This window comes from Methylobacterium sp. UNC378MF (assembly GCF_900103195.1).
Taxonomy (GTDB): Bacteria; Pseudomonadota; Alphaproteobacteria; order Rhizobiales; family Beijerinckiaceae; genus Methylobacterium.
Genome location: NZ_FMWU01000023.1, coordinates 1 through 55498 on the forward strand (window position 1 = coordinate 1; position 55498 = coordinate 55498).

49 protein-coding genes are annotated in these 55498 nt (G+C 69.7%); 25 read left to right on the plus strand and 24 right to left on the minus strand.

All coding sequences use genetic code 11. From position 1 onward, the window contains the following. Position 1 precedes the first annotated feature (1 nt). A complete protein-coding gene (locus BLT59_RS22210) occupies positions 2-652 on the plus strand; it encodes a response regulator transcription factor CtrA (protein WP_244514108.1) in 651 nt (216 codons plus the stop codon). Between the two features lie 82 nt (positions 653-734). Here the strand turns inward: BLT59_RS22210 and BLT59_RS22215 are convergent, their stop codons facing one another. Together BLT59_RS22215 and cysS are read right to left on the minus strand one after the other, a co-directional pair. Further along, entirely contained in the window at positions 735-1451 is a 717-nt protein-coding gene (locus BLT59_RS22215; protein WP_244514112.1) for a trypsin-like serine protease, read from the minus strand. A gap of 170 nt (positions 1452-1621) precedes the next feature. Then, entirely contained in the window at positions 1622-3019 is a 1398-nt protein-coding gene (cysS, locus tag BLT59_RS22220) for a cysteine--tRNA ligase (RefSeq protein WP_091785847.1), read from the minus strand. Positions 3020-3329: 310 nt separating this feature from the next. Here cysS and BLT59_RS22225 point away from each other — a divergent pair, with 310 nt between their 5' ends. After that, on the plus strand, positions 3330-3677 hold the full coding sequence (locus tag BLT59_RS22225; protein ID WP_091785612.1) for a hypothetical protein: 348 nt from the start codon (positions 3330-3332) through the stop codon (positions 3675-3677). A 55-nt stretch (positions 3678-3732) separates the two neighbouring features. Here the strand turns inward: BLT59_RS22225 and BLT59_RS22230 are convergent, their stop codons facing one another. Then, positions 3733-4245 carry a CreA family protein gene (locus BLT59_RS22230; RefSeq protein ID WP_091785614.1) on the minus strand — a complete coding sequence of 171 codons (513 nt, stop codon included), beginning with the start codon at positions 4243-4245 and terminating at the stop codon, positions 3733-3735. 159 nt (positions 4246-4404) lie between these two features. On the opposite strand from BLT59_RS22230, the gene BLT59_RS22235 reads away from it, so the two are divergent. From BLT59_RS22235 to BLT59_RS22255, 5 genes are all read left to right on the plus strand, one after another. Next, complete coding sequence (locus tag BLT59_RS22235; RefSeq protein WP_091785617.1) at positions 4405-5472, plus strand: DUF2865 domain-containing protein; 1068 nt, start codon at positions 4405-4407, stop codon at positions 5470-5472. Positions 5473-5550: 78 nt separating this feature from the next. Beyond that, positions 5551-7593, plus strand: a complete 2043-nt coding sequence (locus BLT59_RS22240) for an OmpA family protein (RefSeq protein ID WP_091785850.1) — start codon at positions 5551-5553, stop codon at positions 7591-7593. 91 nt (positions 7594-7684) lie between these two features. Further along, positions 7685-8893 carry an MFS transporter gene (locus BLT59_RS22245; protein WP_091785620.1) on the plus strand — a complete coding sequence of 403 codons (1209 nt, stop codon included), beginning with the start codon at positions 7685-7687 and terminating at the stop codon, positions 8891-8893. 15 nt (positions 8894-8908) lie between these two features. Continuing rightward, positions 8909-9685, plus strand: a complete 777-nt coding sequence (locus BLT59_RS22250; protein ID WP_091785623.1) for a class I SAM-dependent methyltransferase — start codon at positions 8909-8911, stop codon at positions 9683-9685. Positions 9686-9773: 88 nt separating this feature from the next. Beyond that, a complete protein-coding gene (locus BLT59_RS22255) occupies positions 9774-11060 on the plus strand; it encodes a hemolysin family protein (protein WP_091785626.1) in 1287 nt (428 codons plus the stop codon). A gap of 1 nt (position 11061) precedes the next feature. Here BLT59_RS22255 and BLT59_RS22260 read toward each other — a convergent pair whose 3' ends face one another. After that, the gene (locus tag BLT59_RS22260) at positions 11062-12402 is read right to left on the minus strand and encodes a glutamate--tRNA ligase (RefSeq protein WP_091785629.1); all 1341 of its coding nucleotides are present in this window, start codon (positions 12400-12402) and stop codon (positions 11062-11064) included. Between the two features lie 147 nt (positions 12403-12549). Here BLT59_RS22260 and BLT59_RS22265 point away from each other — a divergent pair, with 147 nt between their 5' ends. Further along, positions 12550-13827, plus strand: coding sequence for an NAD(P)/FAD-dependent oxidoreductase (locus tag BLT59_RS22265; protein WP_091785632.1), 1278 nt, complete (start codon positions 12550-12552; stop codon positions 13825-13827). A gap of 14 nt (positions 13828-13841) precedes the next feature. Here the strand turns inward: BLT59_RS22265 and BLT59_RS22270 are convergent, their stop codons facing one another. Continuing rightward, a complete protein-coding gene (locus BLT59_RS22270; RefSeq protein ID WP_091785636.1) occupies positions 13842-14312 on the minus strand; it encodes a hypothetical protein in 471 nt (156 codons plus the stop codon). Beyond that, on the minus strand, positions 14309-14719 hold the full coding sequence (locus tag BLT59_RS22275) for a hypothetical protein (protein WP_091785638.1): 411 nt from the start codon (positions 14717-14719) through the stop codon (positions 14309-14311). Before BLT59_RS22275 ends, BLT59_RS22270 begins: the two co-directional genes overlap by 4 nt. Before the next feature lie 294 nt (positions 14720-15013). Here BLT59_RS22275 and BLT59_RS22280 point away from each other — a divergent pair, with 294 nt between their 5' ends. From BLT59_RS22280 to BLT59_RS22290, 3 genes are read left to right on the plus strand one after another with little or no spacing between them, the layout of a single operon-like run. After that, positions 15014-15559 (plus strand): TadE/TadG family type IV pilus assembly protein, encoded by a 546-nt coding sequence (locus tag BLT59_RS22280; RefSeq protein ID WP_244514109.1) that lies wholly within the window; start codon positions 15014-15016, stop codon positions 15557-15559. Further along, positions 15547-16212 (plus strand): TadE/TadG family type IV pilus assembly protein, encoded by a 666-nt coding sequence (locus BLT59_RS22285; RefSeq protein ID WP_091785645.1) that lies wholly within the window; start codon positions 15547-15549, stop codon positions 16210-16212. The genes BLT59_RS22280 and BLT59_RS22285 overlap by 13 nt, the downstream gene beginning before the upstream one ends. After that, a complete protein-coding gene (locus BLT59_RS22290) occupies positions 16184-17893 on the plus strand; it encodes a TadE/TadG family type IV pilus assembly protein (RefSeq protein ID WP_091785649.1) in 1710 nt (569 codons plus the stop codon). Before BLT59_RS22285 ends, BLT59_RS22290 begins: the two co-directional genes overlap by 29 nt. 40 nt (positions 17894-17933) lie before the next feature. Here the strand turns inward: BLT59_RS22290 and dksA are convergent, their stop codons facing one another. The 4 genes from dksA to BLT59_RS22310 all read right to left on the minus strand — a co-directional run bounded on the left by dksA (position 17934) and on the right by BLT59_RS22310 (position 22357). Further along, the gene (gene dksA, locus BLT59_RS22295; protein WP_012322444.1) at positions 17934-18353 is read right to left on the minus strand and encodes an RNA polymerase-binding protein DksA; all 420 of its coding nucleotides are present in this window, start codon (positions 18351-18353) and stop codon (positions 17934-17936) included. A gap of 182 nt (positions 18354-18535) precedes the next feature. Further along, positions 18536-19543: a hypothetical protein gene (locus tag BLT59_RS22300; protein ID WP_091785653.1), complete on the minus strand. Its 1008-nt coding sequence runs from the start codon at positions 19541-19543 to the stop codon at positions 18536-18538. Between the two features lie 2 nt (positions 19544-19545). Beyond that, the gene (locus tag BLT59_RS22305; protein ID WP_091785656.1) at positions 19546-20919 is read right to left on the minus strand and encodes an MBOAT family O-acyltransferase; all 1374 of its coding nucleotides are present in this window, start codon (positions 20917-20919) and stop codon (positions 19546-19548) included. Positions 20920-21109: 190 nt separating this feature from the next. Then, positions 21110-22357 carry an Hsp70 family protein gene (locus BLT59_RS22310; protein WP_091785660.1) on the minus strand — a complete coding sequence of 416 codons (1248 nt, stop codon included), beginning with the start codon at positions 22355-22357 and terminating at the stop codon, positions 21110-21112. Positions 22358-22735: 378 nt separating this feature from the next. Between BLT59_RS22310 and BLT59_RS22315 the strand changes: the two genes are divergently transcribed. Next, the gene (locus BLT59_RS22315) at positions 22736-24232 is read left to right on the plus strand and encodes a helicase HerA domain-containing protein (RefSeq protein ID WP_091785664.1); all 1497 of its coding nucleotides are present in this window, start codon (positions 22736-22738) and stop codon (positions 24230-24232) included. Positions 24233-24429: 197 nt separating this feature from the next. Here BLT59_RS22315 and BLT59_RS22320 read toward each other — a convergent pair whose 3' ends face one another. Further along, a complete protein-coding gene (locus BLT59_RS22320; protein ID WP_091785667.1) occupies positions 24430-24858 on the minus strand; it encodes a flagellar assembly protein FliX in 429 nt (142 codons plus the stop codon). 241 nt (positions 24859-25099) lie between these two features. Between BLT59_RS22320 and BLT59_RS22325 the strand changes: the two genes are divergently transcribed. Genes BLT59_RS22325 through BLT59_RS22335 form a run of 3 tightly spaced genes read left to right on the plus strand, consistent with a single transcriptional unit; the run spans position 25100 to position 27081 of the window. Next, complete coding sequence (locus tag BLT59_RS22325) at positions 25100-26236, plus strand: flagellar basal body P-ring protein FlgI (RefSeq protein ID WP_091785670.1); 1137 nt, start codon at positions 25100-25102, stop codon at positions 26234-26236. Positions 26237-26261: 25 nt separating this feature from the next. Next, positions 26262-26621: a rod-binding protein gene (locus BLT59_RS22330; RefSeq protein ID WP_091785673.1), complete on the plus strand. Its 360-nt coding sequence runs from the start codon at positions 26262-26264 to the stop codon at positions 26619-26621. Then, positions 26608-27081: a hypothetical protein gene (locus BLT59_RS22335; RefSeq protein WP_091785676.1), complete on the plus strand. Its 474-nt coding sequence runs from the start codon at positions 26608-26610 to the stop codon at positions 27079-27081. Before BLT59_RS22330 ends, BLT59_RS22335 begins: the two co-directional genes overlap by 14 nt. 8 nt (positions 27082-27089) lie before the next feature. Here the strand turns inward: BLT59_RS22335 and BLT59_RS22340 are convergent, their stop codons facing one another. The 5 genes from BLT59_RS22340 to BLT59_RS22360 form a co-directional block, all read right to left on the minus strand. Continuing rightward, positions 27090-27410 (minus strand): porin family protein, encoded by a 321-nt coding sequence (locus tag BLT59_RS22340; protein WP_091785679.1) that lies wholly within the window; start codon positions 27408-27410, stop codon positions 27090-27092. A gap of 1 nt (position 27411) precedes the next feature. Beyond that, complete coding sequence (locus BLT59_RS22345) at positions 27412-27672, minus strand: hypothetical protein (RefSeq protein ID WP_091785682.1); 261 nt, start codon at positions 27670-27672, stop codon at positions 27412-27414. A gap of 157 nt (positions 27673-27829) precedes the next feature. Next, a complete protein-coding gene (locus tag BLT59_RS22350) occupies positions 27830-29407 on the minus strand; it encodes a flagellin (protein ID WP_091785685.1) in 1578 nt (525 codons plus the stop codon). A 2-nt stretch (positions 29408-29409) separates the two neighbouring features. After that, positions 29410-31269, minus strand: coding sequence for a flagellar hook-associated protein FlgK (gene flgK / locus BLT59_RS22355; protein ID WP_091785688.1), 1860 nt, complete (start codon positions 31267-31269; stop codon positions 29410-29412). A 34-nt stretch (positions 31270-31303) separates the two neighbouring features. Beyond that, positions 31304-32566 (minus strand): flagellar hook protein FlgE, encoded by a 1263-nt coding sequence (locus tag BLT59_RS22360; RefSeq protein WP_091785690.1) that lies wholly within the window; start codon positions 32564-32566, stop codon positions 31304-31306. A gap of 307 nt (positions 32567-32873) precedes the next feature. On the opposite strand from BLT59_RS22360, the gene BLT59_RS22365 reads away from it, so the two are divergent. Both BLT59_RS22365 and BLT59_RS22370 read left to right on the plus strand, forming a co-directional pair. Then, entirely contained in the window at positions 32874-33341 is a 468-nt protein-coding gene (locus BLT59_RS22365; protein WP_091785693.1) for a BLUF domain-containing protein, read from the plus strand. 7 nt (positions 33342-33348) lie between these two features. After that, entirely contained in the window at positions 33349-33807 is a 459-nt protein-coding gene (locus tag BLT59_RS22370; RefSeq protein WP_091785696.1) for a response regulator, read from the plus strand. A gap of 93 nt (positions 33808-33900) precedes the next feature. Here the strand turns inward: BLT59_RS22370 and BLT59_RS22375 are convergent, their stop codons facing one another. Further along, a complete protein-coding gene (locus BLT59_RS22375) occupies positions 33901-35514 on the minus strand; it encodes a peptide chain release factor 3 (protein WP_091785699.1) in 1614 nt (537 codons plus the stop codon). A 185-nt stretch (positions 35515-35699) separates the two neighbouring features. Here BLT59_RS22375 and BLT59_RS22380 point away from each other — a divergent pair, with 185 nt between their 5' ends. Together BLT59_RS22380 and BLT59_RS22385 are read left to right on the plus strand one after the other, a co-directional pair. Then, positions 35700-37229, plus strand: coding sequence for a DUF1800 domain-containing protein (locus tag BLT59_RS22380; RefSeq protein ID WP_091785702.1), 1530 nt, complete (start codon positions 35700-35702; stop codon positions 37227-37229). Next, complete coding sequence (locus BLT59_RS22385; protein WP_091785705.1) at positions 37226-38413, plus strand: DUF1501 domain-containing protein; 1188 nt, start codon at positions 37226-37228, stop codon at positions 38411-38413. The genes BLT59_RS22380 and BLT59_RS22385 overlap by 4 nt, the downstream gene beginning before the upstream one ends. A 257-nt stretch (positions 38414-38670) precedes the next feature. On the opposite strand, the gene BLT59_RS22390 is transcribed toward BLT59_RS22385, so the two are convergent. Next, a complete protein-coding gene (locus BLT59_RS22390; protein WP_091785707.1) occupies positions 38671-39717 on the minus strand; it encodes a threonine aldolase family protein in 1047 nt (348 codons plus the stop codon). A 222-nt stretch (positions 39718-39939) separates the two neighbouring features. On the opposite strand from BLT59_RS22390, the gene rpsU reads away from it, so the two are divergent. Next, positions 39940-40275, plus strand: coding sequence for a 30S ribosomal protein S21 (gene rpsU / locus BLT59_RS22395; RefSeq protein ID WP_012322424.1), 336 nt, complete (start codon positions 39940-39942; stop codon positions 40273-40275). Between the two features lie 442 nt (positions 40276-40717). Here the strand turns inward: rpsU and BLT59_RS22400 are convergent, their stop codons facing one another. Beyond that, entirely contained in the window at positions 40718-41110 is a 393-nt protein-coding gene (locus BLT59_RS22400; protein ID WP_012322423.1) for a response regulator, read from the minus strand. Positions 41111-41430: 320 nt separating this feature from the next. On the opposite strand from BLT59_RS22400, the gene BLT59_RS22405 reads away from it, so the two are divergent. Further along, complete coding sequence (locus BLT59_RS22405) at positions 41431-42216, plus strand: class II glutamine amidotransferase (protein ID WP_091785710.1); 786 nt, start codon at positions 41431-41433, stop codon at positions 42214-42216. 101 nt (positions 42217-42317) lie between these two features. Then, a complete protein-coding gene (locus BLT59_RS22410) occupies positions 42318-43751 on the plus strand; it encodes an NAD-dependent succinate-semialdehyde dehydrogenase (protein ID WP_091785713.1) in 1434 nt (477 codons plus the stop codon). Between the two features lie 44 nt (positions 43752-43795). Here the strand turns inward: BLT59_RS22410 and BLT59_RS22415 are convergent, their stop codons facing one another. Next, the gene (locus BLT59_RS22415; RefSeq protein WP_091785716.1) at positions 43796-44002 is read right to left on the minus strand and encodes a SlyX family protein; all 207 of its coding nucleotides are present in this window, start codon (positions 44000-44002) and stop codon (positions 43796-43798) included. A 370-nt stretch (positions 44003-44372) separates the two neighbouring features. On the opposite strand from BLT59_RS22415, the gene BLT59_RS22420 reads away from it, so the two are divergent. Then, complete coding sequence (locus BLT59_RS22420; RefSeq protein WP_091785719.1) at positions 44373-45848, plus strand: methyl-accepting chemotaxis protein; 1476 nt, start codon at positions 44373-44375, stop codon at positions 45846-45848. A 16-nt stretch (positions 45849-45864) separates the two neighbouring features. Here BLT59_RS22420 and BLT59_RS22425 read toward each other — a convergent pair whose 3' ends face one another. The 3 genes from BLT59_RS22425 to BLT59_RS22435 all read right to left on the minus strand — a co-directional run bounded on the left by BLT59_RS22425 (position 45865) and on the right by BLT59_RS22435 (position 52260). After that, entirely contained in the window at positions 45865-47019 is a 1155-nt protein-coding gene (locus tag BLT59_RS22425; RefSeq protein ID WP_091785722.1) for a GGDEF domain-containing protein, read from the minus strand. A gap of 474 nt (positions 47020-47493) precedes the next feature. Next, the gene (locus BLT59_RS22430) at positions 47494-51564 is read right to left on the minus strand and encodes a Pls/PosA family non-ribosomal peptide synthetase (protein WP_091785725.1); all 4071 of its coding nucleotides are present in this window, start codon (positions 51562-51564) and stop codon (positions 47494-47496) included. Between the two features lie 108 nt (positions 51565-51672). Next, positions 51673-52260, minus strand: a complete 588-nt coding sequence (locus tag BLT59_RS22435; RefSeq protein WP_091785728.1) for a histidine phosphatase family protein — start codon at positions 52258-52260, stop codon at positions 51673-51675. Positions 52261-52356: 96 nt separating this feature from the next. Here BLT59_RS22435 and BLT59_RS22440 point away from each other — a divergent pair, with 96 nt between their 5' ends. Then, complete coding sequence (locus BLT59_RS22440) at positions 52357-53349, plus strand: polyphosphate kinase 2 family protein (protein WP_091785731.1); 993 nt, start codon at positions 52357-52359, stop codon at positions 53347-53349. Between the two features lie 16 nt (positions 53350-53365). Next, a complete protein-coding gene (locus BLT59_RS22445) occupies positions 53366-54520 on the plus strand; it encodes an AAA family ATPase (protein WP_091785733.1) in 1155 nt (384 codons plus the stop codon). A 45-nt stretch (positions 54521-54565) separates the two neighbouring features. Here BLT59_RS22445 and fabI read toward each other — a convergent pair whose 3' ends face one another. Continuing rightward, positions 54566-55390 (minus strand): enoyl-ACP reductase FabI, encoded by an 825-nt coding sequence (fabI, locus tag BLT59_RS22450; protein WP_091785736.1) that lies wholly within the window; start codon positions 55388-55390, stop codon positions 54566-54568. Positions 55391-55498 lie beyond the last annotated feature (108 nt).

Consider the following 55498-nt stretch of genomic DNA (forward strand, 5'->3'; position numbering starts at 1 on the left):
GCTGATGCTCAAGTCCGAGAACTTCAACACCTACACCACCGATCTCGGGGAAGAGGGTGTCGATCTCGGCAAGCTCTACGACTACGACATCATCCTCCTCGATCTGAACCTGCCCGACATGTCGGGCTACGAGGTGCTCCGCTCGCTCCGCGTGGCCAAGGTGAAGACGCCGATCCTGATCCTGTCCGGCATGGCCGGCATCGAGGACAAGGTGAAGGGCCTCGGCTTCGGGGCCGACGACTACCTGACCAAGCCGTTCCACAAGGACGAGCTGGTGGCGCGCATCCACGCCATCGTGCGCCGCTCGAAGGGCCACGCTCAGTCGGTGATCACCACCGGCGACCTGATCGTGAACCTCGACCAGAAGACCGTCGAGGTCGGCGGCGCCCGGGTCCACCTCACCGGTAAGGAGTACCAGATGCTGGAACTCCTCTCGCTGCGGAAGGGCACCACCCTCACCAAGGAGATGTTCCTCAACCATCTCTACGGCGGCATGGACGAGCCGGAGCTGAAGATCATCGACGTGTTCATCTGCAAGCTGCGCAAGAAGCTCGCCAACGCCAGCCAGGGCAAGAACTACATCGAGACCGTCTGGGGCCGCGGCTACGTCCTGCGCGAGCCGATGGACGGCGAAGAGCGCATGGCCGTCTGATCCGACCGCCTGACCGTCTCCCGAAAAACCCCGTGCGGCCCGGCCGCGCGGGGTTTTCGCATTCCGGCCGACTCCGCCGGCCTCACCGCATCCCGGTCGCGGAGAAGACCTGTGCGGCGGGCGCGATCACCACGTAGCCGCCGCAGGGCGCAGCCCGGCTGATCACCGCGCTGGCCACGCCCCAGATGTAGGTGCCGCGGCGATCCTGCGCGACGACCGGGCCGCCGGAATCGCCGAAACAGACCCGGGCCCCGTTGGCCCGGGCGATGGTCAGGCCGGTGCTGCTGGCCGCCACCGGCGTCAGCGTGGCGGTGCGCAGCCGTCCGACGACACGCCCGGACAGGCCGGCGCCGGCGATCCGCAAGCTCTTCGGGACCCGGCCGGGATCGGCCGCCAAGGGCACGGGCCGCCGGTCGCGCACCGGCTCGGTCAGGCGCAAAACCGCGAGGTCGAGGGAGAGATCGGAGAGGCTGACGCCCGACGTCTCGTTCGGCAGCATCTCCCCCGGATCGGGACTGTAGCGGGCGGCGACCCGCGCCCCGTAGATCGGCCGCGCCGGCTCGCTGCCGCGGAAGAACACCACCAGCGCGCCCAGCGGATCGCCGTTCACGCAATGGGCCGCCGTCAGCACGAGATCCGGGGCGATGAGCACGCCGCTGCAGCGGGTGAGACGCAGCGCCTCCTCGGGCTTCGTGATCGTGCCGATGGCGACGGTGGCCTGCGCCAGGGCATCCCGGCCGGCCGCCGATCCGCCGTCGATCGCGGCCGCAGGCCCCGACAGGCCAAGCCCCAACGCCATGGCCGATGCCGCGGTGGCGCGCCCTGCCCCGATGGTCCCGAAGATGCTCACACGCTGCCCTTTCCCGGCCAGAGCCCCCGGACCACAGATGCCGCCCCGGCCGCGCCGTGCAAGCGGCCGCGAGGACGCGGCCGCCGTCACAGCCGTGCCAGCGGCGGCCGCCGCAGCAATCAGCGGGCCACGGTCCAGCTGGTGGTACCGTCCTTGTTGTCCTTGACGGCGACGCCCATCGCGGCGAGCGCGTCGCGAGCCCGGTCGGAGGCGGCCCAATCCTTCGCGGCCCGGGCCGTGCGGCGCTCGGCGATCAGCGCCTCGACCGCCGCGACATCCACACCGGAGGCCGCGACCTGAGCCTGCTCGCGGTCGCTGCGGGTGCGCGTGAGGAAACCGAGGAGGTTCGCGCCGGCCCGCAACGCGCCGGGCTCCGCCTCAGCGCCGCTCCCGAGCCGATGCAGCTCGTTGATCGCCGCCGGCGTGTTGAGGTCGTCGCAGAGCGCCTCGACCACCCCGGCCGGCATGTCGCGTGCGGCCGGCGCGTCGCCGGCGGCGTTGTACCAGCGGTCGAGCACGCGGCTCGATTCCTCCAGGCCGCGCAGGGTCCAGTCGATCGGCTGCCGGTACTGGGTCCTCAGCATGGTGAGGCGCACGACCTCGCCCGGCCAGTCGTTCAGCACGTCGCGGATGGTGATGAAATTGCCGAGCGACTTCGACATCTTCTCGCCCTCCACCTGGAGGAAGCCGTTGTGCAGCCAGACATTGGCCATCACCGGCGTGCCGAAGCAGCAGCGCGACTGCGCCACCTCGTTCTCGTGGTGGGGGAAGATCAGGTCGATGCCGCCCGCGTGGATGTCGAAGGTCCGGCCGAGATGCTTGGCCGACATGGCCGAGCACTCGATATGCCAGCCCGGCCGGCCCGCCACCGCAATACCGGCCGGCGACGGCCAGGACGGCTCGCCGGGCTTGGCGGGCTTCCACAGGACGAAATCGAGGGGCGAGCGCTTGTAGGGCGCGACCTCGACCCGGGCGCCAGCCTCCATCTCGTCGAGGGGCCGCTTCGACAGGCCGCCGTAATCCGGCATCGACGGCACGTCGAACAGCACGTGGTCCTCCGCCACATAGGCATGCCCCGACCGGACCAGCGCCTCGATCATCGTCACCATCTCGGCGATGTGATCGGTGGCCCGGGGCTCGACGAAGCGGGGCCGCGCGCCCGGCACGTTCACGTCCTCCGGCATCAGCACGCCGAGGTCGCGCACGTCGCGGTGGAATTGCGCCAGCGTCCCGTCCGTGAGTTCGCGGATGGTGATGCCGCGCTCGGCCGCACGGGCGTTGATCTTGTCGTCCACGTCCGTGACGTTGCGCGCGTAGGTAACGTGGTCCGGCCCGTAGAGGTGGCGCAGCAGCCGGAACAGCAGGTCGAAGACGATGATCGGCCGGGCGTTGCCGATATGGGCGGCGTCGTAGACGGTCGGACCGCAGGCGTAGAGGCGGACATTCTGCGGGTCGATCGGGGCAAAGGCTTCCTTGGCACCCGTCAGCGTGTTGTAGAGCCGCAACATCGGCGCCATGAAACTCATCCCCATTCCGGCGCCGCGGCTCGATCCCGGCGCCGCACCGTCGCCGGAAAACCGGCCCTGCCTTCAACGACCTGCCGGCCTCGCGCGGCGAAGAACGGCCGAAACGTGGCGGGTCCGGACACCCCGCCGCGGCACCCTGTTGCATCGCGGCGACGGCGCGGCCCGCGCGATGGGGCTAACCCAAAAGCGTGAGGAATTCGAGATGGCCTACGCGCCATGCGGGTAAGGCTTCCTTAACCGCGCCGTCGGACCGTCCGGGCCGCGATCCTCACGCCACAGATCCTGTGCCCAAGGACAATCCATGCGACGCTCGGCCGCCGGTTCCATTGCCCTCGCCACCGTTCTCGCCTGCGCAGGCCTGACGCATGTCGCGCTGGCCGGCACCGACGGCGAGACGCCCGCGAAGGCGCCGGCCCATATCGAGAAGACGTTCCTGATCCCGTCGAGCGATGGCTACGGCGTCGGCGAGTGCCTGACGACGCCGGGCAGCACCTGTGGCCAAGTGGTCGCCAACGCCTGGTGCGAGGCGCAGGGTTACGCCGCCGCCAATTCCTACGGCGTGGCCGCCGCCGACGAATATACCGGCGCGATCAGCCAGCAGGTCCCGGCGCCGTCTGAGCGCCCGATCCGGATCACCTGCCAGGACTGAACCACCTGCCAGGACTGGGCCGGCCGCAGCCGGCCCCGGCGCCGGAACGCTCCGGTCACTTCACGAAGTCAGCACATTTCTGCGCCGGCTCGGTGCCCCAGGGCGCCAGCGGCACCGCCGAGGTCGAGTTCTTCGGCGAGCCCTGAATGACCTTGTCCGAATAGACCATGTAGATCAGCGCATTGCGCTTCGCGTCGCACCCGCGGACGATCTGCATCGACTTGAAGATCAGCGACCGCCGCTCGCTGAACACGACCTCGCCCTGGCTGAGCTTGCCCTTGAAGGCGATCGGCCCGGTCTGGCGGCACGCCAGCGAGATGTCCGAGACATCCTCGGCCAGCCCCAGGGTGCCCTTGATGCCGCCCTTCTCGGGCTGGGTGTACCAGCAGGCCACACCCGAAACCGCCGGATCGTCGACGCCGTAGACCACGAGCTTGTCGTTGGGCGTCAGCGGACGCCAGACCGTCGACTTGTCGAAGATCCGGTCCGGCTCCTGAGCCGAAGCCGGCCCGGCCGCCGCCACGCCCAGCGCCAGAAGCCCAACATAGGTGAGACTCCGAAACAACATCGCCAGCCAATTCCCCCTCACGCTTGCCGGCCGCATGTAGGAGGGGTGTCGCGGTGTTGCGAGGGGGCGTAGTATGGCCCCGCTTCGGTTCCGAAGCGCGGATGCGCGCGGGCCTGGATTCTCCGGATCACCGCGCCCCCGATCAACGCGATGCAGCCTATGCCTCACCGCCCGATCGTCCGTTCGCTCGGCCGCCTCATCCTGAGCGCGGCCCTGGCCCTCGGATTGTCCTATCCGCTCGCTTCCGCCGTCAGTGCGCAGGAGGCTGCGGCCGGCCCGCCGCCGGCCGAAGCGCGCCCGGCGCCGCAGCTGCCGTCGCCCCAGTGCCGGCGCTACCGGGCCGAGCTGGCCTCACTCCAGAGCGGTGCCAGTACGACCCGCGCGCTGAACGACGAGATCGGGCGGCTGGAGGCCTATTTCCGTGGCCTCAACTGCGAGGGCGGCAAGTTCCTGTTCTTCGACACGCGGCCACCGCAATGCGGCGCGGTGGAGCAACGGATCCGCGCCCTCAAAGCCACCTATGGCGGCGCCGTAATCGACGACAGCGGCGCCCGCAAGCGCGAACTCCAGGGGCTCGTGGCCTCCACCTGCCCGCCGCGCGAGACCTATGCCGGCTCCGGCGAAACCTATGGCCGGGGCGGCCCGCAGATGGTCTGCGTGCGCACCTGTGACGGCGGTTTCTTCCCTTTGAAGAATCTGCCCGAGGGGCGCGGCGGTGCCGACGAGATGTGCCAGGCCCTTTGCCCGGGGACCGAGGCGCAGGCCTATTCCATGCCGTACGGCGACGACGCCCTGAAGCACGCCGCCTCGGCGAAGGGCAGCCGCGCCTACACGAACCTCGCCAACGCCTTCAAATTCCGCAAGGAATTCGTGCCGAACTGCTCCTGCAAGCCGGAAGGCAAGAGCTGGGCACAATCTCTCGCGAAGGCCGAGAGCATGCTGGTCCGGCACAAGGGCGACATCTTCGTCACGCCGATGCAGGCCGAGGCCCTGTCCCGGCCGAAGGTGCGCCTGACGCTCGTCGGCCGGGCCGACCGGACTGCGGCGGAACTCGCCGCCGACGCGGCCGGACGCGCGGGCGTCGACACGAAGGGCGGCACCGGCATCGGCCGCGACGATGCCGGGAAGGCCGACGGCGCGAAGACGGCGGACGCCAAGCCGGATCACGTTGCCGTGCGCATCATCGCGCCCGACGTCATCGCGGTGCCCCAGCGCCTCACGCCCTGACATCGGTTCCGGCCCGTCGGCCCGGAACAAAATGGGGTGTCCCGGGTTCGGCTCGTCCTGAACCGACTCGAGACAGCGATGCATCTGCTCCGCCTGATCCTCCTCGCCGGCACGGTGCTGCCGGGCCTCACGCTCGTGCAGCCCGCTGGCGCCGCACCGGGCCGGATCCTGTTGGCACAGGGAGGCCCGGATGAGCGCGGTCCCCGCGGCGAACCTCCGCATGGCGGGCCGCGCCCGGAGCGGCCGCCGCAGGAGCGCCCCGGTCCGCCGCCAGGCCCGCCGGCCGCGCGAGAGCGGCCCGAGCCCCGGCCGGAGCGCGCCGCGCCGCCGCCGCGCGAGCGTCCCGAGCCGCCGGCCCAGCGTCAGCCGCAGGCAGAGCCTCCCCCGCGGGAGCGCGCGCCGGAGCATCGTCCTGAACCGCCGGCGGGGCGTCCTCCGGCTCAGGAGCGGCCGGCGCCAGGGCGGCCCGGACCCGAGCGGCAGCAGGCGCCGGATCGGGATCAGCGGCCGCCCTCCCCATCGCGCCCCGATCCTGAACGGCCACCGGCCCCTCCGCAGCAGCGCCAGGCACCGGACCAGGACCGCCCGGGTCCGGACGCCCAACCGAACCGTCCCGCGCCGCGTGATGCCGCACCGGACCGGACGACACCGGATCGCGCGCCGCCAAGCCAGCGTCCGGGCGGACCGGCCGGACCTGGCGTGCCCGGAGACCGCCCCAAGCCCCCGGGCGCGGCGCCTGCCGAGCCCGGCCGCCCGGCCCAGCGCCTCGACGCGCAGCCCGAAAGCCGACAGCCCGAGAACCGTACTCAGCCGAATACCGGCCCTGGCGCCGTGCCGGGCCGGCCGGTGCCGCCCAACATGGCTCCGGGCGTTCCGGGACGGCCGTTCCAGCCTCAGGGAGCCCAGCCTCAGGGCGCCCAGCCTGATGGGCGACCGCAGGCTCAGCCGAACGGCGCCCCCGGCTCTGAGCCCGGGCGGGCGGCGGCGCCCAACATGGCACCCGGCATCCCGGGACGGCCGTTCGTGCCGCCGGGACAGTTGCCCGCCCCCGGTCAGGCCCAGCCGCCCGGCGGGCCGCAGCCCGGCATGCCGCCGGGACAGCCACAAGGGGGCGGCCCCGGCCGGCTGGCCGATCCCGGCGCCTTCAACCGGCCGGGTCAGCCGGGCTACGTCCCCGGCGGCTTCCGCCAGACCGACGCCGTGCGCGACTTCGAGCAGGTTCGCACGGATCGCCGCGAATTCCGGGAGGATGGCCGGACCTATTACCGGGAACCGGGTCGCATCATCGTGCAGGACCGCGACGGCTTCCTGATCCGCCACGACGAGAACGAGCGCTTCCGCACCCTCGATCCGCGCGGCTACCGTTTCGAGCGGCAGGGTGCCGACTTCTACAGCTTCGTCGACCGGCCGGGCGGCGAGCAGGTCATCACCGTGACGAACGACGACGGGCGGCTGCTGCGCCGCTACCTCCGCTATCGCGACGGCCGCGAGATCGTGCTGATCGACAACAGCTATGCCGGGCCGCTCCGCCCGATCTACGAGGACGTGGTGGTGCTGCCGCCCCCGGAAATCCGGATCCCGCGGGACCGCTACGTCGTCGATTACGCCCAGGCTGACGAGGCGGAGGTCTACGAGGCGCTGACGGCACCGCCGGTGGTCGCCATCGACCGCCGCTACACCCTCGATCAGATCCGCTACAGCCCGGATCTCCGGGCCCGGCTGCGCTCGGTGGATATCAACACCATCACCTTCGACACCGGCTCGTTCACCGTCACACCCGATCAGGCAGCCAAGCTGTCGGTGATCGCCGCCGCGATGAACCGCGCCATCCAAGCCAACGCGCAGGAGGTCTTCCTGATCGAGGGCTTCACCGATGCAGTCGGCGCCGCGCTCGACAACCTGTCCCTGTCGGACCGGCGCGCCCAGTCGGTGGCGACCGTTCTCACGCAGCAATTTCGTGTGCCGCCGGAGAACCTCACCACCCAGGGCTACGGCGAGCAGTACCTCAAGGTGAACACCCAGGGCCCGTCACGGGAGAATCGCCGTGTCGTGGTCCAGCGGATCACCCCGCTGCTCCAGCAGGGACAAAGTCCGGGTCAGGCGGCCCCGCCGCCGCGCTGAGGCCGTCGCCGCGCAGGCATGTCCTGCGCGGCGGTTGACGGTTCGGCGTCAGCACCTCACCAGCGGTTGGGGACCGCGGCGCAGGGCGACGATGGACAGCGAGGCGGATGACGGCCTGATCCGGTCGGGCACACCGGTCTTCCGCCGCACGGCGCTGGCCCTGGCGGCCGCCGGATTCTCGACCTTCGCGGTTCTCTACGCGGTCCAGCCGCTTCTGCCGATCTACACGGAGGATTTCGGCGTCTCCCCGGCCGCGAGCAGCCTCGCGCTCTCGCTGCCCTGCGGCCTGCTGGCGGTGGCCCTTCTGGTCGTCAGCCCGCTTTCGGAGATCTGGGGCCGCAAGCCCGTGATGCTCGCCTCGCTGATCGCCTCGGCGTTGCTCACCATCGTGGCTGCCCTGGTCCCCGGCTGGTACGGCTTCCTGGCGCTGCGCGCGCTGACCGGCCTGACCGCTAGCGGCCTCCCCGCCGTGGCCATGGCCTACCTGGCCGAGGAAATGGACGCCCGGGCCATCGGCTTGTCGATGGGGCTGCTCGTCGGCGGCAATGCGCTGGGCGGCATGTCGGGCCGCCTGATCAGCGGCGTCATGGCGGATTTCGTGAGCTGGCGCGCCGGGCTCGCCACGATCGGCGCCCTCGCGCTCGCCGCCGCGCTGGCATTCTGGCGCGCGCTGCCGCCCTCGCGCCGCTTCGTGGCGCGCCGGATGGCCTGGGGCGAGGTGCCGGGCAGCTTCACCCACCATTTCCGCGATGCCGGCCTGCCCTGGCTGTTCGCCGAGGCGTTCCTGCTGATGGGCGGCTTCGTGTGCATCTACAATTACATCGGCTTCCGCCTGCTCGACCCGCCTTTCTCGCTCAGCCAAGCCGTCATCGGGCTGATCTTCTCCGTCTACCTCGCCGGGATGGTCAGCAGCCCCGTCACCGGCGAACTGGCGAGCCGCTTCGGCCGCCGCCGCGTCCTGTGGCTTGCCACGAGCGTCGGGCTCGCCGGCATCGTGATGACGCTTTCGGATCACCTCCTGCTGATCATCGCCGGCATCGTGGTCACGACAATCGGATTCTTCGGCGCCCATTCGGTGGCGAGCAGCTGGGTCGGGCGGCGGGCCACCCGCAACCGGGCGCAGGCCTCCGCGATCTATCTCAGCCTGTACTATCTGGGCTCGTCGGTGCTCGGAACCGCGGGCGGCTGGTTCTTCGCGCATTCCGGGTGGACCGGCGTGGTGCTGTTCGTGGGCGGCTTGTACGGTCTGGCGCTGATCGTCGCCCTGCGACTGTCCCGCCTACCGCCACTCGCAACCTGAAACGGAGAGACACCCATGAGCGCGCGCAGCCACGCCCGACAGGTCGTCGACCAGTTCGGAGCGCAGGCCTCCGCCTACGTGACCAGCGCCGTCCACGCCGCCGGTGCCGACCTCGACCGGATCGGCGCGCTGATCCGCGCGCGGCCGGATGCGCGGGTGCTCGATCTCGGCTGCGGCGGCGGCCATGTCGCCTTCACGGCCGCGGCGGCCGGGGCCGCCGTGACGGCCTACGACCTGTCGGCCGAGATGCTGGCGGCAGTCTCCGCCGAGGCGTCCCGCCGGGGTCTCGACCGGATCGAGACCCGGCAGGGCGGCGCCGAGGCCCTCCCCTTCCCGGACGCGGCCTTCGACGCGGTCCTGACCCGATACAGCGCGCACCATTGGCGCGACGTGCCGGCGGCGCTGGCGGAAGCGCGGCGGGTGATCCGGCCGGACGGCCTCCTCGTCGTCAGCGACATCATCGCGCCCGAGGATCCGCTGCTGGACACGCACCTGCAAGCCGTGGAACTGCTGCGCGACCCCTCGCATGTGCGCGACTACCGGGTCTCGGAATGGCGCATCCTGCTGGAGATGGCGGGCTTCGACCCCGGCACCGTGACGACGAGCCGGCCGCGGATGGACTTCACGAGCTGGATCGCCCGCATGCGCACGCCCGAGACCCATGTCGCGGCGATCCGGGCGCTCCAGGCCGCCGCGCCCGCGGAGGTGACCGCCCATTTCGGCATCGAGGCGGATGGCAGCTTCCTGCTCGATTCGGCGCTGATCGAGGGCCGCCCCAGGCTTGGCCGTTGAACGGTCGGGCGCGTGCCCCCATGTTGCGGATCCGCTTCACCAGAGGAAGCCGCCCCCGCCCGGCGGGGTCGCGGCTCAATGATCCGGCCTGATCGAACTCGTCGTCGTCGTCCTGCTGATCGCGCTCAACGGCGTCTTCTCGCTGTCGGAGTTGGCCGTGGTTTCGGCACGCCGGAGCCGGCTGCGCGCCCTGGCTGAGGAGCACCGCGCCGGCGCCAAGGCAGCCCTGGCGCTTGCAGAGGAGCCGGGGCGGTTCCTGTCCACCGTCCAGATCGGCATAACCCTGATCGGCATCCTGTCCGGCGTGGTCTCGGGTGCGGCGCTCGGAGACCGCCTCGCGCTGGTGCTGATCGACCTCGGCCTGAGCAAGGGCTGGGCCGACACGCTGGGCTACACCTTGGTGATCGGCGTGATCACCTATCTGTCGGTGATCATCGGCGAGTTGGTGCCGAAACACCTCGCCCTGCGCGACCCGGAGCGGATCGCCTGCGCGGTGGCCCCCGGCATGCGCGTGGTCTCGCGGGCGGCGCTGCCGGCCGTGTGGCTCCTCGACGCCTCGACGCGCGCGGTGTTCCGGCTGATCGGCCAGGAGACTCAGAGCGCCAGCGCGGTGACCGAGGAGGAGATCCGCAGCCTCGTGGCCGAGGCCGAGACCGCCGGCGTCATCGAGGGCGACGAGCGCGCGATGATCTCCGGCGTGCTGCGTCTCGGCGACCGGCTGGTGCGCGGCGTGATGACGCCCCGTACCGACGTGGTCTGGATCGACCTCGCCGATGATCCGGAGACCAACCGGGCGCGGGTCCTCGAAAGCCCGTATGCCCGCCTGCCCGTCGCGGATGGCGGCCCCGACGCGATGATCGGCATCCTCCAGCTGCGCGACCTGATCGGTCCCCTGTCCCGGGGTGAGCCGCTCGACCTGCGTATGCAGGTCCGCAAGGCGCCCGTGCTGCCCGATACGGTCGACGCCCTCGTGGCCCTGGAGGTGCTGCGCAGGGCCCCGGTGCCCATGGCGCTGGTGCACGACGAGTACGGCCATTTCGACGGCCTCGTGACTCCCGCCGACATCCTCGATGCCATCGCGGGCGCGTTCCCGGCCGAGGATACGGAGCCGGACGCGGTGCGCCGCGCGGACGGATCGTGGCTGATCGCCGGCTCGATGCCGGCCGACGAGCTGGCGGACCAGCTCGGCCTGCGGCTCCCGCCCTCGCGCGACTACGCGACGGCGGCCGGCCTCGTTATCGCGGTTCTCCAGCACCTGCCGGAGACCGGCGAGAGCTGCGAGATCGCCGGCTGGCGCTTCGAGGTCGTGGACCTCGATGGCCGGCGCGTCGACAAGCTGCTGGCGACCCGGCTCGCGGAGGTCGAGGCCGAGTAGCTCAGGGGGTCTCGCCGGAGAGGCGTCGCGCCGCGCCCGCTCGCCCGATCAGCGGCAGCAGGCCGGCCAGATCCGGTCCGTGCTCCAGACCGGTCAGCGCGAGGCGGAGCGGCATGAACAGGCCGCGTCCCTTGGCGCCGGTGCGGTTCCGGATCTCGGTCGTCCACGCCTTCCAGGTCTCCGGGCCGAACGGCTCGGGCGGCAGGGTCTCGCGGGCGGCCGCGATCACCGCCGGCTCGGTGAGCACGGGCTCGACGGGGCCGGTGACGACCCGCCACCAATCGGCCGCCTCCGGGACGCGGCCGAGATTGGCCCGCACCGCGAGCCAGAAGGCCTCGGCCCGGTCCGCCGGGATCCAGAGGGCGGCGAGACGTGCGGCCGCCTCCGCGTACGGCATGGCGTGGATCAGGCGCGCATTGAGGCCGTCGAGTTCGGCCGGGTCGAACCGGGCCGGCGCGCGCGAGATCTCGCCGAGATCGACGAGCCCGGCGAGGGTGTCGAGGTCGGGCACCGCCCGCACCGATTCGGCCGAGCCGGTCAGCACCGCCAGCGAGCGCACCGCGGCGGGCTCGTAGCCGGCCTCGCGCAGGCCGCGCAGCGACAGGTGGCCGAGCCGCTTCGACAGCCCCTCGCCGTCCGCGGTCGTCAGCAGGTTGTGGTGACCGAAGACCGGAACGGCCGCGTCCAGCGCCTCGAAGATCTGCACCTGCACGCCGGTATTGGTGACGTGGTCCTCGCCGCGGATGACGTGGGTGATGCCGAGATCGGCATCGTCCACCACCGAGGGCAGCGTGTAGAGATAGCTGCCGTCGGCGCGGATCAGCACCGGATCCGACAGCGACGCGCAATCGACATGGGCCGGACCGCGGACGAGATCGTCCCAGGTCACGGTGCGCGCCTCAAGCAGGAACCGCCAATGCGGCCGGCGGCCCTCCGCTTCGAGCGCCGCGCGCTCCTCGGCGGTGAGCTTCAGCGCCGCCCGGTCGTAGATCGGCGGCTGGCCCCGCCCGAGCTGGCGCCTGCGGCGGCGCTCCAGCTCCTCCGGCGTCTCGTAGCAGGGATATAGCCGGCCCGCGGCGCGCAGGCGCTCGGCCGCCGCATCGTGCTGCGCCTTGCGGGCGCTCTGCCGGGCGAACAGGTCGGGCACGATGCCGAGCCACGCGAGATCCTCGCCGATCGCCTCGGCGAAGGCCTCCGTGGAGCGCTCCGCGTCGGTATCGTCGAGGCGCAGCAGGAAACGGCCGCCCGTGCGGCGGGCGAACAGGGCGTTGAGCAGGGCCGGCCGGGCATTGCCGATGTGGAGATAGCCGGTCGGCGAGGGTGCGAAGCGGACGAGAGTCATGGCCCGCTCTCTAGCCGATCTCGGCGGGCTTGTGCGCGGGACTTCGCGTCGGCGGTCGCCCGATGCGCGATCTGCGGAGAGCCGCTACCCAGGGCGGCCAAAACCCGCCAGAAGGACGCGCTTGGTGCGGTGCGGGATGTGAGCGGCATGGCGACGGACGGGACGGCCGACATCGTGGTGGTCGGCGGCGGGATGGTCGGGCTCGCCAGCGCCATCGCCCTGAGGGACCGCGGGCTCGACGTCATCCTGCTGGATCCCGGCGAGGCGCGGGCGCGGACCTCCTACGGCAATGCCGGCGTGGTCAGCCGCGGCTCGATCCTGCCGATGTCGAGCCCGGCCCTCTGGGGCAAGCTCCCGGCCTACCTGCGCAATGCCGACCGCGGCCTGCGCCTGAACTACGCGCATCTCCCGCGGATCATCCCCTACACGGCGCACTTCCTGGCCGCCGCGCGCGCCTCCCGCTGGCGCCGCGCCGCGGCCGCGCTGCTGCCGCTGACGAGTGCGGCCTATCCGGCCCATGAGCGCCTGGCGGCCCGGGCCGGGACCACCGACCGGCTCCAGCGGACCGGCTGGATCAAGGCCTATCGCAGCGAGGCGGCCTTCGGAGCCGCCGCCCTGGAGCGCGAGATCCTGTCGGGGCACGGGGTCGCCTTCGACATCCTCGACACGGCGGCCCTGCACGCCCTCGAGCCGGCGCTGGTGCGGCCCTATGCGCGGGCGATGCTGCTCACCGAAACCGGCTCGGTTCGCGAGCCCGGCCGGCTCATCGAGGCCTGCGAGGCCCTGTTCGCCGGCCTCGGCGGTCGCCGCCTGCGAGGCAGCGTCACCCGCCTCGAGCCCGAGGCCGGCGGATGGCACGTCGCCCATGACGGCGGCACGGTCCGGGCCCGCCAGGTCGTGCTGGCGGCCGGTGCCGCTTCGGGGGCGATCGCCCGGACCCTCGGCTACCGGTTCGCAGTGGCGGCCGAGCGCGGCTACCACCGGCACTACGCCCTGCATCCGGAGAGCCCGCCGCTGACCCGGCCGGTCCTCGACACCGGGGCCGGTTCCATCCTGTCGCCGATGGGCGATCACCGGGTGCGGGTCCTGTCAGGCGTGGAACTGAACGCCCGCAATGCCGCACCCGACCATACCCAGATCGAGGCGGCGTCACGGGAAGCGGCCGGGACCCTTCGGCTCGGAGGGCCCCTGGACAACGAGCCGTGGCTCGGCTCCCGTCCCTCGACCCCCGACGGAATGCCGGTGATCGGCCGGGCGCCGCGGCACGAGGGCCTGCTCTTCGCCTTCGGCCACGGCCATATCGGCCTGTCCACCGGCCCGATCACCGGAGAGGTCATCGCCGACCTTGCCACCGGCCGGACACCCCCTGTTCCGGTCGCAGCCTTCGCGCCCGATCGGCTCCTGGCCTGGCCGCGGCTGCCCTGAACGTGCGTCCGGCCTCAGCGCCAGTCGTAAGGATCGAACGGGTCGAGCACCGCCTGGACCTTCCGCAGGAAGTCCGGCTGGCGCTGGAGATCAGCCTCCCGGGCGAGGGCCCGCAGGAAGGCCTGCGGGCCATGCTCGAGATCGCGGGTCAGACCGTTATAGCGGTCGGCCGGCTCGACATGGGCGGGACTCACCGCGACGCGGTAATCGAGGCCGCAGGTCGGCGGGTCGATTCCCAGGCGATAGCAGATCCTCACCCGCGCAAAGGGCGCGTCCGGGCGATAATCGACCTGGTAACCGCCGAGCCGGAAGGCACCCCCGGTCACACGCTCGGCATAGGCCAGCGTCCGGGCCACGGTGGTGAAGCCGGCGGTGCGCCGGTCGCGCACGAGGTCGATCGCCACCCGCTCCGTCGGCACGAACGGTTGCGCACAGGCGGTGCCGGAAACCAGCGCGGCCAGGAGAGCGGGGACGAGGAGTCTCATGGCTTCTTCATGCAGACCGCGACGGGCTGGGCATCCTTGGCGGCCTTGGCGGTCATGTCGAGGCAGCCGACCGTGGACACGCCGTCCGTCACGGTCACGGACGGCAGAACGGCCATGCCCCGGCAATAGGCGCCAATCAATTCCTCGTCACGGCGGCAGGCCACGTCGAGGCGTACCTGGTTGTTCATCGCCGGCCCGGGCGGCCCCGGCGGTCCGGCCGGGCCCGTCTCGCCGGTGGGACCGCGGGCGCCGGTCGCTCCGTTCAGACCCGACGGGCCCGGCGGCCCCTGGGGGCCGCGATCCCCCTTCGCGCCCGGAGGACCGGCCGGCCCCGGCTTCGGCTCGCTACAGCCGGCGAGCGCGAGCGCCACCGCGCCGACGGCGAGCGCGATCCGAGCGAGTCTCATGCGGTTCTCCGGCCACGCCTGCGCGTGGAACTGGTGCGAGCCAGCAATGCGTCAACCGCGCATCCGGGATCGAGACGCATGAAATAAAATCAAGAGTAGCAGACCCTCGACCGGTCTGCTCTCGCCGATCAGATTAAGGGTTTTGCAAAATCTTGGGCTCACATCGGCTGGGATGGCTACGTCCCACTGATCTGCTCGCCCATGACCGGCAGAGAACGTTTAACCGCACAGTATAGAGAGACGGCAGGTTGTCTCCTGAAGCGCCTCGGACGCGACGCCGCCGGCGCGGCCGCGGTGGAGTTCGCCCTCGTCGCGCTGCCCTTTCTGGCGCTGTGCGGCGCGATCATCCAGATCACATTCCAGATCTGGGCAACCCAGAATCTCGATCGCGCCCTGCAGAACGCGGTGCGCACGATCTTCACCGGCCAGTTCCAGCTCGACACGGCCGGCCAGACCGACCCCGCGACCGTGCTCGCGGCCCTGAAGACCCGCATGTGCGGCCCGGCCAGCAGCCCCATCGCCGCGGTGTTCAACTGCCAGAGCGTCAAGATCGATGTCGCGACGGCGAGCAGCTTCTCGGCCGCCGCCGCGAGCAAGCCGATCGACACCGCCACGGGCACGTGGAACACCAGCTTCGGTACCAATTACAAATGCGCCATTCCGGGAACGATCGTGATCGTCACCGCGGCGGTGCCGTTCCCGACCTTCTTCAACCTGATGGGCCTGAACACGCGGCAATTCACCAGCGGGTCCGGCGCGGGTTCGAGTCTCCTGACCTCCACCGCGGTGTTCCGCACCGAGCCCTATCAGATCGTCGGAGCGAGCCCGTGCCCGTCCTGACGATCATCGCCGGGTGGACGGCGCGACTGCGGCGCGACCGGCGCGGGGGCGCCGCGGTGGAGTTCGCCGTGATCCTGCCGGTGCTGCTCGCCATCTGGGCGGGCATGACCGAGATCGCACACGCCATCGACGAGTGGCGCAAGCTCACGCAGCTCGCCCGCACCGTGGCGGATCTGACAGCCCAGGGCGACACGCAGAACCCGATCAGCACCAGCGTGATGAACGACATCATCGCCTCCGCCACTGCGGTGATGCGCCCGTTCGACACGTCGAAGGTCAAGATCGTCGTCAGCGCCATGGGCGTGGACCCGAAGAACGCGAGCCCCGTACCGCTGGTCTGCTCCAGCGTCGCCAATGCCAACGCGACCCCGCGCAGCCCGGGTACCGCGACCGGCCTGACCGTGCCGGACGGATACCAGGTGCCGGGCATGCGCTACGTCCTGGCCGAGGTCAGCATCAGCTACACGCCGATGATCGGCAGCGCCCTGGTCAAGCTCGCCAAGGGCGTCGGCGAGACGATCACCTTCACGAGCAGCGCGCCGTGGCCGACCCGCGGCGGTCAAGCCTACGGCGCCAGCACCTACACGGAAGTCATCCTGCCGGATGCCAAACACGCGAATTGCGATGGCAAACAGATCGACCGCGCGTCCTGACCGCGCGGGCCCACGGTGGCGCCGCGACCTCCTGCGCGACCGCGGCGGCAACGTCGCCTTGCTGTTCGCGTTCCTGAGCGTGCCGATGCTGATGCTCGGCGGCGCGGCGATCGATTACGGCTTCGCCACACGGCTGGAGACGAAGCTCCAGGCCGCGACCGACGCGACCGCCCTGCTCCTCTGCCAGACGCCCCTGACTACGTCGCAGGCCGACCTCAACCTCCTTGCGCAGACGACCATGACCGGTGCCATGGGGACGGCGAATCTCGTGGTCGATCCGCTGGACATCACCAGCAACCCGCGCAAGATCACCCTGACCGCCCACAAGCTTTCGACGACCTTCTTCGGCGGGCTGACCGGCACCAAGCGCATCAACCCGGGCGCCGTGTCGCAATGCGCCACGCCGCTGCCCAAGACCTTCGAAATCGCGCTGGTGCTCGACAATACCGGGTCGATGGCCGAGTCGAGCGGAGGACAATCGAAGCTCAAGGCCGTGCAGACGGCCGCGACGACGTTCGTGAATTACGTCGCGACGAGCCCCGCCTTCTCGAGCGCGACCAAGATCGCGATCGTGCCCTTCGCCGCCGCCGTGGCGGTCGATCCGTCGGCCTATCGCTACGCCTCGTGGATCGATCAGAACGGCCAATCCAGCTACCACTGGACCAACATCATTCCGTCGACCCCGCCGCTCTTCAAGAGCCGCTTCGACGTGTTCGCGAAGCTGCAGGCAGTCAATCGGAACTGGGGCTGGGCCGGGTGTCTCGAGTCGCTCCCCTACCCGTTCAACGTGCAGGACGGCACCCCCTCGACCAAGGATTCGTACTACGTGCCGCTGCTGGCGCCAGACGAGCCGGGCGACGCCAAGGCCGGCGCGGCGCCCTTCCCGGTCGGCAGCCGGTCGCCGACCGCTTACAGCTACAACAGCTATATCGACGACGATAACGGCGGCAGCTGCCAGAACAGCAGCACCTACAACACCGCCCTCGGCCAGGCCTGCAAGTACGTCAATCCCAAGGACGCGGTTTCCGGCTCGAGTGTCGGGATCCCCAACGGCCCCAATTTCGGCTGCACGACCCAACCGCTTCAGCGGCTGACCAGCGATACCAGCGCGCTGAAGGCGCTCATCGATAAGATGGCGCCCCTCGGATCGACCAACATCCACGAGGGTTTCATGTGGGGCTGGCGGACGCTCTCGCCCAACAGCGTCTTCGCGGACGGGCAACCCTACGCGTCGAGCGCGAACAGCTCCAACGCCACGACGATCAACAAGATCATCATCCTGATGACGGACGGCACCAACAGCTGGGGCGTCAACCCGAATGCGCCGACTGGGTCGCTCTATTTCGCGGCCGGCTACTTCAAGAACGCCAACAACACGACCGCGAAGCCGCGCCTGACGACAGCGTATCAGAACGCGAACCTCTCGGATGGGGATACGGCCCGGAAGGCGCTCGACGCCCTCACCGCGGAGGCCTGCGCGAATGCGAAGGCGGTCAACATCTCGATCTACACGATCGGCTTCAGCATCCCGTCCGATCCGATCGATGCGGCGGGCCAGAAACTCCTGAAGACCTGCGCCTCGGCGGACAACCAGTACTTCCTGGCCAACACCTCCGACGATCTGATCGCCGCGTTCCAGCAGATCCAGGCGAGCATCGGCGCGCTCCGGCTCACGCAGTAGGCCCCGCGGCCGCCGGATCCGGCGCGCGGCCGGGCCCGGCTCAGTCGTCGCGGTAGACCCGTTCGCGGCGCTCGTGCCGCTCCTGGGCCTCGAGCGACAAGGTCGCGATCGGCCGCGCATCGAGCCGGCGCAGGGAGATCGGTTCGCCGGTCTCCTCGCAGAAGCCGTAGGACCCGTCCTCGATGCGGGCCAGCGCCGCGTCGATCTTGCCGGTGAGCTTGCGCTGGCGGTCCCGTGCCCGCAGCTCGATCGCGCGATCCGTCTCGGACGACGCACGATCGGCGAGGTCGGGATGGTTCTCGTTCTCGCTCTGGAGCGCCACCAGCGTATCCTGCGCCTCGCGCAGGATGTCGTTCTTCCAGCTCAGCAGCTTGCGCCGGAAATATTCGCGCTGCCGGTCATTCATGAAGGGCTCGTCGTCGGACGGGACGTAGCCGTCCTCCAGCTGCACCTTCGCCATGCGTCACCCTCGCTGGATGGTAAACCGCCCACCAGGGGATGGCCGGTGTGCGGCGAAAACGTGAGGTGCCGTATAGTCGAGGTGCCTCAGCGCTACAACGCACACAGAAGCAGGGGCTGTAACGGCCCGTCACTGCATCGCCGCGTGCGGCAAACAGGTCACGGTACAGATGTTTTACGCTGTCACCGGGTCCGCAACCGTACAATCGCGGCGGCAATCTCGGCGGTCAGGCTCCGGGCGAGCGGGAGCCTGTAATGGGTTTGATCGAAGAACTGATCCGGATTCGCCGCCTCCGGACGGCCGTCGCGCCAATCGACCACCGTGCTCAAATCGTGCGTGGCGAGCACGGCGCGCACCTCGGCCCGGCAGGCCGCCTCGGCCCCCGCCCGGGCGCTGCCGGGCGGCGGCTCGCCCCGGGCATAGACCGGCGGGAAGACCACGACGACCGGCGTCGCCGCCGGGATCCGGGCGAGTTCGGCGCGCAGCCGCGCCGCGATCGGGAACGGACCGCCGTGATGCGGCTCCGGCTCGGATCCGACGGGCTTCTCCAGCGCGGCCTTCTTGGCGGGGTCGATGCCGAAGCCCTGGCTCAGATAGTTGCGCTCGTAATCCCACCAGCCGTCGGAGGCCGCCGCCTTGTGGCGCGTATCGAGGAGCCAGCCGACCCGATTGATCGTCTCCTGAGCGGCCGAGAAGCGGATCAGGCCCCGCAGATAGGCGGGCCAGTCGCCCACGAGCCAATAGGGGAATCCGTGCTCGCTCGGGAAGGCGGGGTCGTCCGCGCACCAGAACGCGTCGGCCGAGAGCACGATCGCTTCGGGCCGGGCATGATGCTTCAGATACCAGCCGAGCAGGGCGAATTGCTCGGCTGGGCCGGTCGCCGGCACCGAGAGCTGGAGGAACGGGATGCCGGTGAGCCGGGTCAGGGCCGCCGGCTCGACGAGCTGGATATGCGAATTGCCGATCACCACGCCCGCATAGGCCGGATCGCGCCCGCGCACGGCCGAGGCGGTGCGGGGTCCCTGCGGCCGCACGGCGCCCCGGGAGAGCAGCGTCGAGCGGCCGGTATCGTAGGGATCGACCAGCGTCGCGAGGGCGAGATAGCCCGCGAACAGAGCGACCATCGACAGGGCCAAGGTGCGGGCGAAGCCGCGCCAGTCCCGGTCGGTCGTGGGGGGTGCGGGCGCCATCCTCAGAACTGGAAGTAGATGAACTCGTAATTCGCATCGTCGCCGATCTTCAGCAGGACGAGCACGAACAAGAGCGCGAAGCCGAAGGCCAGGAGCCGCCGCGGCGGCAGGCGGTGCACCGCATTCCAGGCAGTAGGCCCGATCGTGGCGACCAGGGCGGCAATGGCGATGGTCCGCCACTTGAAGCCGGAGCCCTTCGGCGCCAGCCCGAACAGGCCCTTGAAGATCACGAGCGCCGCCTCGAAGCTCGTCGCCCGGAACAGGACCCAGGTCAGGACGACGAACAGGCTGGTGAGCGCCCAGCCGAGCGGCGCCGGGATCGTGATCCGGGCCCGGCGCGTCAGCAACCCGGCCCCGAGGCCGAGACCGTGGAGCGCCCCCCAGGCCAGGAAGGTCAGGCCCGCCCCGTGCCAGAGGCCGCCGAGCGTCATGGTGGCGGCGAGCGCCCCGACCTGCCGCGGCAGGCCGCGGCGGTTCCCGCCCATCGGGATGTAGAGATAATCGCGCAGGAACCGCGACAGGGTCATGTGCCAGCGCCGCCAGAAATCCTGCAGGGACGTGGCGCGGTAGGGGACGTCGAAATTCTGCGGCAGGACGAGGCCGAACAGAAGCGCGATCCCCAGCGCCATGTCGGTGTAGCCGGAGAAGTCGAAATAGATCTGGAAGGTGAAGCCCAGCGTCGCCTGCCACGCCTCCACCACCGTGACGGCCTTGCCGGCGGCGGCCGCCTGGAAGACCGGGTTCACGTATTCCGCGAGCGGATCGCCGAGGAAGACCTTCTTGGCGAGGCCCACCGTGAGCAGCATCAGCCCGCGGGCGAAGCGCTCGGCGGCATCGGGCCGCGCGTAGGGCGCCTCGTCGAACTGGTGCATGATCTCGCTCCAGCGCACGAGCGGGCCGGCGAGAACCTGCGGGAAGAAGGCGATGTAGAGGGCATATTTCACGAGCCCGAAGCCCGGCGCCCGGCCGGCCCGCAGGTCGGCGAGATACATGATGTGGTGGAAGGTGAAGAACGAGATGCCGAGCGGCAGGGCGAGGCCGAGACGCGGCGCCTCCAGGCCGGGGATCAGGTTGGCGAGATCGGCGGCGAAGTCGAGGTACTTGAAGACCCCGAGCAGGGCGAGGTTGGCGGCGATGGCGGCCGGGATCAGCCAGCGGCCGGGCCAGCGTCGATAGAGGCGAGCGACGCACCAATTCGCCAGGATCGACCCGGCGAGCAGCGGCACGAATCGGATATCCCACCAGCCGTAGAACACGAAGGACAGGCCGACGAGGAGCGGCAGCCGCCACGCCGGTGCGGCGCGCGCCACAAGCGCGTGCAGGATCAGCGCGGCCGGCAGGAAGGCGAGGAGAAAGACGAAGGAGTTGAACAGCATCGGGCGAGGCGGCGCGGAGGAGCCCGGATGGGCCGCCGTTGTCTCCGAGCGGAAGGGATTGCCTTGTCGGGGATCGGGGGCGGCCCGTCAATCGCCGCTCCGCGTGCGGGATCGAGCCACGGCGCGGCTCCGGAAGGCTTCGCGGCGCTCGCGACGACCCGGATGCCGCGGCGATCGACCGGACTGGGCCTCAGGCCCCGCGGCGCGCGGCCTCGATGGTCAGGCCCAGTCCCACCGAGCCGAACGTGTCGCCCTCCACCACCCGGGCGGCCGGAAGCGCGGCCGTCAGCGCGGCGCGCAGGTGCGGCAGGCCGGTGGAGCCGCCGGTCAGGAACAGGGCGTCGATCCGCTCAGCAGGAAGTTCCGCCTGTGCGAGACAGCGCGCGATCCGGGCCGCCACGGCCCGGGCGAGATCACCGGTCTGGGCCGACAGGGTCGCGCGGTCTACCGGTACCGCCAGCCCGCGCTCCAGGAGCCCGAGATCGAGCATTGTCGCATCCTGCTCGGAGGCGGCGATCTTGGCCCCCTCCACCGCCCCGGCCAGGGCGTGGCCGCGCTCCCCCTCCACGGCTTCGCGCAGCCGCGCGAGCAGGTCGGGCCGGGCGCCGTCGCGGATCACTTCGTCGATCTCGCGCAGGGTCTTCTGGTTGTAGAGGCGGTTGATGGCCGACCACGTTGCGAGGTCGTGGTAATAGGCATTCGGCACGGCGAGGTCGCCGCGGCGCATCGGACTGCCGAGCCCCAGCAGCGGCATCACCGTGCCGAGGCTGAGTTGGCGGTCGAAATCCGTCCCCCCGATCCGCACGCCGTCATTGGCCAGGATATCGCCGGCCCGGTCCGGCCGGCCCCGGCGCTCCGGCGCGAGGCGCACGATGGAGAAATCCGAGGTGCCGCCACCGATATCGGCGACGAGGGCGATCTCCTCCGCGCGGACCTGGCGCTCGTAGTCGAGCGCCGCGGCGATCGGCTCGTACTGGAACGAGACCTCCCGGAACCCGACGTCGCGGGCGATGTCGCGCAGCGTGTCCTCCGCGCGGCGGTCCGCCTCCGGGTCGCCATCGACGAAGTGGACGGGCCGGCCGTGGACGACGCTGTCGAGGCTCTGGCCGCAGGCGGCCTCGGCCCGCGCCTTCACGGCCATGAGGTAACGGGCGATGACGTCGCGCAGCCGCAGCCGCTGGCGGCCGACCGGGGTCGCCTCGTCCATGAGCGGGGTGCCGAGGACGGATTTCAGGCCGCGCATCAGCCGGCCGGACCGGCCCTCGACATAGGCCGCCGTCGCGGCCCGGCCGATGATCGGCTCCCGGCCGAGTTCGAAGAAGATCGCGCTCGGGATCGTCCGATGCGCGCCCTCCAGGGGCAGCAGCGTCGGACCCTCCGGGCCGTCATGCCCGAGGGTCGTGTTCGACGTGCCGAAATCGAGGCCGCAGGCCGCCATCGTGTCGTGGGTCCGGGAACTGGGAGAAGGGTCGTGGGCCTACAGGGCCGACATGCCGGGGTCCAGGCCGGAGGAGCAGAGCCCGGGTTTGTCAAACAGGGGTTGACGGCGGGATCGCGCATCGGCGCCCTCGGTGGATCGGATCCGCTTCGTCACCCCGAGGGCCGCGCAGCCGCACGGGGATCCGGACGCGCAGGAGAGCCCGACCCCGAGAGCGGATCCGGATCCCGGGTTCGCCTCCGGCGCCCCGGAACGACAGGACGGAGCACCGCCGCGCGGAGCCGAGCGCCAATCCGTCGCGCGAACTCGCAGATGCGGGAAGCGTGGACAGCGCTCCGGCGGCGCATCCGGATCCGCCGGGCCGTGCTATGAGGCCCCATGCGTTCCGACATCGATCTCGGCCTGACCGGCGAGCGCCCCGCGCTCCTCGACCTCACCGAACTGCTCGCCACGCGGCTCCTGGTCCAGGGCAATTCGGGATCCGGCAAATCGCACCTGCTGCGGCGGCTGCTGGAGCAGAGCGCCGGCCTCGTACAGCAGGCGATCATCGATCCCGAAGGCGATTTCGCCAGCCTCGCCGACCGCTACGGCCACGTCGTGGTCGAGGCCGACGGCGACGATGTCGCCCTGCAGCGGATCGCCGCCCGGGTGCGGACGCACCGGGTCTCGGTGGTGCTGTCGTTGGAGAATCTCGACGCCGACGGGCAGATGCGGGCCGCCGCGGCCTTCCTGGGCGGTCTGTTCGATGCCGACCGCGACCATTGGTACCCGATGCTGGTGGCGGTGGACGAGGCGCAGCTCTTCGCGCCCGCGGCGGCCGGCGAGGTCTCGGACGAAGCCCGCCGCCTGTCGCTCGGCGCGATGACCAACCTCATGTGCCGCGGGCGCAAGCGCGGCCTCGCCGGCATCATCGCCACCCAGCGCCTTGCCAAGCTCGCCAAGAACGTCGCGGCCGAGGCGTCGAACTTCCTGATGGGCCGGACCTTCCTCGACATCGACATGGCCCGCGCCGCCGACCTCCTCGGCCTGGAGCGCCGCCAGGCCGAGACGTTTCGCGACCTGCCGCGGGGGCATTTCGTGGCCCTCGGGCCGGCCCTGTCGCGGCGACCGCTCACCATCGCGGTCGGGCCGACCCAGACCGTGAGCCGGAGTTCCTCGCCGGTCCTGGTCCCCCTGCCCGACGCCCTGGAGGACGCCCGCGCGCTGATTCTCACGGCGAGCCCACAGGAGAGCGTCGCGCCGTTGGCACCGCGCCCGAAGCCGCGCCCGACGCCGGCACCGGACGTGCTCGTACAGCTCGCCAATTACCGGCCGCCGGCGCCTGCGGAGGAGCCGGAGGAGGAGCCCATGGATCCGGAGGCCCGCGAGGCGGCGCTCTCCGAGGTGCTGGCCTCGGTGCTGGCGGATGCCGACGCGGCCGCCTGCACGCCCGCGACGCTGTATCAGGACTTCACGGTCCGCTGCCGCATCCGGCGCCTGCGCGGCGACACGATGGGCCTGCCCGAGTTCAAGCGGCGGCTGGCCGTTGCACGAGCCGAAGCCGGGGGCGCGGTGGCGGACAATTCCGGGTGGGAGCAGGCCCAGGCGATCGCGGCCGGCCTGCCGGACGATCTGGCCGGGCTGTTCCTCGTGGTCGCCCGGGCCGCCATCGAGGGCGCCCCCTGCCCGACCGACACCATGCTGGCTGAGGCCTACGGAACCAGTTCGGGCGGCCGGGCCCGGCGGATGCTGGCCTATCTCGAGGAGCGCGGCGCCATCATCACCCGCAAGGATCTGCGCGGTGCGCCGATCATCGCGGTGCCGGATCTGGGTGTCGAGACGGGGCCGGGCGAGCCGCAGATGCTGCCGACAGGTCCGAAGCGGCGGGCGGTGTAGCGGGATCTGCTCCACGCAAGCCCCGCGTCCAACAGGCACGCGTTCCCCTCCCCCATCTCGGGCGGGGCAGGATCGGCGGCGGTGCCGAATCGAACGCTCCGGTGCCTCCTGTCCTCCGCCTCCCTCGTTGGGGGAAGCGCGCACAGGCCACGGCCGGCTGCTTCGCTCGGCCCGCAGGGACGGTCGCGCAGGTGCGGTCAGACCCTCCGGGCCATCTCCAGCTTGGCGAGTTCCACTGCCGCCCGCAGCTCGATCTCGCCCATCAGGCCGTCGAGCCGCGGGTCTCCCGAGAGGCCCGCACGCTCGTTCAGCCGGCCGGCGATGGCACGCAGGTCCTGCGGCGCGACGCGGCCGCCCAGAAGCGCCGCCTTCAGCCGGTCGAGGCCATCGAGAAGATCCCGGCCACGCTGGGCCGAGCGCCGGCGCCGTTCCTGCGGCGTGTCGGCCTCGGCCTGGAGGAGCAGGACCGCGTCGAGCCCCGCCAGCGTCGCGGCGGCGGCCGGCGCGCCGGTGCCCGTTGCTGCGGTCGGGGCCGCACCGAGGCTGAAGCCTGCGCCCCCCTCGGGTTTCCGGGCGCCCGCAACCCCGCCGGCACTCTGTATCGGCTGGCGAGTCTCGACACGCATGATCCGGTTCGCGTTGCTCCAGGCGCCCCCGCGCAGAACCGGAAAGTCCGCTGCCAGGGTTAAGCGCGGGTAAACAAGGCGGCAGAAGCTGCCGGGTCGGCAGGTTCGGTGCCGGTACCGCGGGATGAGCCGGCCGGCCGCATCGGTGAAAACCTTCGCTCTGTCAGAGCCTTGCGGCGCCGGACGAAGTGGCACGACCCTGGCAGGATGGCGGCAGGTCCGTCCAGGTCGAAAATCCGGCATGCGCCCGCGTCTTGCGTTCAGTCCTCTGCAGATTCTGCTCGGTGCCCTCACCGGCGCCCTGCTGCTCGCCGCCCTGTCCGGGCCGGCGCTGGCCCTGTCGCGCGTCAAGGATCTCGCCTCCATCGAGGGCGTCCGCCAGAACCAGCTCGTCGGCTACGGCATCGTCGTCGGCCTGAACGGCACCGGCGATACGCTGAACAACATCCCCTTCACCAAGCAGTCCCTCCAGGCCATGCTGGAGCGCCTCGGCGTCAACACCCGCGGCGCCACGATGCGCACGCAGAACCTCGCCGCCGTGATGGTGACCGCGAGCCTGCCGCCCTTCGCCGCGCAGGGGACCCGCATCGACGTGACGGTCTCGTCGCTGGGCGACGCCAAGTCCCTCCAGGGCGGCACGCTGCTGGTGACGCCGCTGCTGGGCGCCGACGGTGAGGTCTATGCCCTGGCGCAGGGCTCCGTGGCGATTGCCGGCTTCTCGGCCGAGGGCGACGCCGCCAAGATCACCCGGGGCGTGCCCACCAACGGCCGCATCTCCAACGGCGCGAATATCGAGCGCGAGATCGCCTTCAAGCTGAACGACGCGCGCACGCTGCGGCTGTCGCTGCGCAATCCCGACTTCACCACCTCGAAGCGGATCGCCGCCGCGATCAACGACTTCATGGGCGCCGACACCGCCGAACCCACCGATCCGGCCACCGTGACGATCCAGATCCCGGCCCGCTACAACGGCAACATGATCCGCCTGATCACCGAGGTCGAGCAGCTCAAGGTCGAGCCCGACCAGACCGCCCGGGTCGTGGTCGACGAGCGCTCCGGCATCATCGTGATGGGCCGGGACGTGCGCGTTTCCACGGTGGCGATCGCGCAGGGCAACCTCACCGTCACCATCACCGAACAGCCGCAGGTGAGCCAGCCGGCGCCCTTCTCGGACGGGCGCACCGTCGTGGTGCCGCGGACGGGCGTGAAGGTCGATACCGGCGACGGCAACAAGCTCGCGCTGGTGAAGGAGGGCGTCAGCCTGCGCGAACTGGTCGACGGCCTCAATGCGCTGGGCGTCGGCCCGCGGGATCTGATCTCGATCCTCCAGGCGATCAAGGCCGCCGGCGCGCTCCAGGCCGATATCGAGTTGATGTGATCACCCGGCCGCGGAGGCACGAACCATGTTGCAACTCGCCAGTTTCGCGGCCACCGCCGCCGCCAGCGTCGGGACCTCCGCCGCCGGGAGCGTGGCCGACGGGATGATCAAGACCGCCAACAAGGCCAAGGCCTGGAAGACCGCCACCGAGTTCGAATCGATGTTCCTCGAGAACAGCCTCGATCGGCTGACGCAGTCGGAAGGCACCGAGGGACCACTGGGCGAGAATGGCACCGGCGGGGGCGTCTATCGCTCGATGCTGACCAAGGAATACGCAACCCAGATTGTGAAGAGCGGCGGCGTCGGCATCGCCGACTCGATCTTCCGCGAGATCATGAAGATGCAGGGTGCGGCAAACGTTGGAGCGACACATGCAAAAGGCTGAACCGCTGCGGGTCGCGGACCGGGTCACCGCCGAGGCCCTGGTTGCGGGCGTGCTCGGCAACATGGCGGCCCTGGAGGCCGTGCTCGCCGAGGAGGCCGCCTTCGTTCGGGAGGGCCGTCTGCAGGAGGGCGTCGCCGCAGCCGAGCCGAAGGCAGCCCTGGCCGCCGCCTACATGCAGGGCCTTGAGGTCGCGAAGGCGAACGCCGTCGCGCTGAAGCGCTTCCATCCCGATGGGGTCGAGCTTCTGCGGTCGGCGCATCGCCGTTTCACGGCCGCCGTGGAGGCGAACCAGACGGTGCTGGCCAGCGCCAAGACCGTTTCAGAAGGGCTGATCAAGTCGCTGGCCGAGGAGATCGGTCGCGCGCAGTTGCCGTCCGGCTACGGCCGGCAAGCGCCGGCGCCCTCTCCGTATGGCCGCGGCGTGCGCAGCGGGCCCCTGGTGCTCTCGCGCAACCTCTGAGCCCCGCTTCAGCGGCGGCCGGTGCCGATTCGAACGAAGGTCCGGACCTCGCCGAGATCGGTATCGGCGCGGTTGTCGATCGCGAGGCGGCCGGCGACAGCCGGAGCCGCTGCGACCCGGTGTCCGGCGCCCAGGTCCGCCCCCGCGACCACGCGGCCCGAGATGCGGAGGCAGCTGCCGCTCCCTGGCAGGCGCAGGAAGCCCTGGCCCTTGGACGGGCACGGCACCGGCCCCGGAATCGTCGGCAAATCCCGGAGATCGAGGGCGACGGCCGGCCCGGCGAGGGTCAGGGCCGCCAGTGCGGCGCACAGTCGAAGCCAACCAGGCATCTCAGGCGGCCTGGCAGGCGAGGTCCCGGAAAAGCAAGTCGAGGTAGAGTTCGACCTCGCCGATGAATTGGTCGAGATCGGGCTCGTGGATACGCAGACGGGCGAGATCGCGGAGCAGGATGTCGAGGGCGATGGCGCGGTCGTCGGCATGCGCATAGCCCGCGAGATAGGTGTCGATCGCCTGCTCGACCATGACGATCGCGCCGACACGAGGGGCGGCTCCCAGACGGAGAACGAGTTCGATGGGTCCAGGCAGCGACATGTCGACCTCTCCTCGATCGAATGACGGCGCGCGGGCGCATCCGCACTATGCGGTTCATCCCCGGAAAACGGCAAGACTATGATGTTTTCGCGCGATCGCGAAATTTTTGGGACCGTAGGCGCGACCGGACGAAGCCGCGCCCTTTTCCCTCTCCGGTTTAGCTGATGTAGTTGACCAGTGAGAGTTTCGAGAGCGTCGAGGTGATCTGATAACTCGCCTGAAGCCGGTTCTGTACGTCGAGGAGCTTGGCGATAACCTCTTCAGGCGAGGCCTGCTCGATCCCGTCCAGAGTGTTCTGGACGGTGTTCTGCGTTGCCGTGTTGGTTGTGCTGGCGTTGGACAGGCGCGCCGACGCGAGGGAGAGCTGGGTGACGGTGTCCTGGACGCTCGGGCTCGTCGTGTCGGTGGATGAGAGAAGCTTGCCCGCCCGGTCGATCACCGCCTGATAGGTGGCGATAGTGTTGCCATCGCTGGTCGTAGGCAGCCCATAGGCCATCGTGGCGAGGCCAGCGAGAACGTTCTGGATCGCGCCATCGTTGGCGCGGGCACCGGTGCCGACGCTGGCCGTCGAGCTGATCTGGACGGACTGGGTGTCGAGCGCCGAGGTCGGCTGCAGGGCCGGGGGCGCGCTCCGCGTATCCTCGCCCTGGTACCAGAGTACCGTGTTATCTTTCGTTCCGGGCACGTAGACGGGGGCCGCTCCGGAGAAGTCGATGCGCTGGGGGATGATGCCTGCGCTTGCCGAACCCGAGAAGAAGTTCTTCGCGGCGGTTGCCGTCGAGCTGACGGCGAGGGTTCCGGCAGCGGCCGCCGTGATGGCACCCTGGAGCGCGATGTTGAGGTTATTGGCCGTCGTGGGCGCATCGGAGCCGATTGCGAAGGTCGCGCCGGTGCTCGACGTGGAAGTCGCGGTGTTGCCGGAGACGGCGGTGAGCGTCAGCGTCGTCGATGTCCCGTCGTGCATTTTCAGCGTGACGGTAACGCTGTCGCCCGCAGCCGGCGGGCTGTTCACGGTGAGATTGATCGTGCCCGGCGTGGTCGTTGTTCCGGGATTGGCGGTCGCCGTGATTGCGGTCGTCGTCGACGAGGCTCCGCCGACATTGAAGCCGAAGCTCGTCCTGGTCGGGTCCTGTTCGGCCACCGTCACGGCCGACCCGGATAGGGAGGTGGTCAGCCAACCGGAGCCCGACCCAAGATCTGCCGCAACCTGATCCTTGATCAGTTTCGTGAGACCGGCCTTCAGGGTTCCGTCGCTGTTCGTCGATCCGTTCAGGATCGTTTCAGCGTCGAGGACCGGCTGGGTGCTGGCATCGGCGCCACCGAACAGATAATTGCCCGCCGCCGACTGGTTGAGCGTATCGAGCACCGTCTCCAAGTTCCCGAGGGCGGTCGAGCGGCCCGCGATGGAGTTGGTCGCAGCACTCTGCAGCCCGTTGTTTAGGCTCTGGCGGGCGCTCGTGCCCAGCGTCGCAACCTGGGTCAGGCTCGTCACCGCAAGTTTTGTCCGCGTCTGCCCGGCTGTGATGCCGGCGGCGTAGCCACCGAGCGCGCTCAACGTAGCTTGTGCGGCCAGCGCCGTGGAACGCCCGGAGCCGAGGCCGCCGTAGGTCTGCGACACCTGACCGCTCGAAACTTGGTTCGACAGGTCATTGAGCTGGTTTTTCAGCGTCGTGAGCTGGGCGGCGTTCCGCGTCGTCAGGTACGAGCCAGCCGCGAAGGGTGTGATCGTCGTCATGATCAAATCTGCAGCAGCTGGTTGAGCATGTCGCGGGCGGCCGTCAACACGCGGGCATTGGCGCCATACGCCGTCTGCAGGGCGATCAGGTTGGACATCTCCTGATCAATATTGACCCCGGCCCCGGTCGCGAACCGGCTCTGGGCGGTGGCGAGTGCAGTTTGCTGGGTACCGTCGAGCGCCGAGGCGTTAGCGGAGGCCGCCCCCTGGGCAGAGATGATGTCCTGCGCGAAACCCGCGACGGTGGCGTGATACGGAGCCGAGATGCCGCCGATACCGCTGGACGATGAGAAGGTCTGCGGCGTGGAGGTCAGCGCCGCGTAAAGCTGCTGGGCTCGTGTACCCGAGGCGTTCGTGTTCGCGGCGCTCGTCGAGGGGGCCGCGGCCGAGAGCGCCGTCGTATCGCCGGATAGGTTCGTGTTGACGGCGATGCGCTGGGCGAAGCCGGTCAGCTGCGAGCCGCGGTCGAAGGAGCCAGTGTAGACCGCGTTATTCGCGCCGTCGACGAACAGGGCCAGCGACGGGTTGCCGGTGTAGAGGTCGTCGGCGGAGACGGCCGTGATGTTGGCGCTCGCCGTAACCTGATTCGGGCTGCTGGACGTGTCTCTGATCGTGATGTTCGGACCTGAGCCGGGGACATCCACACTCAAATTCGGCGTCAATGAGGCCAGAGCCGCCTTGATCACGGCTGGATACTGCGTGGGATCGCTCGGGATCTGGAAGGTTCCCACGAGCGCGTTGGCGTCGCTGGTCTGGCTCGGGGTGACGGTTGTCGATGTGGAGTTGGACGCGACGAGGATGACGTTCCGGACCGTGCCGTTGACGGTGACCGGGATCGTGAGCGTGTTGCCGGCTTTAATACCTGACAGGTCGATCGTGGCGGACTTGTCGGCATTCGCCGTCGCGGTGACCTGTTTGTCGGTCAGCGAACTCGCCAGCCCTGCCGCGAGGTCGTCGAGCTGGCGCTGGGCCTGCGGCAGGGTCTGGTCGCGCAGTTCGAGCTGAGCCGCGAGGCTCCCGGATCGCAGCACCCCAGGTTCGCCCAGATCGATCTTCCCACCCCCTGGCAACATGGCGGTGATGGTGCCGACGGAGCGCGGCGTCGACGAGACGGACGAGTTTGCGCTGAGCGTGCCGTGCCCGTCGAAACTCAGGGTCGCCGCATTGCCGCCGTCAACCAGGGTTGCCCCGGATTGGGTGAGAACCGTGACCGTTCCGTCGCTCTTCGACGTCGTCCTGACGTCCATGTAGCTCGACAGGCCGTTGATCGCCTGGTCGCGCTGATCCTGCAGGTCGGCCAGGGACGAACTGTCCGCAGTGTTCTGGATCTTGGTGTTGAGGTTGGCGATGCTCGACAGGAGCGCGCTGGCCGAATTCGTATCGGTGCCGAGCTGTGACTCGATCCCTGTGCGCAGCGTCTGCACCGTGGCAGCGGCACCGTTGATCTGGCTGGCGAGCGCAGACGCGCTGCTCAGCACCGTCGTGCGGGCGGCAGCGGAGGTCGGGTTGGCGGCGAGCTGCTGGAGCGACTGGGTGAAGGTGTTCAGCGTGCCGTCGAGCGCTGTCGAGCTGCCAGGTGTGCCGTAGAGGGCATCGAGCTGAGAGATGATGCCGGATTTCGTGCTGGTGTAGGCGGCGCCGGATGTCTCGAGTCGGAGTTGGTTCAGGGCAGCCGCGTCGAAGCTGCGGGTGACCGTCCCGGCGGCCACTCCCAGGTTGTTGGTTCCGGTGGCAACAGGCGTGAGTGTTCGCTTGACGTATCCGGCTGTCCCGGCGTTGGCGACGTTCTGCGAGACGATGTTGATCGCAGCCTGCGTAGCTGCAAGCCCGGCGGTCGCGTTGGAAAGTGCGTTCAGCGACACTTGTAAGCCTCCTCGGCGACCCCCTCGGAATCAGCTACCGGATCACATTGAGCAGATCGGACATCATCGTCTGAGCCGTCGACATGACCCGCGTGTTCGCAGAGTATGCCTGCTGGGTTACGATCATCTTAGAAAATTCGCTTGCAATATCCGTATTCGATTGCTCGATGCTGGCGCCGTTGATCGTGCTACCGTTAAGACCGGTCAGTGGCGGCCCGGAATCGGCAGTCTGGAGATAATTCCCCTTTCCATCGGCCTTCAGCCCATCTGGATCGGCGAATTGCGCGACACCGACTGTGGCGACGGGAATCACCGAGCCGTTTGAGAACGTGCCGCTGATCTTACCGTCCTCGCCCACCGAGACACTCGTCAGAGTGCCGGCACTGTTGCCGTCCTGACTAAGCTTCTTTGTGGTCACGGCGCCGCTGGCATCCGCGTACTGAGTCAGTCCGCCACTGACGTCCAGATTGAGCGATGCAAAACTATAGTCGCCGATCTTGACGCCGGTCAGTGCGACAGGGGCGGCCGAGCTCGGGCTGGTCAGCTGGCCCGTCGAATCAAAGTTGAATGCCGGCCCGGTTTGGGTCCAGGACGGCGTGTCCGTTGTACTGCTGTTGTAGTACAAGTCCCACGACGAGGGCGAGGTACCGGCGGCCGACGTTTGAACCCAGCGCATGCTGATCGTGACCGGCGCGCCAGTTGTAGTATAGCCAGTGATCGATGGACCCGCGATGCTGTTAGGTGGCTGAGCTGACGCACTCACGGTGGGGGATGCCGGCAAATTGGCTGAATACTCGATCGTTGTCGTGGGTTGGGCAGGAAGTGTCAGGTTGCCGATGTTGACCGGTCCCGTGCTGGTGACTTGACCGGTCGTGGGATCCAAGTTGGTGCCGGTCAGGTACCCGCCCGCACCATTGACCAGATAACCATCCTTATCCTGCGAGAAGTCTCCGCGACGCGTGTATACGTTCGCGCCGCTGAAGGTCGGCTGATTGTTCGCATCGCCGGTCTTCTGCACGACCGTGAAGAAGCCGGTACCGGTGATCGACATGTTGGTCGGTATGCTTGACGAAACGACGTTGCCGGCGATCGTGTTCGTCAGTTGTGACTGGGCCAAGACGGAGCCGGCGACCTCGCGCTTCGGCGTCGTTTGCGCCATCAAATCCACGAAACTGGTGTCGATGCGCTTGTAGCCGGTTGTCTGCGAGTTCGCGATGTTCCCGGATATGTTGCTGATGGCATAGGACTGTGCCTGCAGTCCGGAGACCGAGGTCTGCAAGGCAGAGAAAAGATCCATGGCGAGCGATCCCGATGCGCGCCGCACTGGCCCGCAGGGTTGGGGACCGCAACCGGCATGCCAGAGCTAAGCCCTTGAGAATTCGAAGCTGGCACGTTCTCGACCCGGCAGAGTTCGCCCATCATCGCGACAACCCCGGCAGATCCTGCCGGGTCGAACCCATCCTGGTCACGCATCCGTCGGGACGGCGCCCGCGGCGTTTACGCGGTGTTATTCCACACGCGCGAAGATGCCGCCGGGCCAGGGCAACGCGCAGTGCGGCCTGCCTGGACGCGCTGAACGGGTACGGACTTCGGATCTCGGGATCATGCGGGCGAAACGGACAAGCCTCGTCCACATCATCTACTTCTCGCGCCTCAACCTGTCGTCGGACCCGGCGAAGCGGTCCGAGCAGATCAGTGAGATCGGGCGGATCGCGCAGAAGAAAAACGAGTTCGCGGTGATCACAAGCTTCCTGGTCATCGAAGGCAATTTCGCCTGCCAGGTGATCGAGGGCGAGCGCACGTCGGTGCACGAGACTTTCGACCGGGTGAGCGCCGATAGCCGCCACCGTGATGTCCAGATCAGCGAGTGGCGCGAGATCACCAAGCGCGAGTTCGTCCACTCGTTCAAGAGCGCTCAGCGCACTACCGGAAACGACACGCTGTTCGCCAAGGCCAATTTGCTGCCGATGCTCCAGCGCGGTACGCCGAAGGCCTCGGCGATCCATGGGCTCTGCCTCTCGCTCCAATCCGACGCGATGTCCCGCCAGGGCATCGATCATCTCTTCATCTGAGCCGCCGATGTCCGAGAGCGATACGCCGCCGATCCTCATCGTCGACGACCAGGAGAAGCTTCTCCGCCTGATCGTGATGCTGATGACCCGGATCGGATTCCCCGATGTCGAGGGCGTCACCAGCGCGCCCGAGGCGCTGGAGCGGCTGCGGCAGCGCCGCTACGCCCTGGTGATCTCCGACCTCGACATGGAGCCGATGGACGGACTCAGCTTGCTCCGCGAGATCCGCGCCGACGACGCCCTGATGAACACGCCCTTCATGCTGACTGAATCCTCCTTCGATTTCGAGGATATCAATCTCGCCCACCAGGCCGGGGCGGACGCTTTCATTCTCAAGCCCTTCGACATGGCGGTGTTGAAGAGCAAGCTGAAGCAGGTGCTCAACCGCAAGCCGCGCAAGCGCGAGACGCCGATCGCCTCGGAATCGAGCTTGAGCGTGGAGTTCCCGATGCTGGGGAAGTTCTGACAGCGGGCCGTTTGGACGCTCCACCGTAAAGTGCCCATCCCCTTCCCCCTCCAGCGAGGGAGGGGGCGAATGGCTCAGCGGCCGCCGAAACCCTCACGCCGTCCGCTTCTGGTAATCCTTCACGTCGGTGAAGCGCACGGCCGGATAGCGCTCCTCCTCGTAGCGCAGCGAGAAGGCCGTGGTCGCCATGAAGACCGGGGCGCCGTCGAGGTCCTTGGCCATGGCCGAACCGTGCGAATCGATGAACTTGTCGAGTTCGGCGTCCGAGTCCGAGGAGACCCAGCGGCAGACCGAGAAGCGTGACGTCTCGTAGTCCACCGGTAGGCCGTACTCGGCCTGGAGCCGTTCCTTGAGCACGTCGAGCTGGAGCGCACCGACCACGCCGACGATCGCCTGACTGCCGTCCTGCGGCACGAACACCTGGACGACGCCCTCCTCGCCCATCTGTTGCAGTGCCTCGCGCAGCTTCTTGGCCTTCATGGCGTCGGTCAACTTGATCCGCCGCAGGATCTCGGGGGCGAAGCTCGGCACACCGCGGAACACAATGTCCTCGCCCTCGGTGAGCGTGTCGCCGATCCGCAGCGTGCCGTGGTTCGGGATGCCGACCACGTCGCCGGCATAGGCCTCGTCCGCGATGGCCCGGTCCTGGGCAAAGAAGAATTGCGGCGCCGAGAGTGAGATCGGCTTGCCGGTGCGCACCAGCCGGGCCTTCATACCCCGGTTGAGCTTGCCCGAGCAGACCCGCATGAACGCGATCCGGTCCCGGTGATTCGGATCCATGTTCGCCTGGATCTTGAACACGAACCCGGTCATGCGCGGCTCGGTGGGCTCCACGAGGCGCTTGTCGGCATCCTGGCCGCGGGGCGGCGGCGCAACCTTGGCGAGACCGTCGATCAAGTCGCGCACGCCAAAATTGCGCAGCGCCGAGCCGAAGAAGACCGGCGTCAGGTGGCCCTCGCGGAACGCGTCGAGGTCAAACGGCTTCAGCCCGCCCTCGGCGAGCTCCACCTCCTCGCGCCACGCATCCGCCGCGCCGTTCTCGGTGAGCAATTCGTCGAACAGCGGGTCGCCCGGTCCGGAGACCGTCACCATCCCGGCATCCTCGGCGGCATCGAGGCGGCGCACGCGGTTGCCGCCGAGCTCGTAGGTCCCGGAGAAGTTGCGGCCGGTGCCGATCGGCCAGGTGACCGGGGCGACGTCGAGGGCCAGGGTCTTCTCGATCTCGTCCAAGAGCTCGAACGGATCGCGCGCCTCGCGGTCGAGCTTGTTGACGAACGTGACGATCGGGATGTCGCGCAGGCGGCAGACCTCGAACAGCTTGCGCGTGCGCGCCTCGATGCCCTTCGCGGCGTCGATCACCATGACGGCCGAATCGACCGCGGTCAGCGTCCGGTAGGTATCCTCCGAGAAGTCCTCGTGGCCGGGCGTGTCGAGCAAGTTGAAGACGCAGTCACCGTACTCGAAGGTCATCACCGAGGTGACCACCGAGATGCCGCGCTCCTTCTCGATGCCCATCCAGTCGGAGCGGGTCGAGACCCGGTTGCGCTTGGCCTTCACCTCGCCGGCGAGCTGGATCGCGCCGCCGAACAGCAGCAGCTTCTCGGTGAGGGTGGTCTTGCCCGCGTCCGGGTGGGAGATGATCGCGAAGGTGCGCCGCCGCGACACCGGATCGGCCGGCCTCGCCTCGGTCTTGGTCTGCATCAGCATGGAGCGAACGCTCTGTATCGGCGGAACGTGGTGGTGCGCGGCGCGCCACTCGCGCGGTCTCGGGATCGTGTAGCGGCAAGCCCCGATATTGGCAAAGACGCCGGCAGAATGGGGCCGCCTTTCAGGCACCGTACAGGGGAGCGGCACCACGCTTCCCCGGCCGATTCACGCTTCGCGAGGCCCCGATGTCGCGCGCCGCAACACGCTGCTGTCTGGTCACCGTCCTGCTGCTCGCCTCGGCAAGTCCGGGGCCTCGCGCGGCCGAGGCGCCGCCGCGCGCCGCCGCGTCCGACGCCGCCTTCCTCGATGCCCTGACCTGGGGCGCCACGCCCTCTTCCTTTGCGCAGCTCACCGCGGATGGGCGAGCCCGCTGGCTTCACGCGCAGCTCCATCCGCCGGCCGAATCGCGGCTGCCGCCCGCCGCCCAGGCGCAGGTCGACGCGCTGACCCCGCCGGGCAGCCTGTTCGAGCGGGCCCTGGCGCTGGACGCGCAGGCGAGGGCCGCCAAGGACATCCCGGATCCCGAGGCGCGGAAGGCCGCGCAGCAGGCGTTCCAGGGCGCGCTCAACACGGCCGCGCGGAACGCCGCCTCCGTATGGGTGCTGCGGGCGCTCTACAGCCCCGATCAGCTGCGCGAGCGCCTGACGTGGTTCTGGTTCAACCGGTTCAACGTCCACCAGGGCAAGTCGACCCTGCGCGCCGCCGTGGGCGACTACCTCGACACCGCGATCCGCCCGCACGTGCTCGGCCGCTTCCGCGACCTGCTGATGGCGAGCCTGCGCCACCCGGCGATGCTGCGCTACCTCGACAACGACGCCAACGCGGCCGGCCGGCCGAACGAGAACTACGCCCGGGAGATCATGGAGCTGCACACGATGGGCGTCGGCTCCGGCTACACGCAGGGCGACGTCGAGGCGCTGGCGCGGATCCTGAGCGGCGTCGGCATCGACCTGAAGCCCGAGACTCCGAAGCTCCGCCCCGAGCACGCCGCCGATTACCGCCGGGACGACCTGTTCGCGTTCAACCCGAACCGGCACGATTACGGCGACAAGGTCTTCCTCGGCACGCGCATCCAGGGCCGCGGCTGGCCCGAGGTCGAGGAGGCGGTCGACCTGATCGCCCGCAACCCCGCCACCGCGACCAACGTCTCCCGGGCACTGGCCACCTACTTCCTCGGCCAGCCGCCCGACGGCGCCCTGGTGGCGCGGCTCGCCGCTGTCTTCGGCCGCACCGACGGTGACATCGCCGCGGTGATGGAGGCGCTGGTGCGCGAGCCGGCCTTCACGGCCGAGCGCGGCGGCGCCTTCAAGGATCCGGTGCGCTACGTCTTCTCGGCCCTGCGCATGGCCTACGACGCGCGCGTGATCCGCAACGCCGGCCCGGTGCTCGGCTGGCTGAACCGGCTCGGCGAGGGCCTGTTCAACCGCTCGACGCCGGACGGCTACCCCCTCGACGCCGCCGCGTGGAGCGGGCCCGGGCAGCTCGCGACGCGGTTCGAGATTGCCCGGCAGATCGGATCCGGCTCGGCCGGCCTGTTCAAGCCGGCGCTGCCCGATCAGGCCGAGGAGCCGGCCTTCCCGGTGCTCGCGAACGGGCTCTACTTCGCGGCGCTCTCCGGCACGCTGTCGGCGGCGACCCGGGCGGCCCTCGACCAGGCGGTCTCGCCGCAGGACTGGAACACCCTCTACCTCGCCTCGCCGGAGTTCATGCGATGAACCGTCGCGACCTGATCCGTGCCTCGGCGGCGCTCGGCCTGTCCACGGTGGCGGGGCGCGTCTGGGCGGCCCCGAAAGCCGACGCGCGCCTCCTCGTGGTGTTCCTGCGCGGCGCCTACGACGCCGCCAACGTGGTGATCCCGACCGGCAGCGAGTTCTACTACCGGTCGCGGCCGAACCTTGCGATCCCGAAGCCGGACGCCGCCGACCCGAAGGCCGCCCTGGCGCTCGACGCCGACTGGAGCCTGCACCCGGCTCTGCGCGAGACGCTCCTGCCGCTCTACGCCAAGGGCCAGGCCGCCTTCGTGCCGTTCGCCGGCACGGACGACCTGACCCGGAGCCATTTCGAGACTCAGGACACGATCGAGATGGGCCAGACGGTCGGGGCCGCCCGCGACTACAATTCCGGCTTCATGGCCCGGCTCGCCGCCGAGCTGACCCGGGTCCGGCCGATCGCCTTCACCGACCAGATGCCGCTGATCTTCCGGGGCGGCGAGACAGTGCCCAACATCGCCATCAACGGCGTCGGCAAGCCCGGCATCGACGACCGGCAGGCCCGCCTCATCGCCGCCATGTACAGCGACACCAAGCTGGCTGCCGCCGTGACCGAGGGGTTCCGGGTGCGCGACGCGGTCTACCACACGATCTCCGACCATGCCGGGCAGGCCGACCGCGGGGCGGTCTCGCCCAAGGGCTTCGAGCTGTCGGCCCGGCGCATCGGCCGCCTGATGCGCGAGAATTTCAACCTCGGCTTCGTGGATGTCGGCGGCTGGGACACGCACGTGAACCAGGGTGCCGGCACCGGCTACCTCGCCGACCGGCTCGGCGAGCTGGGGCGCGGCCTCGCGGGCTTCATCGAGGAGATCGGGCCGGGCTGGTCCGGCACGGTGGTGGTCGTGCTGTCGGAGTTCGGGCGCACCTTCCGGGAGAACGGCAGCCGCGGTACCGACCACGGCCACGGCAGCGTCTACTGGATCCTCGGCGGCGGGATCCGCGGCGGTCGGATCGCGGGGCCGCAGGTGCGGGCCGACGAGGCGCACCTGTTCCAGAACCGGGATTATCCTGTGCTCACCGACTATCGCGGGCTGCTGGGCGGCCTGTTCCGGCGGCTCTACGGGCTCGACCAAGCGAGCCTGCGGCGGATCTTTCCCAACGCGGATCCGGCGGATCTGGCGCTGCTTTAGGAGGCCGCCCGCTGAAGCTCGCGCCGTCCCAGCACTCTCGAGCCTGAGTTTTCGGCCTCTCCGTCATCGCGAGCGCAGCGAAGCGACCCAGGGCTGCACGATATCGGACGGCGTCGCGCGACACTGGGTTGCTTCGCTGCGCTCGCGATGACGACCGTGCGCCCGTCGTGCCAGCGTATCGACGCTCCTCAGGGAAACTCGACACCAGCGCGCGAAACACCTTCGGTGGGCGGCTCTGCACCCCTCTGTCTACCGGATCAGGCCGCGGCGGCCGCCAGCGCGCGCAGGTCGCCGACCAGCTCGTCGACTCGCTCCGGCCGGGCATCCCAGGCGAACATGAAGCGCGCCCCGCCGCCGATGAAGGTGTAGAACCGCCAGCCCCGGGCACGCAGGCCCTCCATCGTGGCCGCCGGCATCGTCAGGAAGACCGCGTTCGCCTCGACGGGAAACAGCGCCCGCACGCCCGGCAGCCCGGCGACCGCCTCGGAGAAACGCCGGGCACAGGCATTGCCGTGGGCCGCGTTCGTCAGCCACGCGCCGCTCTCCAGCATGCCGACCCAGGGGGCGGCGAGGAAGCGCATCTTCGAGGCGAGCTGCCCGGCCTGCTTGCAGCGGTAGCCGAAATCCTCCGCGAGCTTGGCGTCGAAGAACACCACCGCCTCGCCCGCATGCATACCGTTCTTGGTGCCGCCGAAGCACAGGACGTCGACGCCCGAGCGCCACGTCATGTCGGCGGGGCTGCAGTTCAGGCTCGCGCAGGCATTAGCGAAGCGCGACCCGTCCATGTGCAGGGCGAGGCCCAGCTCGCGGCAGGTCGCCGACAGGGCCCGTAGCTCGGCGAGGCTGTAGACCTGCCCGGTCTCGGTCGGCTGCGTGATCGTCACCACCCGCGGCCGCGGGAAGTGGATGTCGCTGCGGTTCTGGGCGAGCCCGCGGATCGCCTCCGGCGTGAGCTTGCCGCCCTCGGTCCGGACGGTCAGCAGCTTCGAGCCGTTGGAGAAGAATTCCGGCGCGCCGCACTCGTCGGTCTCGACATGGGCCGAATCGGCGCAGATCACGCTGTGGTAGGACTGACACAGCGCGGCCAGAGCCAGCGCGTTGGCGGCGGTGCCGTTGAAGGCGAAGAACACCTCACACGGGGTCTCGAACAGGTCCCGGAACGCGTTGGCCGCCCGGGCAGTCCAGGCATCCTCGCCGTAGGCCGGGGCGTGACCGCGATTGGCCGCCTCCATGGCCGCCCAGGCCTCCGGGCAGATGCCGGAATAGTTGTCGCTGGCGAATTGCTGCGAGTCGTCGTGTCTCATCTGCGCAACCTAGCACGGCGCAGGCGCAGATGGATCGCGCGGCACGGTTGGAACTGGTGCGCGCTTGGTGTAATAGCCCCGTCAAGGCGTGAGCTCCACGCCGATTCGGAAACCGACGTTCCCGTCCCTCCCGGGTTCAAACCGGGCGAGGGACGTTGCCGGTTTCCAGATCGGCGGCGGGCCGCGTGAACCCAGAACTTCAGGTCCAGAGGATCAAGTCCGTTGCAGGTACTCGTTCGCGACAACAACGTCGATCAAGCGCTCCGCGTCCTCAAGAAGAAGATGCAGCGCGAGGGCATCTTCCGCGAGATGAAGCAGCGCAAGGCTTATGAGAAGCCGTCCGTGCGCAAGGCTCGCGAGAAGGCTGAGGCCGTCCGCCGCGCCCGCAAGCAGGCCCGCAAGACCGCGATCCGCGAGGGCCTGATCGCCGCGCCGAAGCCGAAGCCCCGCTTCCCCGCCGGTGGCCGTCGTCCCGGCTTCCCGTCGCCGTCCGCCGCGCAGGGCCAGGGTGGCAACGCCGCTGGCCAGACCCCGGTCAGCCCGGCTCCCGCCGCCTGAGCGACACCACTCCGGTAATGAGAAAGCCCGGCCTGCGCGCAGGCCGGGCTTTCTTTTTGGGTTGCGACGAGGCCGGACGGAGACGCCCGGTAACGTGAGCCGTGCGCGACTGGACTTGTTTCCGATTGGATTGGGACGGGGGCGATCGCGTAGCCCGTGCCGCACAGGACACGGGACCCCTCTCCCGTGCGGGAGAGGGACGGAGTGAGGGATGCGACCGTTCCGGAAAGATCCGATCCCTCACCCCAGACCTCTCGCGAACGGAAGAGAGGCATGGCGCGTCTGTCTTGACCGGAGTCGTTCTTCCAAACGGTTGTAACACGAGCGGGAACAGCTCGAGGCGCTCAAGTCGAAGCCGCATTCGGTGATGCGGCGCCGAGTCGGTTCGCGGCGCTCGCGATGACGTGAAGGGCTTCGGCAGGCGCGCGCTGAGGCCGCCGATTCACGCCGCCTTGGCGGCCATGGTCGCGTGCTCGGCCTGGACCAGCACGTCAAGGGCCCGCCAGGGCTTCTGCATGTAGACCGCCTGATCGGGGAGCCGCGCGTCCCGGCTCGCGCCCGAGGTGACGACCACGCGGACGTCCGGCCAGCGCCGCTTCACCGCCTGCGCAAGCGACACGCCGTCCATAGCCCCCGGCAGGCGCACGTCGGCGAAGAGCAGCGCCACCGTCACGTCGGCGCGCTCCAGCACCGAGAGGGCCGCCTCCGCGCTCTCGCAGGCGATCACGCCGAGGTCGGTCTCCTCCAGCACCGCCGTTGCGAGGTCGCGCACAGCCGCATCGTCCTCCACGACGAGCGCCACGGGGGCGGAACTATCGGGCGTTGCGCGATCCATAAAAGTCTCCTGCTGCCGGTGCCTTGCCCCGCGTCGGGCCGTCGCCTGAAGGGCGAACTTCTGATTCCCCGATTCGGCCATGCTGACCCTTCATGAGGCGGCTCACAAGAGTCGCGTAGCTCCGGGGGCGAATGCCTGCCCTGCGGACAGGCGGCACCATTTTCATGCGCAACGCACGAAAATGGCGCAGTTTCCGGGCGGTTAAGAAACTGTTCACCGGAGTGGACCGACTGTTAACGTCCTGTGGCGGAACGTCTCCACCCGCGCGAGGCGTCTCACCGGATCGAACGCGGCCCAGAGCTGAAGGATCATCGTCCGACATGTGCCGTTTCCTCGCCTACAGCGGTGAGCCGGTCTTCCTCTCCGACCTCGTCTGCGCGCCGACCCACTCGCTGGTGCACCAGTCGCTGCACGCCGACGAGGGGAAGACCGAGACCAACGGCGACGGTTTCGGCATCGGCTGGTACGCCGAGCGGCCCGAGCCGGGTGTGTACCGCGACATCTCCCCGGCCTGGTCGGACGAGAACCTGGTGAACCTCTGCGGTCAGGTACGGGCGCGGACGTTCTTCGCGCACGTGCGGGCTTCGACCGGGACGGCCACCGCCCGGGCCAACTGCCACCCCTTCGTGCATGGCCGCCACCTGTTCATGCACAACGGCCAGATCGGCGGCTACCACCGGATCAAGCGGCGACTCGAGGCGCTGATCCCGGATTCCTACTACGACCATCGCCGCGGCAGCACGGACTCGGAGGCGCTCTTCCTCCTGGCGCTCGCCAACGGCCTTGAGGCGGATCCCGTCGGCGCGATGGCGCGGACGCTGAAGACCGTCCGCGAACTGATGGAGGCGGCCAATGTCTGCGAACCGCTGCGCTTCACCGCGCTGCTCACGGACGGCGAGACGCTGACCGCCTATCGCTGGGCCTGCGACGGCCGGCCGCCGAGCTTGTATTACCGCGAGGGGCCGGGCGGCATCGTGGTGGTGTCGGAGCCGATCGACGGCTGCCGCGAGGGGTGGCAGGTGGTCCCGAAGGGCGCGACCCTGCGCGCCCGCCACGGGACCGCGACCCTCGTCGAGGCGCCGGAGCCCGCTCGCGCCGCCGCCTGAATACAGTCGGCGGCAGCCATGCCGCCGCGGGGATTGCCGGGGCGCGCCACATCGCCACATTCCGCCTGCGGCCGATCGTGCGGCCGAGCGGGAATCGACCGATGTATCCGGATACCGAGCTTCACATCGCCGGGCACTGGCGCGCGGGTGCCGACCGGGACACCCTGGGGGTCCTGAACCCCGCCACGGGCGAGACGATCGGCCAGTGCGCGGTCGCCACCACGGCGGATCTCGACGAGGCCCTCGCTGCGGCCGCCCGCGCTTTCCCGGCCTGGCGCAGGGTCGCCCCCTTCGAGCGCGCCAAGGTGATGCGCAAGGCGGCCGACCTGTTACGCGCCCGGGTCGACGAGATCGCCCGGATCATGACCCTGGAACAGGGCAAGCCGCTGGCTGAGTCGCGGGTCGAGACCCTCGCGGCGGCCGACATCATCGACTGGTTCGCCGAAGAGGGTAAGCGCGCCTACGGCCGCGTCATCCCGGCCCGCGCCGACGGCGTGCTGCAGGCGGTGGTGCGCGAACCGGTGGGACCGGTGGCCTGCTTCACCCCCTGGAACTTCCCGATCAACCAGGCGGTCCGCAAGATCTCGGCGGCGCTCTGCACCGGCTGCACAGTGATCCTCAAAGGTCCCGAGGACACGCCGGCGAGCTGCGCCGCCCTGGTCCGCGCCTTTCTGGATGCCGGCATCCCGGGCGACGCGCTCTCCCTGGTCTACGGCAATCCGGAGGCCATCTCGGCCTACCTGATCGCCCACCCGGTAATCCGGAAGATCTCGTTCACCGGGTCGACCGTGGTCGGCAAGAAGCTCGCCGCGCTCGCGGGCGAGCACATGAAGCGCGCCACGATGGAACTCGGCGGCCACGCTCCCGCGATCGTGTTCGGCGACGCGGACGTGGAGAAGGCGGTGGCCGTCCTCGCCCCCTCGAAGTTCCGCAACGCCGGCCAGGTCTGCGTCTCGCCAACCCGCTTCCTCGTGCACGACTCGGTCTTCGACCGCTTCGTCGAGGGCTTCACCAACTTCGCCAAGTCGGTGAAGGTCGGCGACGGCCTCGATCCCGAGACGAAGATGGGACCGCTGGTTCACGGGCGGCGCCTCGACGCCGTCACGGCGCTGGCGGCGGAGGCCGAGTCCAGCGGCGCGACGCTGCGCACCGGCGGCAAGCGCATCGGCAATCAGGGCAACTTCTTCGAGCCGACGGTCTTCACCGAGGTGCCGCTGACCGCCCGGATCATGAACGAGGAGCCCTTCGGTCCCGTGGCGGCGATCAACCGGTTCTCCGACGACGACGAGGCGCTCACCGAGGCCAACCGCCTTCCCTACGGGCTCGCGGCCTACGCCTACACCCGCTCGGCCGAGCGGGCGGCGCGGGTGTCGAACGCGGTCGAGAGCGGCATGATCTCCATCAATCACCACGGCCTCGCCCTTCCGGAGACGCCGTTCGGCGGCGTGAAGGATTCCGGCTACGGCAGCGAGGGCGGCCCGGAGGCCCTCGACGCCTACCTGGTTACCAAGTTCGTCACGCAGGCGAATTTCTGATGCGCCAGCCGGTGCGCCGCATGCGGCGCGCCGGCCTCCGCGACTCAGTAATGCGGCGGCGGCGGCTCCGGCCCCCGCGGTGCTCCCCGGGCGGCAGCCTCCTCCACCTGCTCGCGCAGCATGTTGAGTTGCCGCGTCAGGCGGTCGATCACCCGCCACTGATCGGTGACGGTGCGGTTCAGATCCTCGATCACTGCATCCTGCTCGGTCAGACGCATCTCCAGGCGATCCATCCGCGTGGCTTCGTCCATGTGCAACCTCCAGTCAGTGCCGATCCGAAAGCCTTCCCTCTGCAATGGGGCCGGTCCGCCGGTGCTCGCCCCCTCCTAGCGCAGGCCGCCCGTCGAGCAACGGGAGGGGCGGCCTCATGCAGGAATCCGAAGGCAAGCATCAAAGTCATAATTCAAGTCCAAAATATTACTATATACCTTGGCAGATATCCGAATATTCTTTTCGACATCCATCCTTGATTGCAATCATCAAATTTATTGACTCAAGTCGCCGACTCGTGTCAGAGTTCTTGACAATGCGATTCATGGTTGTATCCCGAGAGTTACGGATTTTTAAGCCGATTACACCAGATTTGCCGGCACATTACAGTTCAGGCGAGCACGATTCCCGATGGCGATGTTTGGTTCACGCGATGACGCCCTGCTCGCGGCGATCGACAGGACGATGGCGCGGGTCGAGTTCGATCTCGACGGCACCGTCACCGACGCGAACGCGCTGTTCCTCGACCTCGTCGGCTACACGCTCGAAGAGGTGCGCGGCCAGCATCACCGGGTGTTCGTTCCGGAGGCCGACCGCGCGGGCCAGGATTACACCGCCTTCTGGGACCGGCTGCGCGCCGGCCAGCACGAGGCCCGCGCCTTCCGCCGCGTCACGAAATCCGGCCGGATCGTCTGGATCCAGGGATCGTACAACCCGATCCTCGACCGGCGCGGCCGGCCGACCAAGGTGGTCAAGCTCGCCACCGACATCACCGAGGAACGCACCCGCAACGCGCTCCATGCGGGTCAGATCGCGGCTCTCGACCGCTCGCAGGCAGTGATCTGCTTCGACCTCGACGGGACGATCACGGACGCCAACGCGAATTTCCTGGCCACGATGGGGTACACCCTCGAGGAGGTCCGCGGTCGGCATCACCGGATGTTCCTGCCGCCGGCCGAGGCGGCGGGCGCGGATTACGCGGCGTTCTGGGCCGCGCTTGGCAAGGGCGAGTATCAGGCCGGCGAGTTCCGGCGCCTCGGGAAGGGCGGCCGCACGGTCTGGATCTTCGGCGCCTACAACCCGATCCTCGACGCCGACGGCAAGCCCTGTGCCGTCGTGAAGTTCGCCACCGATGTGACCCGTCAGGTCGAGGATCGGCAGCGCCGGACCGAGGGCCAGCGCGCCATCGACAGCGATATCGCGGCAATCCGCGAGTCGATGAGTCGGGTCGTCCGGCAGGCCGACGACACCGCCGAGACGTCGAGCCAGACCGCGCGGAACGTCGAGGCGGTCGCCGCCGGTTCCGAGGAGTTCGCGTCCTCCATCGAGGAGCTGAGCCGCCACGCCCTGCAGGCGAAATCCTCCGTGGACCTCGTCGTGACCCGCGCAGAGGAAGCCGGCGCGATCGTCGTTGGGTTGACCGGCGCCGCGGACCGGATCGGGGCGGCGGTGAGCCTGATCCGCTCCATCGCAGACCAGACGAACCTCCTCGCGCTCAACGCCACCATCGAGGCCGCCCGGGCCGGCGCGGCCGGCAAGGGGTTCGCGGTGGTCGCGGCCGAGGTGAAGGCGCTCGCCGAGCAGACCGCCAAGGCCACCGGCGAGATCGGCACGCAGATCGCCGCCGTGCAGGCCGAGACCTCCCGGGCCGTCGCGGCGATCGACGGGATCGGCGCCACGATCGAGCAGCTCAGCGCGATCTCGCTCAGCGTCTCGTCGGCCGTGACCGAGCAGGCGGCGGTGACCCGCGACATGACCGAGAACATGCAAGCCGCCGCGCAGAGTGTCGCGGCCGTCCACACCGCCATGGCGGAGATCGCCTCCTCGGCGGGGCTCGTCGATGCCTCCGTGCGCAAGGTTTCGGAGGCGGCTCGCGCCCTCGCGTGAGCGGTCCGGCAGCGCCTCAGGCAGCGCGGATCGCGGCCGGATCCGCTACGGAGATCCGGTCGCGCCCGCCATTCTTGGCGGCATAGAGCGCGGCGTCGGCCCGCTGCATCAACGCCTCGAACGCGATTCCGGGACGAGCCTGCGCGATCCCGATGCTGACGCTCACGCGCAGTGCCGGAAGTTCAGGGACCTTGAGCTGCGCGAAGGTCTGACGCAGCTCCTCGGCCCGAGCCAGGGCCTCCGCGGGCGAGACACCGGGAAGCAAGCAGGCGAATTCCTCGCCGCCCAGGCGGCCCAGCAGGGCCTCCCTGGGCAGCAGAGTCGTCGCCATGGCACAGAAGCCGACCAGAACCGCGTCGCCGACCCCATGACCGTAGCGGTCGTTGACGGCCTTGAAGCGATCGAGGTCGAACAGCAGCAGGGCCGCGTCGCGGTGCGCGCGCATCGCGTCCTCGGCGGCTGTGGCGAAGGCCCGGCGGTTGCGCACACCGGTCAGCGCGTCGGTGGACGCGGCGATGCGCTGCTCGCGCTCGGCCCGTTCCTTGACCAGCGCCATGAAGGTGAAGGCGGAGGCGATCGAGAACATCAGGGTGATGAAGCACAGGATCGCCACCCAGGGCGAGGCGAGCGGGCTGAGACCCGGCTGCGGCGGCGCCAGAAGCGTCGCGGGGATCCGCACGAGATAGAAGGCGCCGTGCAGCGCCAGGATGGTGGCGGCCGCGAACCGGGAGGCGAGCCGCTCAGCGCGGCCGCGCCAGATCTCCGCGGTCGCGCCGCCGCAATACAGCGCCGCCACCGCCGAGGCGTAGACGATGCGAGCCTCGATCGAGCCGTAGAAGGCCGGGATCAGGCATAGGACGCACCATCCGAGCGCGCCGGCCATCGCAACGCCCGCCCGCGGCTCGCGGTGCTCGAAGGAGCGGACACCGCTCCAGATCAGGCCGTAGGCGGCCAGCACCACGGCGTTGGCGAGGCCAACCGAGACCAGGTCGGGGATCTGGTTGCGCAACGCGAGGCCGGTCGATCCGGCCGCGCCCAATAGATGGGCCGCGCCCCAGTAGGCCAGCACCGGGGAGTCGGGCGCCTGCCGCCAAGAGGCCATGAACAGCATGCCGACCAGGAAGGTCGTCACCGCGCTGACGACCAGCAGAGTGGCGGGATCGAGCTGCACGGACGACTGTCAATCCTCGACCTGGACGCTGGCGCCGTCCCATCGCCGCAGCGCGCTGCAGCACGACCGAACGACGATTCGGGATTTATGCCTATACCACTATATTTGGATGGGAGCCACAATAAGCCGGCTTAGAAAGCCTCTACGCTTCCGAAGCGCTAGTACACTTCCATATTTGCCCGAGGGACGGGATGCACTTCCGGTCCTGTTCAGATAGAGCCTGCGGCGATGATCTCGGCAGGGTAAAGCCCCTGCAGGGGCTTGGAACCTCACGAATGAGCCAGGCCATCTGCACGTCGACACTTTAAGGCGATTGATCCGGACCGTCCTTCGGCGGCCGGCACGGGCCCTGAATCGAGAACCGCCCGGCGTGCCGGACCTCGACGCGCCGGTGTCTCTGGCTCGGGGCTCTGTTGTGCGGCGCGTCGCCGTAGGGACGCGCCGCAGCCCGAAACGCGATGACCCGCCTTACCGTCAGGCGTGGTGAATTACCGGGACCGCGGGCGCGCCTTCCCACTCGGTATTGGCGGGAATCGACTCGCCCTTCATGACGATGGTGAGCGGGCGCAGCCGGGCGAAATCGCCGACCTTGGTGTCGTACAGCACCGTCGAGAACGCCCCCACCGAGACGCCGCGGCCGACGACGACGCGGCCGATCTTCATGATCCGGTCCTCGTAGAGGTGCGTCTGCAGCGCCGAGACCCGGTTGATCGTGGCGTAATCGCCGATGGTGACACAGTCGAACTCGGTGATGTCGGTGGTGAGCATGCACACGCCCTGGCCGACCTTCACGCCGAACAGCCGGAGCACCCAGGGGAGGAACGGCGTGCCCTGAAGGTGTTCGAGCAACACCTTGCCGGCGAGCCCCCAATAGGCCACCGCGATCGCCTCGGTGCGCATCGCCCACCAGGACCACATCGGCTGCATGCCGGGCTTGTAGACGCCCATCAGCAGCCACTTCATGGCGATGACGGCCGAGGACTGGATCAGCGCGATGGCGACGCTCGCCGTGATGAAGCTGATGGCCAGCCCCGTCCAGTCCTTCTCCAAGATGGCAGGGTAGAAGTACCAGTCGATCACGGTGATCGCGAGGGTGATGTAGAGCATCGGCGAGAACGAGGTCGCGAAGGCCTCGAACACGCCGCGGCGGATCTTCGGCCAAGCGCCCGGCTCGTAGGTCTGGGCGGTCGATCCGAGGTCCACCTTCTGCCGGGCGGGCAGCCGGATCGGCGGCGAGCCGAACCACGTCTCGCCGGGGCTCATGGCGGCGTTCTCGGGCGGCTTCGACTTGATGCCGATGAGCACGTCGTCGGGGATGACCGCACCCGGCGGCACCACGGCGTCGTTGCCGACGAAGACCCGCGCCCCGGTCCGGGTCGGCTCCAGATGCATCCAGCCGCGCCGGATCTCCTCCTCGCCATACACCACCTCGTCGGCGACGAAGTTCTTCGCGCCGACCTCGGCGAGGTCGTAGCGCCCGGCGAGGTTGGTCGAGATCTCGGCGCCGTGGCCCATATCGGCGCCCATCAGCCGGTACCAGGCCCGCATGTAGACGGTCGCGAACAGCGACGAGAGCGTCTCCAGGGTGACCTCGACCGCGAGGGCCAGCGACCACTTCCGCAGATAGAACAGGGAATGGACCGAGTAGGTGCCGGAGCGCGTCCGCGGCAGCACGATCCAGCGGATGCCGGCGATCAGGAGCACCGTGCCGGCGGTCATCAGCATGGCGGTCGGCCAAGTGAGGATCGGCAGGTACCAGTGGTAATCGATATCGGTGATGTCGGAGAGCGAATCCGAGATCTGGTCGAAGATGAAGAACGCCGGGAAGATCGGCAGCAGGCCGACCGCGGGGATCGCGCCGAGCAGCACGATATAGGCCGCCATGAAGGCCGTGCGGCGCGCGAAGGAGGCCTCGGCGGGCGCGGGCAGGTCCGACGGATCGGCCATCCCGACCTTGCGACCGGGTGAACCGTCCCAGCGCTCGGCCGCGCCCACGCGCGTGCCCGTGGGGATCGTGGTGAGGTCGGCGATCTCCGCCTGCGGCCCGATCACCGCGTCGTGGCTGATCACGCAGGAGGTCCCGACCGCCGCGTCCGCGCCGATCTCGACCGTGCCGATGACCAGCTCGTTGCCGACGATCTCGGCATTGGCGATGACGAGGCGGCCGCCCAGGGAGGCGCCGTCCCCGATGGTCAGGAGGTCGGGTGCGCCGATCTCGATGTCGGAGATCAGGGTGTCGCGGCCGACCCTGGCGCCCATGAGCCGCAGGTAGATGGCGATGGCCGGCGAGCCCTGGAGCCATTTCACGTGGACGAGGGGCGCCAGCCGCTGCGCGAGCCACCAGCGATAATAATAGGCGCCCCAGAGCGGGTACCGGCCCGGTCTGGTCCGGCCGAGGATCAGCCACTTGCCGGCCACCGCCGCCACCGCGGTCACGCCGTTGATCGCCACGTAGACGAGGAGCAGCACACCGAGTTCGGCGAAGAAGCTGAGGCCGCCGCCCGTGAGTAGCAGGTAGGTCACGAACATGCCGAGCCATTGCGCGGTGGCCAGCGCGATCACGAAGGGCAGCGCCACGAGCTGCCCGAGGCCGCACAAAGCCCGGCGCAGCAGCGGCGGCGGCGCGAAGCTCAGGTCGCGGGTCGCGGCCCCGGCACCCATCCCGCCCGTGCGGGCGATCAGCGCATCGGCCATCGCCCGCATGGTGCGCAGGGCATAGACGTCCGGCAGGGTGATGCCGGCGAGCGGCGGGTTCTCGCGCACCGCCGAGACGAAGCGGGCGGCCAGCAGGGAGTGGCCGCCGAGATCGGCGAAGAAGTCGCCCTCGAGGGCGATCGGCTGGTTGCCGAAGATCTGCTTGGCGGCGGCGACGAGGGCCGCCTCGGTCTCGTTGGCGGGCGGCTCCTGCTCGCCGTCGGCGGCGACGACCGTGAGCGGGGCGATCTTCAGCGCCTTGCGGTCGACCTTGCCGGAGGTCAGCCGGGGGAGCGTCTCGGCCACCTCGAAATGGCCGGGCACCATGTAGGGCGGCATCTGCCCGGCGAGCGTCCGGCGCAGGGCGGGGGCATCGATGGCGCGACCGCGCTCCGGGATCAGGAAGGCGACGAGGCGGTCGACCCCGTCGTCGTTCCGGAGCACGACGGCGGCCTGGTTGATGTCGGGCACCGCGCGGATCCGCGACTCGATCTCGCCGAGCTCCACGCGGAAGCCGCGGATCTTCACCTGATCGTCGATGCGGCCGTGGAACACGATCCGCCCGGCGGCGTCGAGGGAGACCGCGTCGCCCGAGCGGTAGAGCACCGGATCGGTCCCGTCCGAGGCGAAGGGATTGGCGATGAACTTCTCCGCCGTCAGTTCCGGACGGGCGAGGTAGCCCCGCGCCACGCCGGGACCGCCGATCAGCAATTCGCCCTGCTGGTCGCGGCCGAGCAGGGAAAGGTCCTCGCCGGCGACGTAGACGGAGTAGTTCGGGATCGGGCCGCCGATGGTCACCGGCTCGCCGGGCCGCATCTCGGCCGCGGTCGCCACCACGGTGGCCTCCGTGGGCCCGTAGGTGTTGAACAGCTGCCGTCCGCCCGTCGCCCAGCGGGCGATCAGCGGCTCGGGCAGCGCCTCGCCGCCGAGCAGGACCAGGCGGACCCGCGGCAGGTCGCCGGTGATCATCGCCAGCAGCGTCGGGACGGTGTCGAGCACCGTGATGCCCTCGGCCTCCAGGATGCCCGGCAGCGATTCCAGGTCGCCCATCATGGCCGGGCTCGCCACGAACAGGGTCGCGCCCACGAGGTAGGGGACCCAGATCTCCTCCATCGAGAGGTCGAAGGCCACCGAGGCGCCCTGGAAGACCACGTCGTCGGCGCGCATCCCGTAGAGCGCGTTCCCGGACCGCAGGAAGTGGCAGATATTGGCGTGGCTGATGACGATGCCCTTGGGCACGCCGGTCGAGCCCGAGGTGTAGATCAGGTAGGCGGGATGCTCGGGCGTCAGCCCGGCCGCGCGCGGGTCCGGCACCGGCGCGCCGGCCGGCGTCCCGGCATCGAGATCCGCCGGCGTCAGGGCGGGCGCCGCATCGGGCGCGGTCGGGACGAGCGCCGGGGAGACCAGGAGCGCCTTGGCATTCGCATCCGTGAGGCAGACCCCGACCCGGTCGGCCGGCGCCTCGGCGTCGAAGGGCAGCCAGGCCGCCCCCGACATCGTGATGCCGATCTGCGCCACGAGGAGGTCCGGGCCCCGGGCCATCCAGAGGCCGACGACGTCGCCGGGCCCGATGCCGCGATGGGCGAGGCCCGCGGCGATCCGGCCGGCCCGCGCGGCGACCTCCGCGTAGGTCAGGTGCGGGTGGACGCCCCCGGCGGCCACGCGCGCGCCGTCGACGAGGCAGGGATGGTCGGGCCGGGAAGCGGCCGAATGCAGGAAGATCTCGGCCAGGACTTCGTCGCGGATCAGGTCCGGCCGGTGGTCGCCGCGCAGGATCGCCGCCGCATCCCCGCGCGGCGCGCGCTCCCCGGCCGCCGGGCCGGGCCGGGTCTTCTCGGCGACGTCGCTCATCCGCTGCTCCGCTGGCCGCCCGCTCGGGCCGGCGCCTACCGTGGCCGCCCTATAGCCTGCCGATCATGCCGTTATCGAGGCGGCTTTGCACTGCGCCGGCGCACGGGATCAAGCCCAGCGCCAGCCGCCGGGCTCGAGGATCAGCACCTCGCCCTGGCGGATGCCGAGGCGGGGCGCGGCGTAGATGTCGAGATGGCCGAGGGCCACCAGGGCCGCCCGCGCGACGCCGCCATGGGCGACGACGACCGTGTCCCTGTCGAGGCCCGCGATCATCGGGCCGACGCGCTCGACCAGGGCGGCATAGCTCTCGCCACCCTGGCCGGGCGGCCGGTAATGCCAGCGATCCCGGTCGCGGCCGGCCGCCCCGGCCGGGTCGCGGCGGCGGATCTCAGCCCAGGTGGAGCCTTCCCAGCTGCCGAAGCCGATCTCCCGCAGCCGGGGATCGATGCGGTAGCCGTCCGGGTCCAGGCCGAGGGCGCCCCGCAGGATCTCCATGGTCCGCCGGGTGCGCTTGAGCGGGCTCGCGACGAAATCGGCCTCCGCCAGGGTCGGGCCGGCCGCGGCGGCGAGGCGCTCCGCGACGGCGGCCGCCTGTGTCTCGCCCTGGCTGTTGAGATCGGTGTCGCGGCTACCCTGAAGGCGTCCCTCGGCGTTCCAGGCTGTCTGGCCGTGCCGGATGAAGTAGATCGTACCCAACCGTCTCAACCCCGTCCTGCGCAGGCATCCGGAACGGCCTGGATCGCCGGCCGTTCTCGCCGTCGGTCGGCTATATCCGGAACCAGGTCCTGCCCCATGTCCAAGAAGCACGGCAAGCATCAACGCGGCCACAAACGCGGTGACGGCATGACAGGCGAGGCCGATCTGCATGGTCCCACGGTGGATCACCGCCCGTCCACGGCCCGCTGGGCCGACAGCGTCGACACGCTGGCCCTGTCCGCCCCGTCGGCTCTGGGCCATCACAGGCCGGTCCCGATCCGCGCCGCGCCGGGCATCGTGACGGTGGCGCCGGGCGCCGCCTTCGACCTCGGAACGGTGGATCCCGACGACGACGGCGGCCTCGACAAGGACTGGGCGAAGGACGCCCTCGCCACGGAGCGCGAGCGCATCGTCGCGCTCCAGGAACGCCTCTACGCCGAGCGCGCCCGCAGCCTGCTTCTCGTCTTCCAGGCCATCGATACCGGCGGCAAGGACGGCACGATCCGCTCGGTCCTCAAGGGCGTGAACCCGCAGGGCTGCACGGTGGCCTCGTTCAAGGTGCCCTCGAGCGAGGAGCTCGATCACGACTTCCTGTGGCGCTACCATGCCCGGGTGCCGGGGCGCGGCCTGATCGGGGTCTTCAACCGCAGCCACTACGAGGACGTGCTCGTGGTGCGGGTGAAGGGCCTCGTGCCGGACGCGGTCTGGCAGAGCCGCTACGGCCGGATCAACGACTTCGAGCGCCTGCTCACGGAATCCGGCACGACGGTCGTCAAGTTCTTCCTGCACATCTCGAAGGCGGAGCAGAAGAAGCGCCTGGAGGCCCGGATCGCCGACCCGGAGAAGCACTGGAAATTCGATCCGGCCGATCTGGTCGAGCGGAAATCCTGGGATTCCTATCAGCAGGCCTTCGCGGACGCCCTCGGCCGCTGCTCGACGCCCCATGCGCCGTGGCTGGTGGTGCCGGCCAACCACAAGTGGTTCCGCAACTACGTGATCGCCCGGACCGTGGCGGATACGCTCGAAGCCATGGACCCGCGATTCCCCGAGGCCGCCAAAGGCATCGCGGATCTGACGGTGCCCGACTGAGGCAGGGGAGCACGCGATGCTGGTGGTTCGGGAGATCGCGGTCTCGGGCTACCGGTCGCTGCGGCGGATCAGCGTCCCGGTCGATCCGTTGTCGGTCTTCGTCGGGGGCAACGGCACGGGGAAGACCAACCTCTACCGGTCGCTCGAATTGCTGCAGGCGGCGGCCCGGGGCACGCTCACGCGCGATCTGGCCGCGGAGGGCGGCATGGATTCGGCCCTCTGGGCCGGCCGCCGCCGGCAGGGCGAGACCGCCCGGATCTGCCTGTCGGCCACCCTGCGCCACGACGCCACCGCCCAGGACTTCGTCTACGCGGTGGAGATCGGGCTGGTGGAGCAAAGCGGGGGCAAGACCGTCGGGGCCGCCTTCCTGCTGGAGCCACAGATCAAGACCGAGCGCCTGACGGTCCGCACCCGAGGCCGCACGGCGGTGATCCTCGACCGCGACCGGCGCACCGGCTTCGTCCGCGACGATGCCGGCCGCAAGCGCTCCCTCGGCCACGACCTGCTGCCGACCGAGACCGCGCTGGGCAGCCTCCTCGACGCCACGGGGCATCCCGAGATCGCCCTCGTCCGCCTCGCCCTGGCGGGGTGGCGCTTCCACCATGATTTCCGGACGGATGCCGAGTCGCCCCTGCGCCGGCCCTGCCTCGCGGTGACGACGCCGACCCTCGCCTCCGACGGCTCGGACCTGGCCGCCGTCTTCGCCACCCTGGCGCATATCCGGCAGGACACCGCCGAGATCGACGACGCCGTCGACGGAGCCTTCCCGGGCGCCGGGCTCGTGATCCCGAGACCCAGCCGTCACGCCAGCTTCGGCCTGCGATTCCCCGACTTCCCGGCCCGGATCTTCGATCCGCCGGAATTGTCGGACGGCACCCTGCGCTACCTCGCCCTGGCCGGTGCCCTGCTCGGCTACCGGCTGCCGCCGTTCATCGCGTTAAACGAGCCCGAGACCAGCCTCCATCCCGATCTCATGGACCCGCTGGCGCGGCTGATCGCCCGGGCGGCGCAGCGCACGCAGGTCTGGCTCGTCACGCATTCGGAGCGGCTCGCGGCGCGAATCGCCGAGCACGGGAGCGTTCGGCCGCGGATCGTCATCAAGCGCGACGGCGAGACCTGGATCGACGGGCTCAAGCGCTCGGGGGAATTCGCCGAGGCGGACGAGGATTGAGCCCGGCCCGCCCGGGTCGTTCGCGCAGCGACGCGGCGGCGCGACTCAATCCTTGTCGAGGGTAAGGTCCGGCGCGTCGGGATTCTTCATGCCGACGACGTGGTAGCCGGCATCCACGTGGAGGATCTCGCCGGTCATGCCGGCCGCCATGTCGGAGACGAGGTAGGATGCGGTCTCACCGACCTCCCCGATGGTCACGGTCCGCCGCAGGGGCGCGTTGTACTCGTTCCACTTCAGGATGTAGCGGAAATCGCCGATCCCGGAGGCGGCGAGCGTCTTGATCGGGCCGGCCGAGATCGCATTGACCCGGATGTTCTTCGGGCCGAGATCGGCCGCGAGGTAGCGCACCGACGCCTCGAGCGCCGCCTTGGCCACGCCCATCACGTTGTAGTGCGGCATCCACTTCTCGGCGCCGTAATAGGTCAGCGTCACGAGGGAGCCACCCGGGCGCATGATCTTCTCGGCGCGCTGGGCCACGGCGGTGAACGAGTAGCACGAGACGAGGAGCGACTTGGTGAAGTTGTCCTCGGAGGTCTCGATGTAGCGGCCGGTCAGCTCGTCCTTGTCGGAGAAGGCGACGCAGTGGACGACGAAGTCGATGCCCTCGGGGAAGACCCTCGCGGCCTCCGCGAAGACCGCGTCGATCGTCGCCGACTCGGTGACGTCGCAATGCCCGATGACGTGGGCGTCGAGTTCCTTGGCCAGGGGCTCGACGCGCTTGCGCAGAGCGTCGCCCTGATAGGTGAAGGCCAGTTCCGCCCCGTGGGCGCGGGCACTGCGGGCGATGCCCCAGGCGATCGAGCGGTTGTTGGCGACCCCGAGGACGATGCCCCGCTTGCCCGCCAGAAGGCCCTGCCCGTGTTCCGCCATGATCGATCCCGAAGCCGCGCGACCCCTCTCGGGGCCGGGGGGCCTCCTTAGCGGAGGCAGCCCGGCGACGGAAGTCCGGGGCGCCACCGAGCGCCGTCGAGGCGGCGC

What these genes read in the sequence shown, in the direction of transcription:
- BLT59_RS22275 (WP_091785638.1), bottom strand. Translation starts at nt 14,719, where the DNA reads ATGAGACTCGCTCGGATCGCGCTCGCCGTCGGCGCGGTGGCGCTCGCG.
- BLT59_RS22445 (WP_091785733.1), top strand. Translation starts at nt 53,366, where the DNA reads ATGCTGGTGGTTCGGGAGATCGCGGTCTCGGGCTACCGGTCGCTGCGG.
- BLT59_RS22415 (WP_091785716.1), bottom strand. Translation starts at nt 44,002, where the DNA reads ATGGACGAAGCCACGCGGATGGATCGCCTGGAGATGCGTCTGACCGAG.
- BLT59_RS22340 (WP_091785679.1), bottom strand. Translation starts at nt 27,410, where the DNA reads ATGCCTGGTTGGCTTCGACTGTGCGCCGCACTGGCGGCCCTGACCCTC.
- BLT59_RS22250 (WP_091785623.1), top strand. Translation starts at nt 8,909, where the DNA reads ATGAGCGCGCGCAGCCACGCCCGACAGGTCGTCGACCAGTTCGGAGCG.
- BLT59_RS22400 (WP_012322423.1), bottom strand. Translation starts at nt 41,110, where the DNA reads ATGGATCGCGCAACGCCCGATAGTTCCGCCCCCGTGGCGCTCGTCGTG.
- BLT59_RS22215 (WP_244514112.1), bottom strand. Translation starts at nt 1,451, where the DNA reads ATGGCGTTGGGGCTTGGCCTGTCGGGGCCTGCGGCCGCGATCGACGGC.
- BLT59_RS22325 (WP_091785670.1), top strand. Translation starts at nt 25,100, where the DNA reads ATGCGCCCGCGTCTTGCGTTCAGTCCTCTGCAGATTCTGCTCGGTGCC.
- dksA (WP_012322444.1), bottom strand. Translation starts at nt 18,353, where the DNA reads ATGGCGAAGGTGCAGCTGGAGGACGGCTACGTCCCGTCCGACGACGAG.
- BLT59_RS22245 (WP_091785620.1), top strand. Translation starts at nt 7,685, where the DNA reads ATGGACAGCGAGGCGGATGACGGCCTGATCCGGTCGGGCACACCGGTC.
- BLT59_RS22440 (WP_091785731.1), top strand. Translation starts at nt 52,357, where the DNA reads ATGTCCAAGAAGCACGGCAAGCATCAACGCGGCCACAAACGCGGTGAC.
- BLT59_RS22305 (WP_091785656.1), bottom strand. Translation starts at nt 20,919, where the DNA reads ATGCTGTTCAACTCCTTCGTCTTTCTCCTCGCCTTCCTGCCGGCCGCG.
- cysS (WP_091785847.1), bottom strand. Translation starts at nt 3,019, where the DNA reads ATGGCGCCGATGTTGCGGCTCTACAACACGCTGACGGGTGCCAAGGAA.
- BLT59_RS22420 (WP_091785719.1), top strand. Translation starts at nt 44,373, where the DNA reads ATGGCGATGTTTGGTTCACGCGATGACGCCCTGCTCGCGGCGATCGAC.
- BLT59_RS22225 (WP_091785612.1), top strand. Translation starts at nt 3,330, where the DNA reads ATGCGACGCTCGGCCGCCGGTTCCATTGCCCTCGCCACCGTTCTCGCC.
- BLT59_RS22290 (WP_091785649.1), top strand. Translation starts at nt 16,184, where the DNA reads ATGGCAAACAGATCGACCGCGCGTCCTGACCGCGCGGGCCCACGGTGG.
- BLT59_RS22370 (WP_091785696.1), top strand. Translation starts at nt 33,349, where the DNA reads ATGTCCGAGAGCGATACGCCGCCGATCCTCATCGTCGACGACCAGGAG.
- BLT59_RS22405 (WP_091785710.1), top strand. Translation starts at nt 41,431, where the DNA reads ATGTGCCGTTTCCTCGCCTACAGCGGTGAGCCGGTCTTCCTCTCCGAC.
- BLT59_RS22380 (WP_091785702.1), top strand. Translation starts at nt 35,700, where the DNA reads ATGTCGCGCGCCGCAACACGCTGCTGTCTGGTCACCGTCCTGCTGCTC.
- BLT59_RS22240 (WP_091785850.1), top strand. Translation starts at nt 5,551, where the DNA reads ATGCATCTGCTCCGCCTGATCCTCCTCGCCGGCACGGTGCTGCCGGGC.
- BLT59_RS22320 (WP_091785667.1), bottom strand. Translation starts at nt 24,858, where the DNA reads ATGCGTGTCGAGACTCGCCAGCCGATACAGAGTGCCGGCGGGGTTGCG.
- BLT59_RS22330 (WP_091785673.1), top strand. Translation starts at nt 26,262, where the DNA reads ATGTTGCAACTCGCCAGTTTCGCGGCCACCGCCGCCGCCAGCGTCGGG.
- BLT59_RS22300 (WP_091785653.1), bottom strand. Translation starts at nt 19,543, where the DNA reads ATGGCGCCCGCACCCCCCACGACCGACCGGGACTGGCGCGGCTTCGCC.
- BLT59_RS22235 (WP_091785617.1), top strand. Translation starts at nt 4,405, where the DNA reads ATGCCTCACCGCCCGATCGTCCGTTCGCTCGGCCGCCTCATCCTGAGC.
- BLT59_RS22260 (WP_091785629.1), bottom strand. Translation starts at nt 12,402, where the DNA reads ATGACTCTCGTCCGCTTCGCACCCTCGCCGACCGGCTATCTCCACATC.
- BLT59_RS22265 (WP_091785632.1), top strand. Translation starts at nt 12,550, where the DNA reads ATGGCGACGGACGGGACGGCCGACATCGTGGTGGTCGGCGGCGGGATG.
- BLT59_RS22365 (WP_091785693.1), top strand. Translation starts at nt 32,874, where the DNA reads ATGCGGGCGAAACGGACAAGCCTCGTCCACATCATCTACTTCTCGCGC.
- BLT59_RS22410 (WP_091785713.1), top strand. Translation starts at nt 42,318, where the DNA reads ATGTATCCGGATACCGAGCTTCACATCGCCGGGCACTGGCGCGCGGGT.
- BLT59_RS22345 (WP_091785682.1), bottom strand. Translation starts at nt 27,672, where the DNA reads ATGTCGCTGCCTGGACCCATCGAACTCGTTCTCCGTCTGGGAGCCGCC.
- BLT59_RS22390 (WP_091785707.1), bottom strand. Translation starts at nt 39,717, where the DNA reads ATGAGACACGACGACTCGCAGCAATTCGCCAGCGACAACTATTCCGGC.
- BLT59_RS22430 (WP_091785725.1), bottom strand. Translation starts at nt 51,564, where the DNA reads ATGAGCGACGTCGCCGAGAAGACCCGGCCCGGCCCGGCGGCCGGGGAG.
- BLT59_RS22335 (WP_091785676.1), top strand. Translation starts at nt 26,608, where the DNA reads ATGCAAAAGGCTGAACCGCTGCGGGTCGCGGACCGGGTCACCGCCGAG.
- fabI (WP_091785736.1), bottom strand. Translation starts at nt 55,390, where the DNA reads ATGGCGGAACACGGGCAGGGCCTTCTGGCGGGCAAGCGGGGCATCGTC.
- BLT59_RS22360 (WP_091785690.1), bottom strand. Translation starts at nt 32,566, where the DNA reads ATGGATCTTTTCTCTGCCTTGCAGACCTCGGTCTCCGGACTGCAGGCA.
- BLT59_RS22350 (WP_091785685.1), bottom strand. Translation starts at nt 29,407, where the DNA reads ATGACGACGATCACACCCTTCGCGGCTGGCTCGTACCTGACGACGCGG.
- BLT59_RS22310 (WP_091785660.1), bottom strand. Translation starts at nt 22,357, where the DNA reads ATGGCGGCCTGCGGCCTCGATTTCGGCACGTCGAACACGACCCTCGGG.
- BLT59_RS22230 (WP_091785614.1), bottom strand. Translation starts at nt 4,245, where the DNA reads ATGTTGTTTCGGAGTCTCACCTATGTTGGGCTTCTGGCGCTGGGCGTG.
- BLT59_RS22385 (WP_091785705.1), top strand. Translation starts at nt 37,226, where the DNA reads ATGAACCGTCGCGACCTGATCCGTGCCTCGGCGGCGCTCGGCCTGTCC.
- BLT59_RS22270 (WP_091785636.1), bottom strand. Translation starts at nt 14,312, where the DNA reads ATGAGACTCCTCGTCCCCGCTCTCCTGGCCGCGCTGGTTTCCGGCACC.
- BLT59_RS22315 (WP_091785664.1), top strand. Translation starts at nt 22,736, where the DNA reads ATGCGTTCCGACATCGATCTCGGCCTGACCGGCGAGCGCCCCGCGCTC.
- BLT59_RS22375 (WP_091785699.1), bottom strand. Translation starts at nt 35,514, where the DNA reads ATGCTGATGCAGACCAAGACCGAGGCGAGGCCGGCCGATCCGGTGTCG.